The organism is Thioclava sp. DLFJ5-1 (assembly GCF_002020115.1).
Classification (GTDB): domain Bacteria; phylum Pseudomonadota; class Alphaproteobacteria; order Rhodobacterales; family Rhodobacteraceae; genus Thioclava; species Thioclava sediminum.
In genome coordinates, this window is the sequence record NZ_MPZU01000006.1 from 166379 (window position 1) to 221694 (window position 55316).

Consider the following 55316-nt stretch of genomic DNA (forward strand, 5'->3'; position numbering starts at 1 on the left):
AAGCGCGGCGTGGCCGCGATCTGCATCGGTGGGGGCGAGGGCACGGCCATCGCGATCGAACGGGTATGAGTGTGGATTACGACGATCTGGCAAAACGCATCGCTGCGCTGACCGAGGGTGAAACCGACGAGGTCGCGCTGATGGCGACGCTGGCCTGCGAAATCCATCATGCGGATGACCGTTTCGACTGGACCGGGTTCTACCGGGTCACCGAGCCGGAATTGCTGAAGATCGGCCCCTATCAGGGCGGGCATGGCTGCCTCGTGATCCCGTTTTCGCGCGGGGTCTGCGGGGCGGCGGCGCGCGAAGGGCGCACGCAGCTCGTGCCCGACGTCGAGGCCTTCCCCGGTCATATCGCCTGCGCCAGCTCCACCCGCTCGGAACTGGTGATCCCGGTCTATGCGCAGCGGGGCCTCATCGCGGTGCTCGATATCGACAGCGACCAGCCCGACGCCTTTACCGAAGTGGATGCAACGGCGCTGGAAGCGATTCTGAAAGACGTGTTCGGCCATTTGTGAGGAAGCGATGAAACATACCGGCGCGTGCCTGTGCGGGGCGGTCAGCTACGAGATCGAGGGCGACATGCGGCCTGTGGTGGCCTGCCATTGCTCCCAGTGCCGCAAGACCTCCGGCCATATCTGGGCCTCCTCGCAGATCGATGACCATCAGCTTGTGCTGATCAACCGCGACGGGCTGCGCTGGTATCGTTCGTCAGAGACGGCGGAGCGGGGCTTTTGCGCGGTCTGCGGCAGCTCCGTGTTCTGGCGGCTGGACGGGGAGGGGCGCATCTCGATCGCGGCGGGCACGCTCAACCTGCCGACGGGGCTTTCGATGGCGGAGCATATCTTCGTGGCCGATAAGGGCGATTACTACGAAATCGAGCCGGGGCCGCCGCAATCGCCCTGAGGCTTGACCCGACAGGCGGCGCGGTGCATCTCGCAGCGCATGAGTTACGTCTATGACCCGCCGCAGGAGGCCCCGCGCATCCTTCATGCCGATCACGAAATCCTCGTGGTCGACAAACAGGCGGGGTTGCTGTCCGTGCCGGGCAAAGGGCCGGACAAGGCCGACTGCCTGATTGCGCGGCTGCGGGGGATTTACCCCGAGGTGCTGCTTGTTCATCGGCTCGATACCGATACCTCGGGCGTGATGGTCTTCGCGCTGACGCCCCACGCGCAGCGCCACCTTGGCCTGCAATTCGAGAAACGCCAGACGAAGAAAGCCTATCAGGCGCGGCTCTGGGGTGAGCTGGCCGAGAAGGAGGGGCGGGTCGATCTGCCGCTTTGTGTCGACTGGCCGAACCGTCCGCGCCAGCATGTCGATCACGAGAACGGCCGCCCCGCCCAGACCGACTGGCGGGTGATGCGCCATGAGGATGGCACGACGCGGGTGCGGCTGATGCCGATCACCGGGCGTAGCCACCAGCTGCGGGTGCATATGGCCGAGCTTGGCCATCCGATCCTCGGCGATCCGCTTTATGCCGAAGGGCCCGCGCAGGCGTTCGAGCGTCTGATGCTCCATGCCGAGACGCTGCGCTTTCGGCATCCCGATGGCGGGATGCATATGACTTTCACCGCGCCCGTTCCGTTCTGAAACCGATACAATCGCAGGTCTTTTCCCCGCCCGCGCGCGCAGGCATACTCCTGCGAGACTTATTGCGGAGAGCCCGATGCCCAAACCTTTGCGCCTTGGTGTGAATATCGATCACGTGGCCACCGTGCGGAATGCCCGCGGCGCGGCCTATCCCGACCCGCTGCGCGCCGCGCGTCTGGCCGAGCAGGCCGGGGCCGACGGAATCACAGCGCATCTGCGCGAAGACCGCCGCCATATCCGTGACGCCGATATCGATGCGCTGCGCGGCGGGATCGACATCCCGCTGAATTTCGAGATGGCCGCGACTCCCGAGATGCAGGAGATCGCGCTGCGTCATTTGCCCCATGCCTGCTGCATCGTGCCGGAAAAGCGCGAAGAGGTGACGACCGAAGGCGGCCTCGACGTCGCGGGCGATCTGTCGCGGCTGACCGATTACGTGGGGCCGCTCGTCGAGGCGGGCATCCGCGTGTCGATGTTCATCGGCCACGACCCGGCGCAGATCGAAGCCTCCGCCAAGATCGGCGCGCAGGTGATCGAACTGCATACGGGCCATTTCTGCGACATGCATTACACGGGCGATTTCGCCGCGCGCGACGCCGAGCTGGAGGCGCTGAAAGCAGGGGCGGCCTATGCCGACAGCCTCGGTCTGGAGGTTCATGCGGGCCACGGTCTCACCTATGAAACGGTCGAGCCGATCGCCGAGATGAAGCAGATCCGCGAGTTGAACATCGGCCATTTCCTGATATCCGAGGCGATCTTCGTCGGGCTCGGCCCCGCGATCGTGCATATGCGCAAGCTGATGGATGCGGCGCGGGGCTGAGGCGGCATGATCCTCGGCATCGGCACCGATCTCGCGAATATCGAGCGGATCGAGCGCACGCTCGAACGCTTCGGCGACCGCTTCCGCAATCGCGTCTTCACCGAGACCGAGCAGCGCAAGGCCGAGCGTCGGAAGGATGTGGCGGGCACCTATGCCAAGCGCTGGGCGGCGAAAGAGGCCTGTTCCAAAGCGCTTGGAACCGGGTTGCGCATGGGCATCGCTTGGAAGGATATGGCGGTCACGAATCTGCCAACGGGACAGCCCGTGATGCAGGTCACGGGCTGGGCGGCGGACCGGCTTAAGGAAATGACACCAGAGGGTTACGAGGCCGTCATCCATGTGACGCTGACCGATGACCACCCCTGGGCGCAGGCCTTCGTCGTGATCGAGGCCCGCAAGCTTTCTTGACTCGGGCGCGAGGCCGCGTATTGAGGCCAAGGAATTTTGAGGCAGGGTAAGAGATAATGGCGAAGAACAAGGCCGAGGGCGGTATCCTCGACACGATCAAGACGATTGTCTGGGCACTGGTGATCGCGGGGGTGTTCCGCACGCTGTTCTTCCAGCCCTTCTGGATTCCCTCCGGCTCGATGAAGGACACGCTGCTGATCGGCGACTTCCTCTTCGTGAACAAGATGGCCTATGGCTATTCGCGCTATTCCTGCCCGTTCTCGGCCTGCCCCTTCGACGGGCGCCTGCTGGCCAGCGACCCCGAACGCGGCGACGTCGTGGTGTTCCGTCACCCGACCAAGAACGTCGATTTCATCAAGCGTCTGATCGGCCTGCCGGGCGACAAGATCCAGATGATCAACGGCGTGCTGCAGATCAACGGCAAGGCGGTCGAGATGAAGCCCGAGCCCGATTTCGAGGAAGTCATGCAGCCGCAGGGCCCGCAGGGGCTGCTGCCGCGCTGCTCGAACGCGCCGGTGGGCATGGGCGATACCTGCATCAAGAAACGCTATGCCGAGACGCTGCCCAATGGCGTCACGCATGACATTCTGCAGATCAACAATGACGGCCCCGTGGACAACACGCCCGTCTACACGGTGCCCGAGGGCATGTATTTCTTCATGGGCGACAACCGCGACAACTCCGAAGACAGCCGCTTCCCGCAATCGGTGGGCGGTCTCGGCTTCGTCCCGAAAGAGAACCTGATCGGCCGGGCCGACCGGGTGATGTTCTCCTCGGCGGGTCGCTCGCTGTTCTACTTCTGGACCTGGCGTCCGGATCGGTTCTTCAAGGCGATCAATTGAAGCTAAGCGCGGAGATCAAGGCATTCGAGCAGCGCCTCGGGCACAAGTTCAAACGGCCCGAGCTGCTCGCGCGCGCGCTGACGCATAGTTCGATCTCCACGCCGACCCGGCCCGACAACCAGCGGCTGGAATTTCTGGGCGACCGCGTTTTGGGCCTCGTGATGGCCGAGGCTTTGTTCCTGGGCGATCGTGCCGCTTCCGAGGGCCAGATGGCGCCGCGCTTCAACGCGCTCGTGCGCAAGGAAGCCTGCGCCGATATCGCCCGCAAGATCGACCTTGGCGCGGTGCTGAAGTTGGGCCGGTCCGAGATGATGACCGGCGGGCGGCGCAAGTTGGCGTTGCTGGGCGACGCGATGGAGGCGGTGATCGCCGCCGTCTATCTCGATGGCGGGTTCGAGGCGGCGAAGGTGCTGATCCTGCGGCTTTGGGAAGACCGGCTCGACAGTGTCGAGGAAGACGCGCGCGACCCGAAAACCGCGCTGCAGGAATGGGCGCAGGCACGCGGTCTGCCGCCGCCGCGCTACGAGATCATCCATCGCGACGGTCCCGACCACGCCCCCAATTTTACCGTGCAGGTGACGTTGGAGAACGGTGCGCGCGAAACGGCGAAGGCCGGCTCGAAACGTCAGGGCGAGATGACGGCGGCGAAGACGCTGCTGAAACGTCTGGAAGACGGCGCCGAGGGCTAAGCCACGGCCCGGATCAGCCGCGAAGCGGCCCGGGCAGCGCCCGACCGCCCCCTCGGGCGGGCGCTTTCGACACTATCGCGCGCGGACAGCTCTTGCGGATTTTGCCCGATTAAGCGCAGACCACACAGGTATCCCGCCCACCCGGCGGTCAGCCGCTACTCTCCGCCACATGACAAGATGACTGGCAACGCGCGCCGTTATAAGCTACCCCGCGCCCCGTATCGCTTTCGCGTATCGCCAAAAAGGAACACCCATGACCACACGCGCCGGTTTCGTCGCCCTGATCGGAGAGCCCAATGCGGGCAAATCCACGCTGCTCAACGCGATGGTTGGCGCGAAGGTCTCGATCGTCACCCATAAGGTGCAGACCACCCGCGCCCGCATCCGTGGCGTCGCGATGGAAGGCCAGAGCCAGATCGTCTTCGTCGACACGCCCGGCATCTTCCGTCCGCGCCGTCGTCTGGACCGCGCAATGGTCAACGCGGCTTGGGGCGGGGCGGCCGATGCCGACATGATCGTGCTGCTGGTCGAGGCGCATCGTGGCCTCACCCCCGGCGTTGAAAGCATCCTCGAAGCCCTTCGCGAACGTGACGGCTCGCAGCCGGTGGCGCTTGCGATCAACAAGATCGACAAGGTGAAATCCGAGGAGCTTCTGGGCCTGACCGCGAAGCTCAACGAGGCGTATCAGTTCACCAAGACCTTCATGATCTCCGCCGAGCGTGGCTACGGCGTGCAGGACCTCAAGGAATGGCTTGCGGATGAGATGCCCGAGGGGCCGTGGCTTTATCCCGAAGACCAGATCGCCGACCTGCCGATGCGCATGATCGCGTCGGAGATCACCCGCGAGAAGCTGACGCTGCGTCTGCATGAAGAACTGCCCTACCAGCTGACCGTCGAGACCGAGAGCTGGGAAGAGCGCAAGGACGGCTCTGCGCGGATCGATCAGGTGATCTATGTCGCGCGCGACGGTCACAAGGGGATCATCCTCGGCAAGGGCGGCGAGACGATCAAGGCGATCTCGAAAGCCGCGCGCGAGGAGCTGATCGAATTTCTCGATCGGCCCGTGCATCTCTTCCTGCAGGTGAAGGTGCGCCCGAACTGGCTGGAAGAGGCCGAGCGCTATTCCGAGATGGGTCTCGACTTCAAGGACTCGAAGTGATGAGCGAGGGGCGTCTGACCACGGATTTCTGGGTCCGCGCCTATCTCAAGCGGCTGGAGCTGGCGAATATCCCGGCCTATGTCACCGCGCATGGGCAGGCGTCTTCTGGGGCCGTGCTGGTGAAATGCGCGCGGCTCGACGGGACCGCGCAAAGCTACGAGCGGCGCGCGGATCTGATGACGGGCAAAAGCGCGTGGATGCTGTTGCATGACGGGCCCGAGGCCGAAGTCGATGCCAGCATCCGCAAGCAACGCGGCTTCGACCCGGACCTCTGGGTGATCGAAATCGAGAGCCGCGACGGGCGCACGATGCTGGACGAGGACGGCCTCAGCGGCTGATCCCGAGACGGTTGAGACCGCGGCCCAAGGTCACGATCACCAGCCCGCCGATCCAGAAGGCCACGAGGAACTTCACGCACCACAGGCCCAGCCCGCCCCATCCGAGCCTGTCGAGGTTGAGGAAGAAATACGGGTAGAACCCGGTCTCCAGCCCCCGGATCACCGCATAGACGAGATAGACCAGCGGCCAGGCCAGCCAGATCACGGCGTGATGACTCGTCAGCCCGCCTTTTGGCGCGAAAGCCAGCCACCAGACCGGCACGAGGATCGGGGCGACCGTGTGATACAGTAGGTTCGAGACGTAATCGAGCCCGTGCAGCGGCGCGTCGCCAGCCAGCAGCAGGTGGTAGACCACGCCGACGATCAGGATCCACAGCACTAGCGCCGCGAGGAACGGCTTCGCCAGTGCCCGTTTGCGCCATGCCATCCAGCCGAAGGCGAGGCCCACCAGCGTATTCGTCCAGATCGTGAAGTAGCGAAACATCAGCCACAGGATGCCCAGCGGCACGGCAGCGTGGGGGTGTTCGGCCATGTTGTTGACGAAGCTCGCGCCAAACGCCGCCAATTCGACGAGGGCGATCAGGGCGGCGAAAAGGATTGAGGCGCGTTTCATGGGTGTGAAGCTAGTGCGGCGCGCGACGTCTGCGCAATTCACGAAGCCGCTTGCGCCGCAACGTCACGGAAAGGATAGTCCCTCGCATGGACTGGCAAGACCTCGGCACGATCCTCTCGGCACGACCGCATGGCGAAAGCTCGATGATCGTCGAGCTGTTCACCTCGGCGCATGGGCGACATGCGGGCGTCGTGCGCGGTGGAGCGTCGCGCAAGATGACGGGGATCTTGCAGCCGGGAAACCGGGTCACGGCGACGTGGCGCGCCCGGCTGGAAGATCACCTCGGCAGCTACACGATCGAGCCTTTGCAGAGCCGCGCGGTGATCCTGTCGGACCGGCAGGCGCTGGCCGGGCTGAATGCGGTGACGGCGCTTCTGCGGTTCACGCTACCCGAACGTGAGTCGCATGACGCGTTGTTCATGGCCTCCGAGGCGCTGTTCGACGCGATGGCCGAGGGCGGCGACTGGGTGCCGACCTATCTGCGCTGGGAGTTGGGGCTGCTGGAAGAGATGGGCTACGGGCTCGACCTGTCGCGCTGCGCGGTGACCGGATCGCGCGACGATCTGGCCTATGTCAGCCCGCGCTCGGGCCGTGCCGTCAGCCGGCAAGGGGCCGGGGAATGGGCGCCGAGACTGTTGCCGCTGCCGCTGTGCCTGTTGGGGCAGGGGCCCGCGAGCCTTGGCGAGATCGTGCAGGGGCTGCGGCTGACCGGGTTTTTCCTTGGCGAACGGATGGCGCCCGATCTGGGGGATCGCCCCTTGCCCGAGGCGCGGCAGCGTTTCGTGGATTTGCTGGGGCGAAGTGCGCGGTAGCTCATAAAGCCTGGCGCGGGGCGACTAGCCCCGGGCCGCGCCCGACCCTCCCCCCGGGAGGGCGCATTGGCGATGTCATCACGGGCACGTAACGCGTACTGGCTTGCGAGATAAAGCGCCAAGCCACGGGCGGAGTACAGCGCCCACCCAAGGGTCGGGCGCAGCCCTCACCTTAAGCTCAAGGCCGCTCGCGATCGTCCAGCAGCAGCGTCAGCAGCGCCAGATCGAGCCAGCGCCCGAACTTCTTGCCGACCTGTGGCATCAAGCCGACCTGCGTGAAGCCCAGCCGCTCGTGTAGCCGGATCGAGCCCTCATTCGCAGCGTCGATCGCGCCGACCATGACGTGAAATCCGCCCTCTTTGGCACGCGCGATCAGCGCTTCCATCAGCTTCGCGCCTTTGCCGCCCGCGCGGTGGTCGCGGTGGACATAGACGGAATGCTCGACGCTCAGGTGATAGCCGTCATGGGGGCGGAACGGGCCGAAGCTCGCATAGCCCACGGCACGCCCGTCTTCCTCCCAGACCAGCACCGGATAACCCGCCGCCTGCCGATCCGCGATATAGGCGCGGCGGTTCTCGGGGCCGACCTCGATCTCGTTCCAGATCGCGGTCGTGTTGCGCACCGCGTCATTGTAAATCTCGGTGATCGCCTCTGCGTCTTGCGGTCTTGCGTCGCGGATCATCTGCGCCCCTCCAGTTCCTCGCGCCAGATTTGGCCGCGAAACCGGGCGAGCGCAACGCTATTTCTGCACGATGAAATGTCCGGTGCGGCGCACGGCCTCGGCGGCGGACACGAACTCTACCCCAAGATCGCGGGTCGCGGCCTCGTGGCTGAGGTGCATCTTCATCCCCAGCATCGGCTTGATCAGCGCGATCTGCTCGTCGAACAGCGCGAGGATCGAGACGATCCAGTTCGGCGCCTTCCGCGTCGGGATCTTGCGCTCGGGGAACTCGGCCTTCAGCACCTTCGCCATCTCGAGGAAGGACATGAAGCTTTCCGCGCAGACATAGCGGCGGCCGATGCTCTCGGTTCGGTCGAGCGCGGCGACATGGCAGGCGGAGACATCGGCGACATCGACCACCGGAATATCGAATTCCGGCGCCATCGGGTCCTTGCCCGCCATCAGCCGCTCGATCACCGCGACGGACGAGCCGGTATGGCGATCCATCGGCGTGCCGCAGACGAGGCCGGGATTGATCACCGTCAGACGCATCTCGTGATGATCTTCGATGAATTCCCACGCCGCTTCCTCGGCGAAAATCTTCGAGCGCGTATAAGGGCTGCAGGTCGGCGCGCGCGGGTTCGACCAATCGCGCTCGGTGATCGGGTCGGAGGTCACGCCATGCATCACCGCCTCCATCGAAGACGTCTGGATCACGCGGGTCACACCGGCGGCCTGCGCCGCAGCCAGCACCCGCTTGGTGCCCTCGACCGCAGGCTGGATCACCTCGGCCTCGTTCTTAGGTTTGCTGAGCGGGAAGGGGGAGGCGGTGTGGATCACGGCGTCGACCCCCGCCATCGCCGCGTCCCAGCCCTTGTCCGCCATCAGATCGGCCTCGACGAAGCTCAGCCGTTCCAGCGCTTCGGGGCCAAGGTCGCTCAAGGCGGCTTTCACCTCTTCGCCGCGGCTGGCCTTGCGCAGCGTGCCGCGCACGATCTCGCCCTGCGCCAGAAGGTCATAGGCAATGCGTTTGGCGATGAAGCCGGTGATGCCTGTGACCAGAATTGTGCGAGCCATGCGCCCTCCATTGTGCTGAACCTCGTCGTTCAGCTTGCGGGGGCGTTGGGCGGGTGTCAAATCAGAACGGGGCGATACGAGATTTGCCCGTATCGCCCCGTTGGAAAGAGTTGTTCTGGTTCAGCCCAGCAGTCTGCGCGCGATCACCTGCGCCTGAATCTCGGCGGCACCCTCGAAGATGTTCAGGATGCGCGCATCGCAGAGGATACGGCTGATCTGGTATTCCAACGCGAAGCCGTTGCCGCCATGGATCTGCAGCGCGTTGTCCGCTGCCGACCACGCCACCCGCGCGCCCAGCAGTTTCGCCATGCCAGCTTCCAGATCGCAGCGATGGCCGTGATCCTTTTCCCAGGCCGAGAAATAGGTCAACTGGCGGGCGATCATCGTCTCCACCGCCATCATCGCGAGCTTCGACGACACGCGCGGGAATTCGATCAGAGACTTGCCGAATTGCTTGCGGTCGATCGCGTATTGCATCCCGATCTCCAGCGCCGATTGCGCCACACCCACGGCGCGGGCGGCGGTCTGGATGCGGGCGGATTCGAACGTCTCCATGAGCTGCTTGAAGCCCTTGCCCTCTTCGCCGCCCAGAAGGTTCTCGCCCTTCACGCGGAAATTGTCGAAGCCGAGCTCGTATTCCTTCATGCCGCGATAGCCGAGCACTTCGATCTCGCCGCCGGTCATGCCCTCGGTGGGGAAGGGGTTGTCATCGGTGCCCGGCGTCTTCTCGGCCAGGAACATCGACAGACCTTTGTAATTGTCGGTGGCGGGATCGGTGCGCGCGAGCAGCGTCATCACATGGGTGCGCTGCGCATGGGTGATCCACGTCTTGTTGCCGGTCACCAGCCAGTCGTCGCCATCCTTGACCGCGCGGGTGCGCAAGGAGCCCAGATCCGAGCCGGTATTCGGTTCGGTGAACACGGCGGTCGAGAGGATCTCACCGGTGGACAGCCCCGGAAGCCATTTCTGCTTCTGCTCCTCGGTGCCGCCGCAGATGATCAGTTCGGCCGCGATCTCGGACCGGGTGCCGAGCGAGCCCACACCGATATAGCCGCGCGAGAGTTCCTCGGTCACGACGACCATCGAGGCTTTCGACAGGCCGAGCCCGCCATATTCTTCCGGAATGGTCAGGCCGAAGACGCCCAGTTCGGCCAGTTCCTCGATGATCTCCATCGGGATCAGCTCGTCCTTGAGGTGCCATTCATGCGCGTTCGGCTTCACGCGGTCCTCCGCGTAGCGGTAGAACTGCTCGCGGATCATTTCGAGGTCTTCGTCGAGACCCGACTGCCCGAAGATCGAGCGGCCCTGAACGTCGCGCATCAGCTCGACCAGACGCATCCGGGCGGCGTTGGAATTGCCTTGCGCGATCAGTTTCGCGGCGGCCTCGGACGGGGTCCAGCTGACGCCCATATCGGCAAGGCGCACCATCTCGCCCTGGTTCATCTGGATGCCGCCCACGATCTGCGCGAGATATTCGCCGAAGCCGATCTGCACGATCAGCTTCTCCATCTCGCCCAGTTTGCCTTCCTCGTCCAGACGTGCGGCCCAGCCGTGCAGCTGCTTGAGCGACTGCTGGTAGGTGGTCAGCCAAGCAAGGCCATGGGCGCGGTATTGGTTCGCCTCGAGCGCGGCGCCGGAAATGCGGCCGTCTTTCTCGGTTGCGGCGCGCAGGCTCGCGGTCGCGTCGGAGACCAGCGCCTCCAGTTCGGGCAGACTCGCCTCCGCAAGGCCCATCAGGTCGTCCAGAATGATCGTCGTCGGCATATCGGCCCCGTCATGTGCCATGAGTCGGCTCCTTATTCTGCAGTTGCAGCCTGTCTAGTTACTTCGCAACCGCAGCGCAATAAAAATTCGCCAGTGGCGACGATTGCGACGGATAATGTCGCGGAGGTTGTCAGCGCGGTCGGGTATCCGCCTGATTTCACGTCGCTTCACGGCTGTATCCCGCCGCGTAACCCGGTAGAAGCGACGCGGGACACAGAAGGGAACGCGCATGTTCGGGATGGAAGTTTGGCAAATATTCGCGGCGCTTGGCGTCACGCTTTTCGCAGGTTTCGTGAAAGGCGCGGTCGGTTTCGCGATGCCGATGATCATGCTGTCGAGCTTCGCGTCCTTCCTGCCGCCGCATCAGGCGCTGGCGCTTTTGATCCTGCCGACGCTGGTGACCAACGTGATGCAGGCCTTCCGTCAAGGGGTCGGCGCGGCGGTGGGGTCGATCAAGAATTACCGGCTGTTCATCGCGATGATCATCGTCTTCATCCCAATCAGCGCGACCCTCGTCGACGTGATCCCGCAGCCGGTGATGTACGCGCTTTTGGGCGGACCGATCCTCGCCTTCTCGATCTGGCAGATCTCGGGACGTCAGATCCCGATGCCGAGCCGCCACCGTGCGGTGACCGAGACGGGGCTGGGCATCGTCGCGGGGCTCTATGGCGGGATTTCCGGGATCTGGGGGCCGCCGCTGATCATCTACCTGATCTCGATCGACGCGCCGAAACAGGAGGCCGTGCGCATCCTTGGCGTCGTCTTCCTCACCGGGGCGATCATCCTCACCGGCTCGCATCTGGTCTCGGGCGTGCTGAACGCGCAGACGATCCCGCTGTCGCTTCTGATGATCCTGCCCGCGCTGGCGGGGATGAAGCTGGGCTTCAAGGCGCAGGACCGGCTCGATCCGGTGCGCTTCCGGTGGTGGACACTGATCCTGCTGAGCGTGGCCGGGCTGAACCTTCTGCGCCGTGCGCTGATGGGTTAAGCCACGAAGGGGCGCAGCCCCTGACGGCGGGCGGAGGCCAGCGTCTTCGCCTCATAGCCCGAGACGATCTTTCGCACCGGCTTGCGATGAAGCGGTACCCCGCCTTCGCGCACCAGCCCCGCAAAGGCCGTCGTCGCCGCCAGAAGCGGTTGCCGGGCGAGCCGCCCGATATGCAGGCTCTCCAGCTTGCAGCCATCCGCCATCAGCAGGTGATGGCCGCCCAGGAGCAGCCCGTGCCATTCCAGAACGCCCGGGCAATCGGGTTGCAGCGCAGCGCAGCCATCGGCCAGCGAGCGCGCCTCGATGAGCACCTCGTCCTCGCCGAAGATGAAATCCACCGACGGCCCGCTCAGCGCCACGCGGTGCTGCGGCATGACCCACAGATCCTGCCGCGCCGAGAAGACCGGCGCACAGAGTTTCACCGGACGCAGATGCCCGATCGCAGGCAGGCTGACCCGCCCCGACCACAGGACCGGCTGCGGTCCGGCATCGACGGTCTCGACCAGATCGCCCGCGCGCAGCCGCGCGGCAGGCACCACGCCCTCCGGCGTCTGAATCGGGGTCGCGGGGGCGAAACAGCCCGCTGGTCCCAAGGGTTGCAGATGATCGCCAAGCGCCAGCCAGTCGACGCGCGGCCCGATCCGCGCGGGCCCCGCCGGATCGATCAGGGCCGCGGCCTCGTCACGGGTCAGCGGCAGCGGCGCCACGCCCGCCTGCTGCCGGATCGTGCGCTGGTCGAGCGCCTCCAGCGTCAGCAGGCTTTCGCGCCCCGGCCCGTCCCAGCGCCATGTGAGCCGCATCCGCCCACCGGTCAGCCGCTCCTGTGTGGCGTCGATCGAGATCGCATGGACCGCCGAGCCGCGCCGCTGCGCCAGCACGATGCGCCCGTCGACATCGAGATTGAGCGAGAGGAAATTCCGCCAGCCTTCGCGCTGATGCAGATGGATCAATGGCAGGGGCGATTGCTCGCCGCGCATCAGGGTGAATTCCAGCATCAGGCTGCCGCGTGCGAGCAGCTCCGGCAGTCTGCGCTCGTCGAACCTGACCGCGCCGCGATGTGCGATCTGCGCACCGATCCAGCCCTGCTGCGCCCTCATCCGCGACGCTCCGAATGCTGCCTTGATCCCATGCCTGTCTCCGCGCCCGGGGAAGCCGACAAATGCCGATCACGCCGCGCGAAAAATCTGCGCGGCTCTCTGCCATGTCGTGTTCCGGGCTTCGCCCTGCTCGATATGCCCGATTCCGGGCTTTTGCTTTTGACATATCATGGCACCGCGACCTGCCTTTGGGTAGCCCCTGTCTCTGCGTCACATGCGCCCGGTGTCGAGCCTGCAACAGCCATTGCCCCGAGGGCTTCGGCGCTCTAAGCCTGTAGCGCTGAAAAGGAGTGCCCATGACGACCGATCCCATCCGCCTGAGCGCCGATCTGATCCGCTGCCCCTCGGTGACCCCGGAGGAGGGTGGCGCGCTGGTCTTGCTGGAAGGCCTGCTGAGCGGGGCGGGCTTCACCTGCACCCGCGTCGATCGCAACGGCACGCCGAACCTCTACGCGCGCTGGGGCGCGAAGGGGGCGGCGAAAAGTTTCGGCTTCAACGGGCACACGGATGTCGTGCCGGTGGGCGATGCCGCGGCCTGGACGCATGATCCCTTCGGCGCCGAGATCGTCGACGGCGTAATGTGGGGGCGCGGGGCGACCGACATGAAGACCGCCGTGGCGGCCTTTGCCGCGGCGGCGGTGGATTTCGTGACCGAGACGCCGCCCGACGGCGCGGTGATCCTCGCCATCACCGGCGACGAGGAGGGCCCGGGCCGTGACGGCACGCGGGCGCTTCTGGATTGGATGACCGCCGAGGGCGAGGCGATGTCGGTCTGCCTCGTCGGCGAGCCGACCTGCCCCAATGAGATGGGCGAGATGATGAAGATCGGGCGGCGCGGCTCGCTCAGCTTCTATATCGAGGCCGAGGGCGTGCAGGGCCATGCCGCCTATCCGCATCGCGCGAAGAACCCGCTGCATGCGCTGGTCGATCTGCTGGGCCGGATGACCGCAGAGCCGCTCGATCACGGCACCGATCATTTCCAGCCGTCGAGCCTGCAGATCACCACCATCGATTGCGGCAACCCGGCCAATAACGTGATCCCGGCCAAGGCCCGCGCGACCGTGAATATCCGCTTCAACGACGCCCATACCGGCGAGGGGCTGATCGCCTGGGCCGAGGCGATGGCCTCCGAGATCGCCGCCGAGACCGGTATCCGTATCGCGCTCAACCCCGATATCTCGGGGGAGAGCTTCGTCACGCCGCCCGGTCCCTTCGTCGATCTCGTCGCGAAATCGGTCGAGGCGGAAACGGGCCGCGCACCGGAACTGTCCACCTCGGGCGGCACCTCGGATGCGCGCTTCGTGAAGGATCACTGCCCTGTCGTGGAATTCGGCCTCGTCGGCGCGACGATGCATCAGGTGGACGAACGTGTGCCGCTCGATCAGATCGAAGCCCTCACGCGCGTCTATGCCCGCATATTGAGAGACTATTTCGCATGATCAAGATCGAGCCGGTCACCGATTACACCCCCTGCCACGCGCTGCGCCGGGCGGTGTTCATCGAAGAACAGGGCATCCCGGAGCCCGAGGAATGGGACGATCTCGACGATCAGGCGATCCATCTGCTTGCCAGCGAGGAGGGCACGCCGCTCGGCACCGCACGGCTTTTCCGCAAGGAGGAGACCGGCAAGATCGGTCGCATCTGCGTGGCGAAATCCGCGCGTGGCACCGGGCTTGGCGCGGCGCTGGTGCGCGACGCCTGCGAACGGTTCGCGGAGATGGGCTGCACCCGCGCCCATCTCTCGGCCCAGAGCTACGCGATCCCGTTCTACGAAAAGCTCGGCTTCGTGCCCTACGGCGAAGATTACGACGACGCGGGCATCCCGCATCGCGATATGGAAAAGCCGCTTTAGCTTCCTCTTGGCGAAAATATCCCGGGGGGCGCGTCAGCGCGGGGGCAGAGCCCCCTCCGCCTAAGCCATGCACGCCTGCGCACGCGAGGGCAGCGCCCCCTCGACACCCAGAATTAGCGCCACACTCTTTGAGTGACGCCCCTCACGCCCCATGTTAGGCAAACCCATGAGCAAACCCGCCCCCATCCCCTCGCGCCAGCAAATTCTCGACTGGCTGAACGACAACCCCGACCAAGGGGCCAAGAGCGATATCGCGCGGGCCTTCGGTGTGAAGGGGCAGGCGAAGATCGAGCTGAAGCGCATTCTCAAGGACATGGCCGAGGAAGGCCTGATCGAGAAGCGCCGCCGCAATTTCCGCGATCCCAACGTGCTGCCGCCGGTGTCCGTGCTGCGCGTGATGCGCGAGGACAGCCAAGGCGACCAATGGGCCGAGCCTGCGGAATGGACTGGCGACGGGCCTGCGCCGCTTGTGCTCTTCGTTCCGAAGGACGGCGATCCCACGCTGGCCGAGGGCGACCGTATCCTCGGCCGCCTGACCCCGGTCGAGGATGAGGATTACGGCTACGAGGCGCGGCTTATCCGCAAGATCGGGCAGGCCTCGCATCGCATCGTCGGCATCTTCCGCAAGAATGCCGAGGGCGGGCGGATCATGCCGATCGACAAGGGTGTCGGCAATGAATGGCAAGTGCCGGCGGCGGTCACGCAGGGCGCAAAGGATGGCGAGCTGGTCGAGGCGGAACAGACCGGGCCGCGCGGGCGCATGGGCCTGCCCAAGGCGCGCGTGATCGAGGTGCTGGGCGATCCGTCCGCGCCGAAGGCCGTGTCGCTGATCGCGATCCATCAGCATGGCATCCCCGACGATTTCCCCGATGCGGTCGTGGCCGAGGCCGATGCCGCAGAGCCCGCGCCTTTGGGGGATCGCGAAGACCTCCGCAAGCTGTCTTTCGTCACGATCGACCCGGCGGATGCGCGCGACCGCGACGATGCGGTGCTGGTGATCCGCGATGACGATCCGAAGAACGAGGGCGGCTTCCTGATCTGGGTCGCGATCGCCGATGTGGCGCATTACGTGACCCCGGGCTCCGAGCTGGACCGCGAGGCCCGCAAGCGCGGCAACTCCACCTATTTCCCCGACCGCGTCGTGCCGATGCTGCCCGATAGCCTCTCGGGCGATCTGTGCTCTCTGCACGAGAACGTGGACCGTGCGGTGCTGGCGGTGCGGATGAAGATCGACGCGCAGGGGCGCAAGGTCTCGCATCGCTTCACGCGCGGGATGATCCGTTCGGTCGGCTCGCTGGAATACGGGCAGGTGCAGTCGGCGCGCGACGGCAATCCGGACGAGAAGACCGAAGATATGGTCGAGGAGATCATCGACCCGATCTACGAGGCTTACGAGGCGCTCAAACATGCCCGCGCGATCCGTCAGCCGCTGGAGCTGGACCTGCCCGAGCGGCAGATCGTGATCGACGACGATGGCCATGTCGCCTCGATCCGGTTCAAGGAGCGGCTCGACGCGCATAAGCTGATCGAGGAGTTCATGGTGCTGGCCAATGTGGCCGCCGCCGAGGAACTGGAAAAGCTGCGCCGTCCGCTGCTGTATCGTGTTCACGAAGAACCCAGCCTCGACAAGATCGAGAGCCTGCGCGAGGTTGCGCAGGCGTCGGGCTTCACGCTGGCGAAGGGGCAGGTGCTGCAGACCGCGCATCTGAACAATCTGCTCAGCCAGTCCGAGGGGTCCGAGTTCGACGAGCTGATCAATATCTCGACGCTGCGCTCGATGACGCAGGCCTACTACGCGCCGACGAATTACGGCCATTTCGGCCTCGCGCTGCGCTCCTACGCGCATTTCACCTCGCCGATCCGGCGCTATTCGGACCTGATCGTGCACCGCGCGCTGATCCTGGGCCATGGCTGGGGCAAGGACGGGTTGAGCGCGTGGGATATCGAGAATCTCGAGGACACCGCGAAGCAGATTTCCGATACCGAGCGCCGCTCGATGGTGGCCGAGCGCGACACGACCGACCGCTATCTGGCGGCTTACCTGTCGGATCGCGTGGGCAGCGAGTTCACTGGCCGCATCTCGGGCGTGCAGAAATTCGGCGCCTTCGTGAAGCTCGACGAGACCGGCGCGGACGGGCTGATCCCGATCCGTGAGATCGGGCGCGAGTTCTTCCATTTCGACCGCGAGGCGCAGGAGCTGGTGGGCTCGGATACCGGGATGGTCATCACCATCGGGCAGCGCGTCAGGGTGCGGCTGTCCGAGGCCGTGCCGATCACCGGCGGGCTGATGCTGGAGCTGCTGGAAGTCGAAGGACAGGGGATGCCCTCTGGCGACGGCAAGCGCCGCAAGGGCCGCCGTCCCGGCACGCGTCCGCCGCGCAAAGGTCCCGGCAAGGGCCCGCGCAAACCGGCCCGCGACGCTGCCAAGAAGAAGGCGGTCGCGCGCAAGGTGAAGCGCACGCGCAAGAGCTGAGGCTTACAGCATCCACTCGATAGGCAGGCGCTGCGCGATCCAAAGGAAGATGCGGTGCGAGAAGGGTACGCCCGGCTCGCGCTTGCGCACGCCATGTCCGGGGCGCGACCAGCGCAATTGCTGCGCACGGGTGAGGCGCAGACGCCATGCGCGGGCGGGGATGAATTCCTTGAAGGTCTCGGAGATTTCCGTGGCGATCTCGGGCGCGTTGATCACGATGCCGAGCTCGGTATTCAGGCGCATCGAGCGCGGATCGAAGTTGAACGAGCCGATGAAGACCCGCGCGCGATCCACCGCGAAAACCTTGGCGTGCAGCTTGTTGCGCGAGAAGGGCGAGGTGCCGCGAATGTCGGAGCCAAGCAGCCGCTCGCGCCGGTTGCGCTCGCTCGGGCGGCGGTCTTCGGCATCGGCGGCGTATTCGTAAAGCTCGATGCCTGCGCGCAACAGCCCCTTGCGGCGATGTGCATAGCCGGAATGGACCAGCGCCACATCGGTCGCGGCATAGGAATTCGTCAGCACCTTGATGGTCGCCCCCGATTGCGCGATCCGCTTGAGATAGCGCACCCCCGTCCGCGTCGGGACGAGGTAGGGCGTGACGAGAACCAGTTCCTCCAGCGGTTGCCCCAGGGCGCGCACCAGATATTGCCAGAGCAGTTTGCGCCCCTGCAGAAGTCCGTGGATTTTCGACGGGTGGTCGTAGATCAACTGCGCCTCGGCGAAGATCACCCGCGCCTTGCCTGACAGCAGCCGCGACGTCCGGTCTGGATGCTGTAGGTCGTCCGCATAACGCTTCGCCTCGGGCTCCGAGAGGCGGACCTCTTCGGTCTTGATGATGGTCTCGGCCTCTTTCGCCTCGCAGCCGCCCAGCATCTTTTCCGCCGGGATCGCGGGGGGCGCGTTCCAATAGAGGTCGAACTGCTTGCCGATCTGCGCCAGAACCGGACCCGCGACGGCGACGTCGAGATCCATGTAGAGGCCGCTTTCGGAGAGGCTGTTGAAATAGTCGTCGCCGATATTGCGCCCGCCGAGGATCGCCATCCGCCCATCCGCGATCATCGCCTTGTTGTGCATCCGGCGGTTCAGGCGGCGGAAATCGGACAGGTAGCCCAAGAAGCGCGCGGTCCGGATCGGGAAGGGGTTGAAGAGGCGCACGTCGACATTGGGCAACTGGTCGAGGGCTGCCAGCGTGCGGTCCATCCCCGCCGTGCCGTTGTCGTCGATCAGCAGACGGATATGGACCCCGCGCTTGGCGGCCTTGCGCAGCGCGCCGAGCATGATCGCGCCCGCGGTGTCGTTCTGCCAGATGTAGTATTGCAGATCGAGCGAGACCTCCGCCGCGTCGATCAGTTCCAGCCGCGCCGCCAGCGCGTCGAGCGGATCTGCGAGCAGCTGGACCGCGCTCTTTGTCTCAATTCCAGCGAGCCGGTTCTGCAACGCCATCGCGAAGCGCCCGGTTTCGGGGGCGAGTTGCATATGGGACTTGGGGAACGGGCCTTTCGGACGCCGATGCGACAGCCGTGCGACGATCAGCGTCACACCGGCCAGCGCGATGAGGCCAGCGATCAGGGCGAAGCCCAGAATATGAAGCAGTTCCAGTTTCATGGCTGGCATCATGTAGGCGGTTCAAGGGTTTAGGAAAGTGGGCTTCGCGCATGAAAAAGGCCGACGTGATCGCCGGCCTTCTTAAAAATCTCGTGTTCCGGGTTCAGCGGATCAGCCGATCGCGGCGGCTTTCACGTCGTCGTCGATATAGGGCACGTATTGCGCGAAGTTGTCCGAGAACATCTCCACCAGCTTCTGCGCCTGCGCATCATAGGCCGCCGCGTCGTCCCAGGTGCGGCGCGGGTCCAGAAGCACGTCCGAGACGTTCGGGACCGAGACCGGAACTTCGAAGCCGAAGTTGGGGTCCTTGCGGAACTGCACGTCATGCAGCGAGCCGTCGAGCGCGGCTTTCAGCAGCGCACGGGTCGCCCGGATCGGCATCCGCGAGCCGGTGCCGAACGCGCCGCCAGTCCAGCCGGTATTCACCAGCCAGCACGACGCGCCGGTGTTGCGGATCTTCTCTTGCAGCAGCTTGCCGTAGACCTCGGGGCGACGCGGCATGAAGGGCGCGCCGAAGCAGGTCGAGAAGGTCGGGAGCGGCTCGACCACGCCGACCTCGGTGCCCGGGGTCTTCGAGGTGAAGCCCGACAGGAAGTGGTACATCGCCTGCGCCGGGGTCAGCCGCGCGATGGGCGGCAGGACACCGAAGGCATCGCAGGTCAGCATGATCACGTTCTTGGGCTGGCCCGCCATCGCGGTATCCGAGGCGTTCGGAATGTAATGCAGCGGATAGGCGCAGCGCATGTTGTCGGTGATCGAGTTGTCGTTGAAGTCCAGCTCCAGCGTCTCCTCGTCGAACACCATGTTCTCGACCACGGTGCCGAACATGGAGCAGGTGTTGTAGATCTCCGGCTCGGCTTCTTTCGAGAGGTTGATCGTCTTGGCGTAGCAGCCGCCTTCGAAGTTGAAGATGCCGTTATGCGACCAGCCATGCTCATCATCGCCCACGAGGATGCGCGAAGGATCGGCCGAGAGCGTCGTCTTGCCGGTGCCCGAAAGCCCGAAGAAGACCGCCGCGTCATCGGGATCGTCGATCGCGTGGTTGGCCGAGCAGTGCATCGCCATGATGCCTTCGCCAGGCAGGATGTAGTTGAGAAGGGTGAAAACGCCCTTCTTGTTCTCACCCGCATAGGCGGTGTTGCCGATCAGGATCGTCTTCTTCTCGAAGTTCAGCGCGATCACGGTCTCCGAGCGGCAGCCGTGCTTCTCGGGATCGGCCTTGAAGCTCGGGCAGTTGATGATCGTCCATTCCGGGTTGAACGCGTCGAGCTCCTCACGCTCGGGGCGGCGCAGCATGGTGCGCAGGAACAGCCCGTGCCAGGCCATTTCCGCCACGAGGCGCACGTCGAGCCGATGCTCGGGATCGGCGCCGCCGAAGAGGTCCTCGACGAAGTAATCCTTGCCTTTCATATGCTCCAGCATGTCGGCATGGAGGCGGTCGAAGGCTTCGGGCTCCATCGGGGAATTGTTCTCCCACCAGATGCTGTCTTCGACCGAGGCGGTGCGCACGACGAACTTGTCTTTGGGCGACCGGCCCGTGTGTTTCCCGGTGGTGCAGTAGAAGGCGCCACCCTTGCCGAGCGTACCTTCGTCGCGCTTGATCGCTTCTTGGATCAGCGCCGGTTCCAGCAGGTTATAATAGACATTCCCGAGACCTTCGATGCCTTGATCTTCCAGCCGTTTCGCGGGGTTAACGCGTCCAATGTCCATCTGATGCTCCCGATGCCGTCGCGCGGCGTTCACAGGGTTATTCCCGGCGCGTCGGGGCCTCGAAGCGCCGATCCGAGCAACAATGTTACCCGGATGGATCGCCTATAGCATGACAATTTTGCGAAGGAACAGAATGGATAGGGGGAGTTAGCGCAACCATTTCTAGGTTTAGCGCAATCACGGCGAAATGTCGCGGAAAGGTGAGGCAAATTAGTCAAAGGTTCGGAAATTCTGGCTCTGATGATTCGCGAAACCTTGGTGATTCGCAGCTTTTTGTTGATTTGAAGGCAACGAACGCGGAATATGCGTGTAATAACTATAAAGTAGCAGTGAAGGGATATTCCGACATGTCGAGAATCGCGCTGGTCGACGACGACCGCAATATTCTGACCTCTGTCTCGATGACGCTCGAGGCCGAAGGTTACGATGTCGAAACGTATAACGATGGACAGGCTGCATTCGACGCGTTCACCAAGCGTCTCCCGGACATGGCGGTTCTGGATATAAAGATGCCGCGAATGGACGGCATGGAGCTGCTGCAGCGGCTTCGCCAGAAGACCGCGATGCCGGTGATCTTCCTGACCTCCAAAGACGACGAAATCGACGAGGTTCTGGGTCTGCGCATGGGCGCGGACGACTACGTCAAGAAGCCGTTCTCGCAGCGTCTTCTGGTCGAACGCATCCGCGCGCTGCTGCGCCGGCAGGAAGCGATCTCGACCGGCGAGGTCGCCTCGACCGAAGACACCAAGGTCATGGTGCGCGGCTCGCTCGAGATGGATCCGCTGCGCCACGCGGTGACGTGGAAGAGCAAGGACGTCACGCTGACCGTGACCGAATTCCTGCTGCTTCAGGCGCTCGCTCAGCGGCCCGGTTTCGTGAAATCCCGCGATCAGCTGATGGACGTGGCTTACGACGATCAGGTCTATGTGGACGACCGCACGATCGACAGCCACATCAAGCGCCTACGCAAGAAGATGCGCAGCGTCGATGATGAATTCACGGCGATCGAGACTCTCTACGGCATCGGATACCGGTATAACGAAGAGTGATGCTACGTAGATGAGTATTGCCGGGAAGATCGGATTGGCTCGAAAGCGCTCCTCAAACTTCGCCCGTCACGCGCCGGAAACGGAAGTCGTGCTCGGTGAGGATTGGGTCGGCCCGGCCGATATCGTCGACGACGACCTGCGCAAGGGTCGGGCGCGGCGGTCGATGTTCTCGCTCAACCGTTCGCCACTGGCGCGCAAGATCATCACCTTCAACCTGTTGGCGATGATCGTGCTGGTGACCGGCGTGCTCTACCTCAACCCGTTTCGCGACAGCCTCGTGCTGCAGCGCGAGAGCGGGCTGGTGAACGAGGCGCAACTGGCCGCCGACGTGTTCGAGGCGCAGCTTCCGGCGGGGGCTCCGGTCAATCTGGCGGCGGGAGACGGGCTCGACCCGCTCGCGACGATCCGCGGGATGGAGCTGCCCGAGGGCGCCGATCTCTACCTGTTCGATCCAAGTGCGGCGCTGCTTGGCACGACGACCACGGGCGACCGCGCGCCGGTCGAAGAGGTCGATGGGCTCAATTTCGACAAGCGCTCCACCGTGCTCAGCGATTTTCTCGGTCAGATCTGGGACTCGATCGCGGGTCTGTTCGAGCGCGGTGGCGGCACCGCCGCCGATAGCGCGCTCGACATGGTGCGCGATCTGGTGCCCTCGGCGCTGGATGGCCGCACCAAGATCGCCTCGCAGAAGAATGCCGCCGGAGAGACCATCTTCGCCGTCGCCACGCCGATCCGGCAGGGCGATCGCGTCGTGGGCGTGGTCGGGCTGATCTCCGTTGCGGGGCAGATCGACGCGCTGGTCCGCGTCGAGCGCGAGCAGGTGCTGCAGATGTTCGTGATCGCGATCATCGTCTCGATCGGGCTTTCGCTGGTGCTGGCCTCGACCATCGCCAATCCGCTCTCCGACCTCGCCGCGGCCGCCGAAATCGGGCGCGACAAGAATGCGCGCAAGATGGCGCCCGCCCGGGTGCGCATCCCCGACCTGACCGCGCGACCTGACGAGATCGGGCGGCTATCGGGCGCAATGCGCGGCATGGTCGGCGCGCTTTACGAACGCATCGATGCGAACGAACAGTTCGCCGCCGACGTCGCCCACGAGATCAAGAACCCGCTGGCCAGTCTGCGCTCTGCCGTGGCCTCGCTGCATATGGTCAAGAAGGAGGAGCAGCGCACCCGCCTTCTGGAAGTCATCGATCACGACGTGCGCAGACTGGATCGTCTTGTGAGTGACATTTCCAATGCATCGCGGCTCGATTCCGAGCTGGTGAAAGAAGAGGAAGAGCGGTTCGACCTGATCAAGATGGTGTCGAATCTCAGCGAATTCCTCGGGCAGCAGGCGCGCGAGAAGGGCGTCGATTTCATTACCGACCTGCCGTCGCAATCTGTGGTCATCTCGGGGCTGGAAGCGCGTCTGGCGCAGGTCTTCGTGAACCTCATCACCAATGCGACCTCGTTCTGCGAAGAGGGCGACGCGGTGCGGGTCTGGGCACGCCAGCGCGACAATCGTGTGCTGGTCGTGGTCGAGGATACCGGGCCGGGCATTCCCGAAGAGGCGCTGACCAAGGTCTTCAAGCGGTTCTATTCGGAGCGTCCCGAGGGGCAGTTTGGCGATCACTCGGGTCTTGGCCTCGCGATTTCCAAGCAGATCGTCGAAGCCCATGGCGGCGTGATCTGGGCCGAGAATATCCGCCCCACCGATGCCGACCGGACCTCCGATCCTCTGGGCGCGCGTTTCGTCGTGGGCCTGCCGGTAAGCTGAATGACCGGGTCGGACGACCTCTCGACCAATCTCCATGCCAGTGCCGTCGCGCTCGACCCCGAGCGCGGCGTTCTCATTCGTGGCGCCTCAGGCAGCGGTAAATCCCTTCTCGCGTTGCGGTTGATGGCGCTGGGGGCGTCGCTAGTGGCCGATGACCGGGTCGACTTGCGGGTCGAAGATGGAGCGCTGATCGCAAGCGCACCGGAGACGATCGCGGGCCGGATCGAGGCGCGCGGCGTGGGTATCCTGCGCGCCGATCACCTGTCGCAAGCCCGCATCACTTTGCTGGTCGATCTCGACCGGGAAGAGGTAGAACGCTTGCCAACCTGTCGAAAAGACAGGGTGTTGGGGGTCAATCTGCCCCTTGTGCTGCGCGTGCAGCATGGTCATCTTGATGTGGCAATCTTGCAATGGCTGAAAGGGGGCCGATGGGCGTGACCCGATCCGATCCGGTATGGGCACAGGCTGGCCAGCGCGTCGTGCTGGTGACCGGCCCGTCAGGTGCGGGCCGCACGACTGCCATTGGCGCTTTGGAGGATCTGGGCTACGAGCCGATCGTCAACCTGCCGCTGAGTCTCGTGCCGCGCCTTCTCAAGGGCCATCTGACCGGCCCGGTCGCGCTTGGCGTCGATGTCCGCGGGCGCGATTTCTCGGCCGCGGCGCTGATCGAACTGGTCGATATGTTGACCAAGCGCCCGGATCTGCATCTCGACCTGCTCTATCTGGATGCACGTCCCGAAGTGCTCGAACGGCGCTATTCCGAGACCCGTCGCCGCCATCCGCTGTCGCCCGAGGAAGACCCCGGCGCAGGCATCGCGCAGGAGATGGACCTGCTCTCGCCGATCCGCATGCGCGCCGATGTCCTGATCGACAGCTCCGAGATGAGCCCGCATGATCTGCGCGCCGAGGTTGGGCGCTTCTTCGACACGGGCCGCACCGAGGCGCTCTCGGTCACGGTGAATTCTTTCAGCTACAAGCGCGGGGTACAGCGCGGGCTCGATCTGATGTTCGATTGCCGCTTCCTCGCCAACCCCCATTGGGAGCCCGAGCTGCGCGCGCTTGACGGGCGTGACGCGGCGGTCGCGGATTACGTCGCCGCCGATCCGCGCTTTGCGGAGTTCCACCAGCGCGTGCTCGATCTGCTGTTGTTCCTGCTTCCCGCCTATGTGGCGGAGGGCAAGGCTTACCTCTCGGTCGGCTTCGGGTGTACCGGGGGGCAACACCGCTCGGTTGCAATGACCGAGAGCATCGCCAAAGCGCTTGCGGAAGCAGGGTGGCGCGTGTCTAAACGTCATAGGGAATTGGAGCGTCTCGGCCATGCCGAGAACGAAGAAACGAAGGTGAGGTCGGGCGCGTGATCGGTATCGTGATCGTGGCACATGGTGGTCTGGCGCGCGAATATCTCGCCGCTATAGAGCATGTCGTGGGCCCGCAGCGCGGCATTCGTGCCATCACGATCGAGGACGATTACGACCGCGCGGGCAAGCAGGCGGAGATTCGCGCCGCCGCCGATGCGGTCGATGACGGCACCGGTGTCGTGGTTGTGACCGACATGTTCGGTGGCTCTCCGTCCAACCTGTCGCTGATGGCCTGCGAGGCGCGGGACCGCGAAATCATCTACGGTGCGAACCTGCCGCTGCTGATCAAGCTGGCGAAATCGCGCAGCCTCGCGGTCCATGCCGCGGTCGAGGCCGCGCTCGATGCGGGGCGAAAATATATCAATAGTTACAATGCCCAAGCGGGAGTGGTGAAATGTCCGTGACCCGCGAGTTGGAGATCGTGAACGAGAAGGGCCTGCATGCGCGCGCCTCTGCCCGTTTCGTCGAGGTCGTGGAGGATCATGACGCCCGTGCGACGGTGGCGAAGGATGGCCAGTCGGTCTCTGGCGACTCGATCATGGGGCTTTTGATGTTGGCAGCTTCGCGTGGAACCACTATTGAAGTGACGACAAGCGGGGCCGAGGCAGAGAAGCTCGCCGATGCGCTTCAGGCATTGGTGGCCGATAAATTCGGCGAAGGTATGTGACGCGCTCCGCACCCAGCGAGGGGGTTCGCCCAATGAACCAAGAGAGCGAGATCGCAATCGAAGCCGCGCAAGCCGTATCGCGACCCTATGACAAGCGTCGCCTGTCCTATGCGGGGACGTTTTCCAACCCGTTCAAGGTCGGTACGATCCGCACTTTGGAATGGCTGACCGCAAAGGCGCAGCTTCTGCATCTGATCCGCAAGTTCGAGAAGCGCGGCGCGCCGGTCGGGGCCGAGTTCTGGCCGCAGGCGCTCGATGTGATGGGGATCGATGTCACGACGCCCCCCGAGCAGATCGCCCATATCCCGAAAGAGGGCCCGCTGGTGGTCGTCGCGAACCACCCGCACGGGCTGGTGGACGGCATGGTGCTGGCCTACCTGATCGGCCAGGTGCGCGACGATTTCCTGATCCTCACCCGCTCGCTGCTGACCGGCATTCCCGAGGTCGAGCAATACATGCTGCCCGTGCCCTTCCCGCATGAGCCGAACGCCCGCGAAGACAGCCTCAAGATGCGCGCCGCCTGCATGGCGCAGCTCAAGCGTGGCGGCGTGGTGGTGCTGTTCCCGGCGGGGCAGGTGGCGCATTCCGAGACGCTGATGGGCCCGGTGATCGAGCAGGAATGGAACCCGTTCACCGCGAAAATGCTCGCCCGGTCGAACGCCTCCGTGCTGCCGATCCATTTCCCGGGGCAGAATTCGCGCGCCTATCAGATCGCCAACAAACTTAGCGCGACGGTGCGGCAGGGGCTGCTGCTCTATGAGATCAAACGCGCGCTGAACAAGCCGCAGAGCCCCGCGATTGGTCCGGCGAAGAGCGCAGACGAGATCGCCGAGGCGCTGCAGAACCCGCGCAAGTTCCTCGCGGACCTGCGGGCGGAAACGCTGGCGCTGTAAGGCGACTGGTGGAGGGGGCTCTACCCCCGCGGCTCCGCCGCCCCCCGGGATATTTTGAAAGAGCGAAGTCGCTTACGCGATCTTAACGGAACGCGGGGCAGTCTGCATTCGCGGTACAGGCGGGGACGCCGATGGCCGTAAGAGCGAAGGCACCCGGTTCTCCGCAATCGCGGCTCGGGCCGGGTGTCGACCCCAGTCTTCGCTCTTGGAAAATATCCCGGGGTGAGCGCAAAGCGCGAGGGGCAGAGCCCCTCTACCCCGTCGCCTCAGCGCGTCGGCACCGGCTCTTCGCCACGATAGTCGTAGAAGCCGCGGCCCGTTTTGCGGCCGAGCCAGCCGGCTTCGACATATTTCGTCAGAAGCGGGCAGGGGCGGTACTTGGTGTCGGCCAGACCGTCGTGCAGCACGTTCATGATCGCGAGGCAGGTGTCGAGCCCGATGAAATCGGCCAGCTCCAGTGGTCCCATCGGATGGTTCGCGCCGAGCTTCATCGACTCGTCGATCGAGCGCACATTGCCCACGCCTTCATAGAGCGTGTAGACCGCCTCGTTGATCATCGGCATCAGGATGCGGTTCACGATGAAGGCCGGGAAATCTTCGGCCGAAGCCGCGGTCTTGCCGAGCTTTTCCACCACTTCGTGCAGCGCCTTGTAGGTCTCCTGATCGGTCGCGATGCCACGGATCAGTTCGACCAGCTGCATCACCGGCACCGGGTTCATGAAGTGGAAGCCCATGAACTTCTCGGGCCGGTCGGTGCGCGAGGCGAGCCGCGTGATCGAGATCGACGAGGTATTCGAGGTCAGGATCGTCGTCGGCTTGAGATGCGGAAGCAGGTCTTCGAAGATCGCCTGCTTGACCGTCTCGCGCTCGGTCGCGGCCTCGATCACCAGATCGGTCGGGCCCAGATCGCTCAGTTTCGTGGTCGTAGTGATCTTCTTCAGCGCGGTGTTCTTCTCGTCCTCCGAGATCTTGCCGCGCGACACCTGCCGATCGAGGTTCTTGGTGACCGTGGAGAGCGCTTTCGTCAGCGCGTCCTCGCTGATGTCGTTCAGCAGAACGTCATATCCGGCCAGCGCGAAGACATGGGCGATACCGTTGCCCATCTGCCCTGCACCCACGATGCCCACTTTCTCGATCGCCATAATTTTCCCTCTCACGCTTTGCGCCCTGACCATAGTTCTCCGCTCGGTCCATGCAAGCGAAACGCAGGGCTGAGATCATTTTAACATTAGCCGTTTGGCAAGATTTTGGGCGCAATCTGGCCTCGGGTGAGTCGAACTCAGACTGAGGTGGGAAAATGGCTTTCGAATATACGGGCGATGGCGCCCTCGATTACTTTCCGTGCAGATACGGGAAATCCAAACTGCTGTTCCGCGGGCCGCGTCGTGCGCTGCAGGGGGATTTCATCGCCGCGATGGGCGGGACGGAGACCTATGGTAAATTCGTGGAGCATCCCTGGCCCGCGCTGCTCGAGGCGCGGCTGGAGATGCCGGTGGTGAATTTCGGCTATCTGAATGCCGGGATCGACGTGTTCCTGCACGAGCCGCAACTGGCTGCGGCGTCAGAGGCCGCGAAGGTCACGGTGATCCAGTTGCTCGGCGCGCAGAACATGTCGAACCGCTTCTATGCGGTGCATCCGCGCCGCAATGACCGCTTCCTGCGCGCGTCGAGCCTGATGCGCTCGATCTTCCGCGGCGTGGATTTCACCGAGTTCAACTTCACGCGTCACATGCTGAGCGCATTGAAAGAACGCGAGCCCGAGAAATTCGCACTGCTCGAAGTCGAGTTGCAGGAGGCATGGCAGCAGCGGATGACCGCGCTTCTGGCCAAGATCAAGGGGCGCAAGCTGCTGCTTTGGCTGGGCGAATTCCACGATCCGGCCCATAGCGACACGCTCGGGCACGAGCCTCTGATGGTGACGGAGGCGATGGTGGAGACGCTGCGACCGCTCGTGGCCGATACCGTGCGGGTCGAGCCGTCGGTGACGGCGCGCAGCGCGGGCACGACGGGGATGCATTTCTCCGCGCTGGAAGAGCCTGCGGCGGAAATGGTGCCGGGGCCTCTGGTGCATGAGGAGATCGCAGCGGCGCTCGCGCCTGCGCTGCAGTCATTTCTCTAACAGGAAAGGGCGGGGAAATTCCCCGCCCTTTCGACTTGGTTCAACTCTCCCGGGGGGCAGTGCCCCTTCCGAGGATCAGAGCTTTTCGGTCAGCGCCGGAACAGCGTCGAAGAGGTCCGCGACCAGGCCGTAATCGGCGACCTGGAAGATCGGCGCTTCTTCGTCCTTGTTGATCGCGACGATGATCTTCGAGTCCTTCATGCCGGCGAGGTGCTGGATAGCCCCGGAGATGCCGCAGGCGATGTAGAGCTCGGGGGCCACGACCTTGCCGGTCTGACCGACCTGCCAGTCGTTCGGCGCGAAGCCCGAGTCGACGGCGGCGCGCGAGGCACCCACAGCCGCGCCAAGCTTGTCGGCCAGCGCTTCGATCACCTTGAAGTCCTCTTCCGAGCCGACGCCACGGCCGCCCGACACAACGATCTTCGCCGAGGTCAGCTCCGGACGATCGCTCTCGGCGACCTTGTCTTCGATCCAGCTCGACAGAGCGGGCGCGTCCGACATGGCGACGGTCTCGACCGAAGCCGAACCGCCTTCGCCGGCGGCGTCGAAGGTCGAGGTGCGGAAGGTGATGACCTTCTTCTCGTCCTTCGATTTCACGGTCTGGATCGCGTTGCCCGCGTAGATCGGGCGCTCGAACGTGTCGGCATCGACGACGCCGGAGACATCCGAGATCACCATCACGTCGAGAAGGGCTGCCACGCGCGGCATCACGTTCTTCGCATCGGTCGTGGCAGGCGCCACGATATGCGAATAGTCGCCTGCGAGCGACACGATCAGCGCGGCGGTCGGCTCCGCCAGACGGTGGCTCAGCGAGGGATCCTCGGCCACGAGAACCTTCGCGACACCGTCGATCTTGGCGGCGGCTTCACCCGCGGCGGCGGCAGACGCGCCCGCGCAGAGCACGGTCACATCGCCCAGCGATTTTGCAGCGGAAACGGCCTTGGCGGTCGCGTCGACCGACAGTTCGCCATCATTCACTTCACCCAGCAGCAGAACGGCCATCACACGACCCCCTTCTCTTTGAGTTTCGCAACCAGCGTGTCGACATCCGGCACCATTTCGCCAGCCTGACGCGCTTCGGGCTCGGTGGTTTTCACCACTTCGAGGCGCGGCGAGACGTCGACGCCGTAGTCGTCGGCGGTTTTCTCGTCGAGCGGCTTCTTCTTCGCCTTCATGATGTTCGGCAGCGAGGCGTAGCGCGGCTCGTTCAGACGAAGGTCGGTGGTGACGATAGCGGGCAGCTTGACCTCGATGGTCTGCAACCCGCCGTCGACTTCGCGGGTGACCTTCGCGGCCTCGCCCTCGACCACGACTTCCGAGGCAAAGGTCGCCTGACCCCAGCCCAGAAGCGCCGCCAGCATCTGGCCGGTCGCGTTCATGTCGTTGTCGATCGCCTGCTTGCCGAGGATCACCATGCCGGGCTGCTCTTCCTCGACGACCTTGGCGAGGATCTTGGCAACGGCCAGCGGCTCGATATCGGTCTGCACGTCATCGGCGGCGACCACGAGAATCGCACGGTCCGCACCCATCGCGAGCGCGGTGCGCAGGGTTTCCTGCGCCTGCTTCACGCCGATGGAGACCGCGATGATCTCTTCGACGGCGCCCTTCTCCTTCAGACGGATCGCCTCTTCGACAGCGATTTCGTCGAACGGGTTCATCGACATTTTGACATTGGCGAGATCGACACCGCTTCCGTCCGCTTTCACGCGAGCTTTCACGTTATAGTCGATCACGCGCTTCACAGGCACGAGAACCTTCATGGCGTGTCTCCCTTGTGTAGTCCGCCAAATTGCGGCGAACGGATTCATTCGGCAATTTTGTTACAAGAGCAAAGGGCGAAGGGACAGGGGGAAAACGCCTCGTTTTGGCCCTGAAACGTCACGTCTTTTCGACTGTTTGCGCTAGCGGCGGGTGTGGATTGCCCTAGCGTCGCGCTGTGTCCGCGATCCGCCCATGAAAAAGGCCGCCCGAAGGCGGCCTTTTGCGTTTGTCTGCCGGGCAAGGTCAGTCGTCCTTGCACTCACCGGCGATCTTGCAGTCGTTCTGCATCTCGAGCCACATCGCGTTGGCGACGGCGACCAGTGCGGCCAGCGGAAGCCCGAGGATCCATGCGAAATACCACATCTGTCTGTCTCCTTAGTAAACGGTATGGCTGTCGCGCTCGACATCTTCGACCGTCACCTTGCCCCACAGGACCTTATAGACCCATGCGGTATAGGCGAGGATGAGCGGCATGAAGATGAGCGCGCAGACGAGCATGATGAACAGCGTCTGGTGCGAGGACGACGCGTCCCAGACCGTCAGCGAAGCGTCGGGCATTTTCGAGCTCGGCAGGATGAAGGGGAACATCGTCAGGCCGACCGAGGAGATCACGCCGAAGATGCCCAGTTTCGACCAGAGCAGCGTCGAGACTTCGCGCCCGGCGCGCAGCCCCCGTACCGCCATTGCGATACCCGCGAGGCCGAGGATCGGCGCAATCGCGATCCAGGGGCGGTCCGCATAGGCCTGCATCCAGCTCCCGCTATGCTCGACCGTCGAGAAGAGCGGGTTGGAGGGGCCGTTGTCCGGCACGACCGAGGTGATGTGGTAGCCCGTGATCCCGAAGGCGAGCCAGATCCCCGCGAGGATATAGGCCACGAAGGCCACCATGCCTGCAACGGAGCCGATCTCGGTCGCGCGAACCTTCACCGCGCCTTCGGTCTTCACCGAGAGCCACGCCGCGCCATGCATCATCAGCATCGACAGCGACACCACGCCAGCCAGCAGCGCATAGGGGTTCAGAAGGCCCAGCAGCTTCATGATGAAGTTGCCCGGATAGAGCGGCATCAGCATGTCGTTGAGCTCGAAGGGCACGCCTTGCAGGACGTTGCCCATGGCGACGCCGAAGATCAGTGCCGGCACCGCGCCGCCCACGAAGAGCGCCCAGTCCCAGCCGTTGCGCCAAGCCGCCGAGTCGCGCTTCGAGCGATACTTGAAGCCGACGGGGCGCAGGATCAACGCCGCGAGCACGAGGAACATCGCGAGGTAGAACCCCGAGAAGCTCACCGCATAGAGGGGTGGCCAGGCCGCGAAGATCGCGCCCCCGCCAAGGATGAACCAGACCTGGTTGCCTTCCCAGACCGGGCCGACAGTGTTGATCGCCACGCGGCGCTCGCTATCGGTCTTGCCGACGAAGGGCAGAAGGGCACCCACGCCCATATCGAAGCCGTCGGTGAGAGCGAAACCGATCAGCAGGACGCCCAGCAGCAGCCACCAGATGACGCGAAGAACGTCGAGGGGGATAAGTTCAAAGAGGATCATGTTCCTTACTCCGCAAGCATGGTGACAGGGGCGTTGCCATCGCGACCGGACAGGCGGTCGTCATGGCGCTGCAGCCACTCTTGAGTGACCTCGACATCCTGATACGGGCCTTTTTTGATGTATTTGATCATCAGGCCCATCTCGATGACGAAGAGCACGGTGTAGAAGGCCACGAAGCCCAGCAGCGTGAACAGCAGGTCGCCCACCGACAGGTGACTGACCGAAAGTGCCGTCGGCAACACGCCGTCCACCGTCCAGGGTTGGCGTCCGAACTCGGCGGTGAACCAGCCCAGTTCCGCGGCGATCCACGGGGCGGGGATGACGATCACGGCCAGACGCAGCGCCCAACGCGGATATTGCATGCCCTTCCAGTTCGAGACGACGAAGAAGTAGACCATCAGCGCGATGAAGGAGAAGCCAAGCGCCACCATCAGGCGGAAAGACCAGAAGATCGGCCAGACCGTCGGCACGGTGTCATCCGCGGCCATCTTGATCTGCGCATCGGTCGCCTGACGCGGATCGTCCACGTAGCGTTTGAGCAGATAGGCATAGCCCAGATCGCCGACATTCTCGTTGAACTGCTTCTCGACATCGGCGGAAACGTCGCCCTTGGCTTCGCGGATTTTCAGCAGGTCGTCATAGGCGACGATACCGTTGCGAATCCGCTCTTCCGAGCCTTTCACGAGCTCGTCGATCCCGGTGATCTGCTCGGTCAGCGAGCGGGTGCCGATCAGGCCCATCACCCACGGGATATGGATCGCGTATTTGGTCTCGCGATCTTGCTGATCGGGAATGCCGAAGAGGGTGAAGGAGGCGGGCGCCGGTTCGGTCTCCCACATCGCTTCCATCGCGGCGAGCTTCATTTTCTGGTTGTGAGTCGTCTCGTAGCCCGACTCGTCGCCGAGGATGACGACCGACAGGGCCGAGGCGAGACCGAAGGCGGCCGCAACCGCGATCGAGCGGCGGGCGAGTTCGAAGTGACGGCCCTTGAGCATGTACCAGCTCGACACGCCCATCACGAAGACAGCCGCCGTGACATAGCCTGCCGACACCGTGTGCACGAACTTGGCCTGGGCAACGGGGTTGAACACGACGTCGAAGAAGGAGGTCATCTCCATCCGCATCGTCAGCGGGTTGAAATGCGCCCCGACGGGGTTCTGCATCCAGCCATTGGCGATGAGGATCCAGAGCGCCGAGAAGTTCGACCCGATGGCGACGAGCCAAGTGACGACCATGTGCTTGACCGGCGAGAGCTTCTCCCAGCCGAAGAACATCAACCCGACGAAGGTCGCTTCCATGAAGAAGGCCATCAGGCCCTCAATCGCGAGCGGTGCGCCGAAGATGTCGCCGACGTAATGCGAATAGTAGCTCCAGTTCATGCCGAACTGGAATTCCATCGTGAGGCCCGTGGCCACGCCCAGCACGAAATTGATGCCGAACAGCGTGGCCCAGAACTTGGTCATTTGCCGCCAGATGGGGCGGTTGGTCATCACATAGACCGTCTCCATGATCGCCACGATGATCGACAGACCAAGCGTCAGCGGCACGAAGAGGAAGTGATACATGGCGGTCATGGCAAATTGCAGCCGTGACAGCTCGACGATCCCGAAATCCATTCTCGTTCTCCGTTTCCCTACTTGCACCCGACCTCGCCAAAAGCCGAGTTTCTCGGAAATATTATTCCTGGATGCAGCTTATGGGCGGGCGGTCTGCGCCTGACATTGAGCCAAATCAAATTGACGATGTGTCGCACGGAGGTGTGAAGAGCTGTGAACGACAATATGTCACATGAAATTAAGGACTTATTGTCGCAGGTTATGCGTCATTTCAGCGCGATGGTGCCCGTGGCGGCGCTCTGATCGGGCTGTCTGTGAGACACCAGAAGGAAGCCTGCGTCGGGCAAAAGGGCACGCAATCCGGAGAGAGTCGCGGCGGCTGTCGTCGCGTCGAGCCCTTCGGTGGGCTCGTCCAGCAGCAGGATGTCGGGCTGGCGCAAAGCCGCACGGGCCAGCGCCAGACGTTTCGTCTGACCGCCCGAAAGACCGGTGCCGCCTTCGCCAAGCCGTGCCTCGAGGCCACCGCGCGCGGCGATCACCTCATCGAGCGCGACGGCGCGCAGCGCGGCCCAGGCCGCGTCTTCATCGAGCTGCGCCTCGGGCGGCAGAGCGAGCGCGAGGTTCTCGGCGATGGTGCCGCCGATCAGCTGGCTGCGCTGCGGAACCATGGTGAGCACATCGCGCAGGTCGCCTTCCGGCCAGTCGGGCAGCGCGCGGCCCTTCACCGTGATCTCGCCGCCGGACGGCTTGAGAAGGCCGGACAGCACGGCGAGCGCGGTGGATTTCCCCGCGCCCGAAGGCCCGGCAAGCATCACCGTCTCGCCACGCGCGAGGCTGAAGGTCAGATCCGAAAAGAGCGGCGCGGCGCTATTGCTGCGGGTGAAGGCCACGTTGCGCGACTCGATCAGCGGGTCGTCCGTATCGGTGGGGGCGTGGCCGTCGGGCTGGGGGCGCTCGGGCGTATCGGTCAGGTCCATGACCCGCGCGCCCGCCTCCTGCATCCGCCCGATTTCTGCCATGCCGCGACGGAGCAGCATCAGCGACTCGGCCAGCGCCAGCGCGACGAAAAGGCCCATCGCGGCGCGGGCGGGCGTGATCTGCCCGGCCAGCGCCATCTGCCCGGCGATAGCCAGGGCGGCGGCTCCGGCTAGCGCGGTGGTGGCCGAGATCACGGCCCCCACGCGCCGGTCGAGCGCTTCGAGATTGCGCCGCGCCAGCGCCTCGGCTTCGACCTCGGTCAAGGTCTGCGCGGTGGCGGCCTCCAACTGTCCGGCCACGGCCAGATCTGCGCGGGCGCGCATCGTTTCCAACGCGCGGCGGCGGATATTTTGCAGCGCGGTCTCGGCGGCGCGGGCATCGTGGCGGGCGGCACGGGCCACCCAGATCAGCCCGAGCCCGCCGCCCAGCAGGTAGATCAGGAAGACCGCCAGCCCGATCGGCAGCCCTTCGAGCCACCACAGCATAAGAAGCGCCGCGATCTGCACCATGCCGCCTGCAAGGAAGGGGAGCACCAGCCGCAGCAGCACGCCGTCCAGCGCGTCCACGTCCGAGGTGATCCGGTTCAGCGCCTGCGCACCGCGCAGCCGCGCCTGTTCCTCATGCGGGCGGCGCGAGACGCCATCCATCAGGTCGATGCGCAGCTTGGCCAGCGCGCGCAGCGTGGCGTCATGGGTCAGCAGCCGCTCGCCATAGCGCGAGACCGCGCGACCGAGCGCGAGGCCGCGCACGCCTGCCGAAGGGGTGAAGAAATTGAAGTTGAGGCCCAGCCCCGTGATCCCGGCCAAGGCCGAGGCGGTGATGAACCAGCCCGACAGGCCCAGCAGCGCCGCCCCCATCGCGAGCACGAGGAAGGACAGCGCGAGGCCCCGGCTGAAGGCCCATTTCTGATCGGCGATCAGGCGGGCGGTGAGGGTCAGAAGCGTTTTCATGCTGCGCCCTCCAAGTCGATCTGGCGGTCCATCGCGGCAACGAGGGCGGGGTCGTGGCTCGCGACGATCAAGGTCGTGCCGTTTGCGCGCAGCGCCAGCAGCGCCGCGATCACCTTGGCGCCCGTCTCGGCATCGAGATCGGCGGTCGGTTCGTCGGCCAGCACGATCGGGCGGCCCGCGTAATGGGCCCGCGCGATCAGCAGGCGCCGCGCCTCGCCGCCCGAGACGCCGCCGCCCATATCGCCCAGCCGGGCGTCGAGCCCGCCGGGGAGGCCCGCGACGACCTCGGTCGCCTGCGCGGCGTCCAGCGCCGCATCGAGATCGCCGGGACGGTTCAGCGTGATCAGCTCGCGCAGGCTCGCATCGGCGAAGCGCGGGCTTTGCGGAATCCAGCCGAAAGCCGCGCGCCAGTCATCGGCGTTTTGCTCTGTCAGCGTGGTCTCGCCCAGCGTGATCTCCCCGGCCTCGGGATGGATCAACCCGACCAGCGCGGTCAGAAGCGTCGTCTTGCCTGCGCCCGACGGCCCGGTGATCGCCACGGCCTCGCCCGGCGCGATGTCGCCATCGGGCAGGGGGATCGGATCGGCGGCCTCGCCGGGGCGGATTTGCAGACCGTGCCAGTGCAGGGGGCCAAGCGTAGGCGCCGTTCCTTCGCCGCCGGTGCCCATCAGCGTGTTGGCCTTGGCGATTTCGGTCTCGGTCGTCTCCAGCTCGGAGGCGACGGCGAGAGCGGCGGCCCGGTCATGCCATGCGGCAGCCAGATCGCGCAGCGGCTGGAAGAATTCGGGCGCGATCATCAGCAGGAAAATCCCCTCGGCCGGGGTCATCTTGCTGCCCCATGTGCCGAAATTCATCCAGCCGATCAGCGAGAAGCCGACATAGACCGCGACCAGCGCCACGCCGATTGCGGCGAACAGTTCCAGAAGCGTCGAGGAGAGGAAGGCCACCCGCAGAACCGCCATCGTGCGGACGCGCAGGTCTTCGGATTTGGTCTCCAGATCGGCGCGCGAGCGGGCCTCCGCGCCCAAGAGCCGCAGATCGGTGATCGCGGCGATCCGGTCGATCAGCAGGCGGTTCAGAGAGCCGATCTCGACCATTTGCTTTTCCGAGGCGTCCTGCGCGGCCATGCCAACAAGCGCCATGAACAGCGGGATCAGCGGCCCCGCAATCAGCAAGATGCCCGCGACCGCCCAGCTTTGCGTGGCGGCGAGCAGGATGAAGGCGAGGGGTATGATCCGGGCGCGTAGGAAGGCGGGCTGGTAGCGCGTGGCCCAAGGCCCGAGTGCGCCGAGCTTCTCCGCCGAGAGCGAGGCCAGTTCCGCAGGCGACAACGCGGCGGCCCCGCTGGCCTGACGCAGCGCCTTTCGGATCAGTGTCTCGCGGCTCTCGCGCAGCACGACCTCGGCGGCATCGGCGGAAAGCTTCTGCGAAACCCAGTCGAGCACGATCCGCACGAGCGCCAGCGCCACGAAACCCGCGGCCCCGGCAAGCGGCGAAAGCGCGGGGCTTACTCCGGGCGCGACCAGATTGCCAAGGACCAAGCCGATCAGAGCGGCCTGCGCGGGCCAGATCAGCGCCGAGGCCACGCCGAGCCACCCGGCGAGCTTCAACTTCCCCGCCACCGGCTGAGCGATACGGGCCAGAACGGCTTTCGGCTTCGGCGCTTCGGTCGTGGCGTCTGTCATAGGGATTGTGGGGTCTTTTTCTCTGTCGCGCTTGGCTGTGGAGATAGCCGGGCAGAGGGTCTGCGGCAATGGCGTGCGACAATCCGCGCTTGTCACGTCTGCGGGACATCCCGCCATGCGCGCATGAAAAAACCGTTCGGATGAGGGTCCGAACGGTTTTCGAGGTTACCTGTGGCGGGGCCTTAGCAGGGCGCGATGTACTCGCGGCCATAGGAGTCGCGATAGCGGCACTGACCCGGCTGGTTGGCTTTGCCGATCAGAGCGCCGGCAACGGTGCCGACTGCGCCGCCGATCGCGGCGTTCTGGACGCGGTCGCCGTCATCCGAAACAGCAGCGCCAATCGCGGCACCGGCAACACCGCCGGTCGCGGCAGCGCGGTCTTGTTGCGACATCTGGCAGCCTGCAACAGCAACGGTGGCGCTGAGCGGCAGGATGAGGAACATCTTCTTCATGGTACGTGTCTCCCTTCTGTATCTTCGGACATCCAACGTTGCCCCGCTCCGGGCAGTTCCAAGTTTTTCTTAATTCATTTTGAGCGCCCATCCTGCAGCCGTGATGGTCGTGTGGCTTGACATGCGGGGGCATTCGGGGGTCAAGCAATATGGAACCCTTCGACACAGACGACAGAAAGACACGCCTATGAGTTCGACCGCTTGGCGCGTTCCCCTGATCGGGGCGCTTTTCCTTTTCGCGCTGAGCGCGGTGGTGTTGATGGTCATGCGCCCGCTGATGGCGATCGACGAGACGCGCTATGTCACCGTCGCCTGGGAGATGTGGCAGGGCGGCTCCAAGCTGGTGCCGCATCTCAACGGGGCGATCTATTCCGACAAGCCGCCGCTTCTGTTCTGGCTCATCAATATCGTCTGGAGCGTCACGGGGCCCAGCGAATGGGCGGCGCGGCTGGTCGCGCCCGCCTTCGGGCTGCTGTCGGTCGGGCTGGTCGCGATGCTCGCGCGCAGGCTCTGGCCGGAAGAGCCCGAGCGCGCCGGGCTCGCCGCGCTGATCCTCGGGACGAGCGGGGTGTTCCTGCTGTTCGGCTCCACGACGATGTTCGACACTATGCTGACGGCGGCGACGCTGCTGGGGATGCTCGCGGTCTGGGCGATGCGCGACACGGATCGCTTCGCCCCGGTGATCGGGCTTGGCATCGCGCTGGCTTTCGGCGTCTTCGCCAAGGGGCCGGTGATCCTGGTGCATGTGCTGCCGACTGCGCTTCTGATGCCGCTTTGGGCGACAGGGGCAGAGCGGCCCGCGCTCAAGCAGTGGTATGCGCGGATCGGGATCGGTTTTCTGATCGGTTTCGGCATCGTGCTGCTGTGGCTCGGCCCCGCGATCATCTTCGGCGGGGCGGAGTATCGCGAGCAGATCCTGTGGAAGCAAAGCGCCGGACGGATGGTCGAAAGCTTCGCCCATGGTCGTCCCGTCTGGTTCTTCGTGGCGCTGCTGCCCTTCTTCCTCTGGCCGTGGGGCTGGAGCCGCGCGGGGCTGGCCACCTTCAACCCCTCGCGGCTGTGGGAGGATGCGGGTACGCGCATGGTGGCGGTCTGGTTCGCCACCGCATTTGTCGCCTTCTCGCTGATCTCGGGCAAGCAGGCGCATTACCTCGTGCCGGAACTGCCTGCGCTGGCGCTGATCCTGTCGGGACTGCTGCCCACGGCGGAGCGCCGGATGCGCTGGCTGCGCCTGCTGTGGCTTCTGCCCGGGGTGGCGACGGCGATTGCTGCGGCATCGGTGCATTTCGGGGCGTTCCCGGAACTGCCCGAGGGCACCGGCTCGTGGCTCTTCGTGATCGCGGGTGTGGCGCTGCTCGTGGGCGGCGCGCTGATCGTGCTGAAGGCGCGGCAGGGTTGGTTTGCCGAAGCCTTCGTCGCACCGCTCGTGCTGATCGCCATTCAGATCATGGTCTGGCCGATCCTTTGGAAAGTCTACGATCCGGCCCCGATCGCGAGCCTGATCGCCGCGCATTCCGAGAATGGCGTGGCGACCACTGATCGCGGCTATGCGGGGCAGTTCTCGTTCGTTGCGCGGCTTGAGACACCTGTGACGGTGCTTGGCAACAGCGCCGATCTGGGGCGCTGGATGGCGGATCATCCCGGCGGTCTGGTCCTTGCGGCGAAGCCGATCGAGGGCGCCGACGGTCTCAGCCAGATCGCGGAGCGGCATTTCCGGCAGGATGACTGGCGGCTGTATCAGGTGGCGGGTGAAATCGCGCCGCCTGCCTCCGACGCGGCCTCCGCGCCCGACAGCGCAAACTGACCCTTCAAAATAAAAGTCACGCCCGAAGCAGATGCTCCGGGCGTGACTTCTAACCGATAGACGTCAAGTATTACGACTTGGTCTTCTCGGTGGGCCGCTCATCAAGAGTGACGGAGAGCGTGAGCGGCTTGTTCGCGCGCAGCAGCGAGAGCTGCACTTCGGTGCCCGGCGCGTCCGAGCCGATGGCACGGGTCAGATCGCGGGGGGCTTTCATCGGTTTGCCATCGACACCGACGATGATGTCGCCGCGCTTCAGGCCGGCTTTCTTCGCGGGCGTATCGGGCGACACATCGGCCACGAGCACGCCTTCGGGCTGGTCGAGACCCAGCGCCGCCGCGATGTCCTCGCTGACCGGCTGAATCTGCACGCCGAGGAAGCCGCGCTTGACGGTGCCGTCATTCTGCAGATCGGCGACGACGCCCTTGATCGTGTCGGAGGGCACCGAGAAACCGATCCCGACGGAACCGCCGGTGGGCGACAGGATCGCGGTGTTCATGCCGATCACTTCGCCTTGGGCGTCAAAGAGCGGGCCACCCGAGTTGCCTTTGTTGATGGCGGCATCGGTCTGGATGTAGTTATCGAACGGGCCCGATTTCAAGTCGCGACCCTTGGCCGAGACGATGCCGGTCGACACGGAGGTGCCAAGGCCGAACGGGTTGCCGATTGCCACGACGGGCTCGCCGACCTGTGCGGTCTGGCTGTCGCCGAAGCCCACGGTCGGCAGGTCCTTGTCGGTATTGACCTTGACCACGGCGATATCGGTGGCCTTGTCTTCGCCGATCACTTTCGCATCCGCGGTCGAGCCGTCGGAGAAGGTGACCTTCACGCTCTCGGCGCCGTCGACGACATGCGCGTTGGTGACGATATGGCCGTCTTTCTGGATGATGAAGCCAGTGCCGAGGCCGGTGATCTCAGGACGTTGCATCGGCTGGCCCTGACCGTTGGGCCCCATGTCGGGCATGCCGAAACGACGCTGGAAGAACTCGAAGGGGAAATCCTGCGGCATCCCCATCTGGGCCATTTCCTGATCGTTGGCCTGCTTCTTGATCTCGATGGTGACCACGGCGGGCATCACCTTCTTCACCAGATCGACGGTGTTGGTGAAGGTTTCGGCGGCGGCCACGTTCGGGACCAGGGCCAGACCGCTCGTTGCCACGGCGCCTGCGCCGAGCATGGCGGTGGTCGCGAGGGTGCGCAGCAGGGGAGCTTTGCGAATGTCCTGCATGTTTCTCTCCTTGTTGACAGGTATGCACCCTATGTGAGGGCCTAGCCTGTCAGGGACTCTGCGGGAAGATTGCAGAGCTGTTATCCTTTTCACCTTTCGGGGAGGGGTGCGTGACTTGTGCGGTGGCATCGGCCACATATGTCGCGAACCGAGAAAGCGAGTGCGATGAAACTGCTGTTGATCGAAGACGACGCGACCACCGCCGATTACGTGCTGCGGGGCCTGCGCGAAGAGGGCCACACGGTCGACCATCTCGCGAATGGCCGCGACGGGCTGACCCAGGCGCTGGGCGGCACCTATGACGTGATGATCATCGACCGGATGCTGCCCGAACTGGACGGTCTCTCGATTACCCGCGCGATCCGGGCGGCGAAGGTCACGACGCCGATCATCTTCCTGACCGCGATCGGTGGGGTGGATGACCGGATCGAGGGGCTCAACGCAGGCGCGGACGATTACCTCGTGAAACCCTTCGCCTTCGGCGAACTGTCGGCGCGGCTCGCTGCATTGGCGCGCCGTCCGCAGGCGCAGTCGGAGCAGGTGATGCTGGAGGCGGGCGATCTGAAGATGGATCTGATTGCGCGCAAGGTGACGCGCAGCGGGCAGGAGATCGACCTTCTGCCGCGGGAGTTCTCGCTTCTGGAATTTCTGCTGCGCCGCAAGGGCCGGGTGCAGACCCGGACGATGTTGCTGGAGGGCGTGTGGGATCTGAATTTCGATCCGCAGACCAATGTCGTGGAAACCCATATCTCGCGGCTCCGGAACAAGGTCGACAAGCCGTTCGACCGTGACCTCATCCACACCGTGCGCGGCGCGGGCTACCGGATCGAGGGCTGATGAAGGCACGTCTGAACCGCGCGGAAATCCTTGCCTCGACGCCGCTGCGGCAGGCGCTGGGGCTGATGGGGATCGTCTTCGCGATCCTTCTGGTGACGCTGGGCTTTGCCTATGTCGCGCTGCGCTCCTCGACCGAGGATTCGATCCGCGCCGATTTGAAACAGCAGACGGCGGTGTTTCAGGTGGCCGCCAATCCCGAGACGCTTTCGGTGATCGTCTCCGCGGAGGCGCGGGCCTCGGACCCGTCCGAGCGGGCGATCGCCTTCGTCATGTCGGACGGGCGGCAGGTCGGCAATGTGCGGGTCACGCATCAGGGCGACCGCTGGGTCATCTCGCGGCATCCCGAATATGCGCCGCTCTCGAAACATGGCTATTTCACGCTGACCATGCCGCTTGCGGGTGGCTTGCTGGTGATCGGGGAGAGCCGCGCGCCGATTGCGGAACTGACCTCGACCTTCCTTGCGATCCTCGTTTTCTCCTTCGTCCCGTCGCTGCTGGTCTCTGCGGCCTATGGCGCTTGGGTCGGGATGCGGGCGCGCAAGCGGGTGAGCGCGATCGAAGAGACGCTCGACGATCTGACCGAGGGGCGGCTGGAGGCGCGCGTGCCGCGCGACGAGGTGAAGGCCCGGAAGGGCGACGACCTCGCGCGGATCGGGGCGCGGCTGAACGTGATGGCCGAAACGCAGGAGGCGACGGTGGCGGCACTCCGTCAGGTCTCCGCCGATATCGCCCATGATCTGAAGACGCCGATGCAGCGAATTTCCGTGCTGCTGTCGGAGCTCCAAGAGGCTTTGCCCGAGGACACGCCGCCCCGGGCGCTGGCCGAGCAGGCAGGCACCGAGGCCGAACGCGCGGTGGCCGTGTTCCACTCGCTCCTGCGGATCGCGCAGATCGAGGGCGGCAGCCCCAAGGCACGCTTCGCGCGGGTCGATCTGGGCGCGCTCGCAGCCGATATCACCGAGCTTTACGAGGCGAGCGCCGAAGAGGCGGGCGGGGCGCTGACCCTGCAACGGCCCGATGCGCCGCTGATGGTGCATGGCGACCGGGGGCTGCTGGGGCAGATGCTGTCGAACCTGATCGAGAATGCGATCCGTCACGGTGGCCCCGCGCCGAAGATCGCGGTGAGTCTGTCGCGCGAACGCGGCGCGATCATTCTCAGCGTGGCGGATCATGGCCCCGGCATTCCCGAGGCCGAGCGCGAGAAGGTTCTGCGCAGGCTTTATCGGCTGGAACGCTCGCGCACGACGCCGGGCAACGGGCTGGGGCTTGCGCTGGTTCATGCGGTGGCGGGGCTGCACGAGGCGGAGCTGGAGCTGTCCGACAATCGCCCCGGCCTGATCGTGTCGCTGCGCTTCGCCGCGCCGGGTCAGTCGGTCTGATCGGGCAGGTCGATCTCGGTCAGGAAACGCAGGCTCAGCGGCAGGGTCGCGGCCCCCAGCGCGCGCGCATCGGGGCCCACCTGCCCCTCGCGCACGATCGGAACGCCCGCGCCCGAGAGGTTGATTTTCGCGAGTTCCGCTTCGGTTGCGGCGACGAGCCGCGCGCGCAAATCGTCAGGCATCCAGCCATCGATTACGATCGCATCGAGGTCGCACAGCGCTGCCGACGAGGCGGCGACAGTCGCGAGGCCGCGCGCCGCTTTCGCGAGCCAGTCCTCGACGATGTCTTCGGGAAGGTCCCACACATCGCGCCGCTCCCAGAGGAAGCTCGCATCGAGGCCACGCTCCGCCATCGCCGCTTCGATGGCTGAGAGCGAGGCCACGTCGAGCAATTGGCACTGGCCGCCGTGACCGTCGGGCACCGGCATCGACGCAAGCGCGCCCGCATTGTTGTTGGGACCGGTCACAAGCGAGCCGTTCATCACCAGCCCGCCGCCCACGAAGAAGCCCACGAACGCATAGAGGAAATCGTCCGGCAGGGTCTGGTCGCCCAGCAACAGCTCTGCCGAACAGGCGGCGGAGGCGTCGTTTTCCAGCACCACGGGGAACGGGTAGATCGCCTCCAGCTCGGCGCGGATGTCGCGTTCGCGCCAATCGGCCATCGCGCTTTCTTCCAGCCCGAGCGCGACGCCCCAGTCCCACATCCGGAACGGCGCGCCGATGCCGAGGCCCGAGATGCGTTCGCGTTTCGAGGCGGGCAATTCCGTCACCATCCGCGCGATCGCGTCGATGGCGAAGGCGATGGTATCGGCGGCGGTGGGGTAGTCGTGGCGCGAGACGCTGCGCGAGATCGGCGTGCCCATCATGTCGATCAGGATCACCTCGCTGCGGCGGCGTCCGACCTTCAGGCCCAGAAAATAGGCGCCTTCCGGGTTCAGGCGCATCGGCACCGTGGGCTGGCCGACCTTGCCGCGCACCGGGTCGCAGCGCAGCAGGAAGCCTTCATCTTCGAGCGCGCGCATGATGACGGAAACGGTCTGCGCCGAGAGGCCCGTCATCCGCGCAATTTCGGATTTCGCGAGGGCGCCGCGGCGGCGAATCAGTGACATCACCAGCCGTTCGTTGCGGTTGCGCATTGAGGAATGATCCGTGCCAATTTTCACCGGGGCGGTCTTGATCATTTCCATCACGCGCTGGGGCACAGTTCATTCTCCGAGGCTGCTCGCGCTTAAGTTACGCTGAGTATTTATCGGCTTCCAGAGGGTGTTCTGTCAATTAATAAATCCACGTGATTTATCTATTGACGAGTCGGCCTGGTTTCGCACATGATCTGCTTCGAAGCCGATCGGAGGGACGGCTCAATTCGTTTCTGGGAGGAGACCTGACATGATGAAGAAAACCGCAATTCTCGGTGCAACCGCGCTTGGCCTGATGGCGACGGGCGCTTGGGCGGAAACCACCGCCTGCCTGATCACCAAGACCGACACCAACCCCTTCTTCGTGAAGATGAAAGAGGGTGCGACGGCCAAGGCCAAAGAGATGGGCATCACGCTCAACACCTATGCGGGCAAGATCGACGGCGACGTGGAAAGCCAGGTCGCGGCGGTCGAGAGCTGCATCGCGGCAGGCGCCAAGGGTATCCTGATCACCCCGTCCGACAGCCGCGCCCTTGCGCCTGCGGTCACGAAGGCGCGTGACGCCGGTGCGCTGGTGATCGCGCTCGACACCCCGTTCGAGCCCGCCGACACCGCCGATGCGACCTTCGCCACCGACAACTTCAAGGCAGGCGAGCTGATCGGTCAGTGGGCCAACGCGAAAATGGGCGACAAGGCCGCGGATGCGAAGATCGCCTTCCTCGACCTCAACCCGAGCCAGGTCTCGGTCGATTACCTGCGCGATCAGGGCTTCATGAAAGGCTTCGGCATCGACGTCAAAGACCCCAAGAAGATCGGCGACGAAGACGATCCGCGCATCGTCGGCCATGACGTGACCAATGGCAACGAGCAGGGCGGCCGCACCGCCATGGAGAACCTTCTCCAGAAAGATCCGGGCATCAATGTCGTCTACACGATCAACGAGCCCGCCGCTGCCGGTGCCTACGAGGCGCTGAAGTCGGTCGGCCTGCAGGATCAGGCGCTGATCGTCTCGGTCGATGGCGGTTGCCCGGGCGTGCAGAACGTCAAGGAAGGCATCATCGGCGCGACCTCGATGCAGTTCCCGCTGAAGATGGCTTCGATGGGTATCGAAGCGATCGCGGCCTTCGCCAAGGACGGCACCAAGCCGCAGAACTCCGAAGGTCTCGACTTCTACAACACCGGCGTGACGCTGATCACCGACCAGCCGGTCGATGGCATCGACTCGATCTCGTCGGAAGAAGGCCTGAAGCAGTGCTGGGGCTGATCCCCACCTGAAAGTTCGGAGGGGCCGCCCGCGCGGTGGCCCTTTCCTTTGGGCCGGGTGACGGCCCTTCACCCCACATTGCACAAAGAGGATGACGGACATGACCCAGACCGTTCCGCCTCGCGGCCAGTCCTTCGAGCACGGCCTCGACCAAAGCGACAAGACCGTCGCGGCCTTCAAGACTAAGAAACGCGGGCTTTTCGGCACGATCCAGCACGGGCTGCACGGCAACCCGACGATGGTGCCGGTGATCGTGCTGCTGTTGTCCATTGCCGTCTTCGGCCTGGTCGCAGGGGGCAAGTTCTTTTCCGCCTTCAACCTGACCCTGATCATGCAGCAGGTCTCGATCATCGGGATGCTGGCTGCGGCGCAATCGCTGATCATCCTGACCGCAGGTATCGACCTGTCGGTGGCGGCGATCATGGTGCTGATGTCGGTGATTGCCGGCAACCTTGCCGTCTACATGGGCGTGCCCGCACCGATCGCGCTGCTGATTTCCTTCGCAGGCGGCACCGGCGCCGGTTTGCTGAACGGCTTCCTCGTCACCAAGGTGAAACTGCCGCCCTTCATTACTACGCTCGGCACCTGGTCGATCTTCTACGCGCTGAACCTGTGGCTTTCGGGCGCGCAGTCGATCCGCTCGCAGGATATCGACAAGTTCGCGCCCCTTCTGAAATTCTTCGGCAACACGATCACCGTCGGCAATGCGCGGCTGACCTACGGTTCGGTCCTGATGGTCGTGGTGTTCCTCGTGCTCTGGTATCTGCTGAACAAGACCGCCTGGGGTCGCCACGTCTATGCCGTGGGCGACGATAAGGAGGCGGCGGAACTCGCGGGCATCCGTACCGACCGCACGCTGCTGTCGGTCTACGGTCTGGCCGGGCTCGTCTGCGCGATTGCAGCCTGGGCATCGATCGGCCGCGTGGGCTCGATCTCGCCGCAGGCCTTCTACGAGGCGAACCTGCATTCCATCACCGCCGTCGTGATCGGGGGCATTTCGCTCTTCGGCGGACGCGGCTCGATCCTCGGCGCATTGTTCGGGGCGCTGATCGTGGGCGTGTTCCAGTCGGGGCTGCGGCTCGCGAATGTGGACGTGCTCTGGCAGGTCTTCGCCATCGGGTGGCTCATCATCATCGCGGTCGCTATCGACCAATGGATCAGAAAGGTTTCGGCATGACGCAAGAACCCATTCTCACCGCACGCGGTCTGGTCAAACGCTATGGCCGCGTCACCGCCCTCGACGAATGCGACTTCGATCTCTACCCGGGCGAAATCCTGGCCGTGATCGGCGATAATGGGGCCGGGAAATCCTCGCTCATCAAGGCGATTTCCGGGGCCGTTACGGCCGACGAGGGCGAGATCAAACTCGAAGGCAAACCGATCTCCTTCAAGAGCCCGCTCGAGGCGCAGGATGCCGGGATCGCGACGGTCTATCAGACGCTGGCGCTCTCTCCCGCGCTGTCGATCGTGGACAACATGTTCGTCGGGCGCGAGTTGCGCCGCGCCGGTCCGATGGGCAAATGGCTGCGGATGCTCGACAAGCCCGCGATGCGCGCCTTCGCCCGAGAGAAGCTCAACGATCTGGGGCTGGCGACCATTCAGGATATCGATCAGGCGGTCGAGACGCTGTCGGGTGGTCAGCGTCAGGGCGTGGCCGTGGCTCGCGCGGCGGCTTTCGGGTCGAAAGTGATCATCATGGACGAGCCGACGGCGGCGCTCGGCGTGAAGGAGAGCCGTCAGGTGCTCAACCTGATCCTTGATCTCAAGGCAAAAGGTCTGCCGATCATTCTGATCTCGCACAACATGCCGCATGTGTTCGAGGTGGCAGATCGGGTCCACGTCCACCGGCTGGGCAAGCGGCTTTGCGTGATCGATCCGAAGAACCATTCGATGTCGGATGCGGTGGCCTACATGACCGGCGCGAAGCAGCCCGACGACGTTAACGAAGCCGCTTGAGAGCAGGCGAAAGAACAGGAAGCGCCCGGTCGGATCGGCCGGGCGTTTTTCGTTTGGGGAGTGAGGGGCGCGCCCGAGCCTTGGGTGGGCGCTTTGATCGGCGCGTGGCTGCGCGCTTTATCTCGCAAGCCCGTAAGTCATTTGTGCCCGCGATGACGTCGCCAATGCGCCCTCCCGGGGGGAGGGTCGGGCGCGGCCCGGGGCTGGTCGCCCCGCGCCATAAACGCCCCCCTCAACCCCAAACAAGAAAACCCGCGCCCTCCCGAGCGCGGGTTTCCCGTGAAACAACAACGGGTCGTCAGTTGCGGCGGCCCGCTTCCAGCGCGTCTTCGAAGGTGCGCAGCCCGGTCTTCGGGGCCTGAACCAGCACGGCCATGTTGCCCGGCTTGTGCTCGTTGCGCAGCATCTTGGTGTGGGCCTGCGGGATCTGATCCCACGGGAAGACCTCGGACATGCAGGGGTCCAGACGCCGCTCCACCATCAGCTTGTTGGCCGAGGCCGCCTGCTTGAGGTTGGCGAAGTGCGAACCCTGCAGGCGCTTCTGGTGCATCCACATGTAGCGCACGTCGAAGGTGCAGTTGAAGCCCGAGGTGCCGGCGCAGATCACGACCATGCCGCCCTTCTTCACGATCAGGGTCGAGACCGGGAAAGTCGCCTCGCCGGGGTGTTCGAAGACCATGTCCACGTTCACGCCCTTGCCGGTGATGTCCCAGATCGCCTTGCCGAACTTGCGGGCCTCTTTCAGCCACTCGTTATATTCCGGCGTGTTGACCGTGGGCAGCTGGCCCCAGCACTTGAAGTCCTTGCGGTTGATCACGCCCTTGGCGCCCTGATCCATCACGAACTGACGCTTGCTCTCGTCCGAGATCACGCCGATCGCGTTCGCGCCTGCGGTATTCGCAAGCTGGATCGCGTAGGAACCCAGACCGCCCGAGGCGCCCCAGACCAGCACGTTCTGGCCCGGCTTGAGCTCATGCGGGTGGTGACCGAACAGCATCCGGTAGGCAGTGGCCAGCGTCAGCGTGTAGCAGGCGGCCTCTTCCCAGGTCAGGTGCTTCGGGCGCGGCATCAGCTGCTGCGCCTGCACGCGGGTGAATTGCGAGAACGAGCCGTCATGCGTCTCGTAGCCCCAGATCCGCTGGGAGGGAGAGAACATCGGGTCGCCGCCGTTGCATTCCTCGTCGTCGCCGTCGTCCTGGTTGCAGTGGATCACCACCTCGTCGCCGACTTTCCAGCGTTTGACCTTGTCGCCCACCTTCCAGACAATGCCGGACGCGTCCGAGCCCGCGATGTGATAGGGCTGCTTGTGGCCGTCGAAGGGCGAGATCGGCACGCCGAGACCGGCCCAGACGCCGTTATAGTTCACGCCCGCGGCCATCACGAGAACGAGCACTTCGTGGCTGTCGATCTCCCAAGTGTCGACGACTTCCTGCTGGAACGACTGCTCGGGCTCGCCATGACGTTCGCGACGGATCGCCCAAGCGTACATTTTCGGGGGGACGTAGCCGAGGGGCGGCATCTCGCCGATCTCGTAAAGGTCCTTCTCCGGCGCATCGTAGGGCGCGATACCGGTTTCCTGATCAAGGGCCATGGCTTTCTCCTGTCTGTCCTTGCCGCGCCGCAGAATCGGGCGGTGTTCGTTCAGAGGGATACGCATGGCTGCGCAACTTTTCAATCCCTGACGTTCCGTTTTTGTAATTTTATGTCCCTCGCGATTTTCGAGCTGCGAGCAAACCCCTATTTATAAAGCTTCGCGTCGCGGACGCTGCGTGAAACCAGTCACGCCGCGTTGCAGCGAATTGACAGGATCACAAAATTCAATTTAAACCATCTCAACGCGCAACAATATTGCGCAGCGAAGATTCGTATTCCGATGGAGGCCGCCATGACCCACACGATGCCCGCCAAAGACCGCCCCTGGCTGTTTCGCACCTATGCGGGCCATTCCACGGCTGCCGCCTCGAATGCGCTCTATCGCAACAACCTCGCCAAGGGGCAGACGGGCCTCTCCGTGGCTTTCGACCTGCCGACCCAGACCGGCTATGACAGCGACCATGTCCTGTCGCGCGGCGAGGTGGGCAAAGTCGGTGTGCCGGTCTGCCATCTGGGCGACATGCGCGCGCTGTTCGATGACATCCCGCTCGAGCAGATGAACACCTCGATGACGATCAACGCGACGGCGCCGTGGCTTTTGTCGCTCTATATCGCTGTGGCCGAGGAGCAGGGCGCGGATGTGTCGAAGCTGCAGGGCACGGTGCAGAACGATCTGGTGAAAGAATACCTCTCGCGCGGCACCTATATCTGCCCGCCGAAGCCCTCGCTCGCGATGATCACCGATGTCGCGGCCTATACCCGCGAGCACCTGCCGAAATGGAACCCGATGAACGTGTGTTCCTATCACCTGCAGGAAGCCGGGGCGACGCCGCAGCAGGAACTGGCCTTCGCGCTCGCGACCGCCATCGCCGTGCTGGACGATCTGAAAACCAAGGTGCCGGAAGAGGCTTTCCCCGCGATGGTCGGGCGGATCTCCTTCTTCGTGAATGCGGGCATCCGCTTTGTGACCGAGATGTGCAAGATGCGCGCCTTCACCGAGCTGTGGGACGAGATCTGCCGTGATCGCTACGGCGTCGAGGACGAGAAATTCCGCCGTTTCCGCTATGGCGTGCAGGTGAACTCGCTCGGCCTGACCGAGCAGCAGCCCGAGAACAACGTCTATCGCATCCTGATCGAGATGCTGGCCGTGACGCTGTCGAAGAACGCGCGCGCCCGCGCGGTGCAGCTGCCCGCGTGGAACGAAGCGCTCGGCCTGCCGCGCCCTTGGGATCAGCAATGGTCGCTCAGGATGCAGCAGATCATGGCCTATGAGACCGACCTTCTGGAATATGGCGATCTCTTCGACGGCAATCCGGCGGTGAGTGCCAAGGTCGAGGTGCTGAAGGACGGCGCGCGCGCCGAGTTGGAGACGCTCGACGGGATGGGCGGGGCGATTGCCGCGATCGACTACATGAAATCGCGTCTGGTGGAATCGAACGCTGCCCGGATCAACCGGATCGAAGCCGAGGAAACCATCGTCGTCGGCGTGAACCGCTGGCAGCAAGGCGAGCCCTCGCCGCTGACCGCAGGCGATGGCGGCATCATGGTCGTCGACCCGGCGGTGGAGCAGGAGCAGATCGACCGTCTGAATGCCTGGCGCGCCGAGCGTGACGAGGCCGCGGTGCAGGCGGCGCTGGCGCAGCTCAAGGCGGACGCGAAGGCCGGCAAGAACATCATGGAAGCTTCGATCGCTGCCGCGAAAGCGGGCGCGACCACCGGCGAATGGGCAGGCGTGATGCGCGCCGTTCATGGCGAGTATCGCGGCCCCACGGGGGTCTCGCGCTCGCCCTCGAACCAGACCGAAGGGCTCGACGATATCCGCGAGGCCGTGGATGCGGTGAGCTCGCAGCTGGGCCGTCGTCTGAAATTCCTCGTCGGCAAGCCGGGCCTCGACGGCCACTCGAACGGCGCCGAGCAGATCGCCTTCCGCGCCCGCGATTGCGGCATGGACATCACCTATGACGGCATTCGCCTGACGCCGGAACAGATCGTCGCCAAAGCCATCGAGGACGAGGCGCATGTGGTGGGGCTGTCGATCCTGTCGGGCTCGCATATGCCCCTGATCGAGGAGTTGATGGAGCGGATGCGCGCCGCTGGCCTCGATCACGTGCCGGTCGTCGTCGGTGGGATCATCCCCGAGGAAGACGCGAAGAAGCTTCTGAGCTTCGGCGTCGCGCGCGTCTACACGCCCAAGGATTTCGAGCTGAACCGGATCATGATGGATATCGTGACGCTCGCGACCCCGGCGGAAAAAGCCGCCTAAACGGGCAGCCGGTTTGGGATCGGGGAGGAGCAGGCGTCTTCTTCTCGACCCAAAATCCCCGCCGGAGGCTCCCGCCGTCGGACCCCGCGAAAACCGCGCCCTTTCGCCCTTCCGCCCGCCAAGGCGCGCAGGTAAGGTCGCGCCATGACGACCCCCATGATCCAATTTTCCGAGGACCAGGCCGAGGCTTGGGATGCCGTTGCTTCCGCGCTCGAGGCGGCGGGGGTGGATATTCTCGAAGGCGCGATGACACCGGAAAGCGGCAGCAAGCGCGTGCTTTCGGTGATCGGCAAGGCGGGCTCGGGCAAGACGCTGCTTCTGGCGGAGCTTTATAAGGCTTTGGAGGCGGCAGGCGTCGATCTGGTCTCGGGCGATTTCGAGGGCAAACGGCGCCGCGAAAAGCGCACGCTGGCAATCCTCGCGCCCACGAACAAGGCGGCGAGCGTGCTGCGGTCGCGCGGCGTGCCCGCGACGACGATCCACCGCATTCTCTACACCCCCGTCTACGACCCGGAATACGAGCGGATCGCGGAATGGCTGACCGGGCAGGGCGAGCGGCCCAAGCCCGAATTGCTGATCGAGATGGGCCTGACCGAAGCGACGCTCGACCGGGCGAAAGCCTTCTACGAGCTGCACAAATCGATCCCGGCGGCACTGGCCTCGGCGGGGCTGCGCGGTTCGGATTTCATCAATGGCTGGAAGCGTCGCGAAGACCCGCTCGATATCGGGTTTGTCGATGAGGCCTCGATGCTGGATGAGCGTCAGTTCGCCGATCTGCGCGAAATTTTCCCGACGCTTGTGCTGTTCGGCGATCCGGCGCAGCTGGCGCCGGTGAACCAGTCGGGCGAGATGGTCTTCGAGCGTCTGCCCGACGAGCGAAAACACATCCTGCACCGCATCCACCGGCAGGCCGAGGATAACCCGATCCTCGATCTGGCGCATATGCTGGGGGATGAGAACCTCACCTTCGAGCAGTTCGAGCGCGAGATCGAAAAGGCCGCTGCCAAGGATGACCGCGTCGTCTGGGCCGAGCGGGTGGAGAGCGATCTGATGGCGCGCTCGCCGGTGCTGGTCTGGCGTAACGCCACGCGCATCCGGCTGATCCATGCGTTCCGCGCCGCCCATTCCGCGCCGGCCGACATGATGCTGCCGGGCGAGCCCTTGATCTGCGACGGGATCGAACTGCCGGTGAAGCACCGCAAGAAGCGGATCGATCTGGAGGCGCGCGGCCTGATCAAGGGCGCGCAGGTGATCTATCTCGGCCCCGGCAAGAAGCCCGGCTTCTCGCGGCTGCATGTGATGGGGGCGGAGGACCCGCGGCTCTCGGCGGCCTCGATCGTGAAGATCGAGATGCCCGACGAGGAGGAGCCGTTCATTCCTTTCGCGGCCCGGATGGGCGCGACCTTCCTGCATGGCGCGGCGGTGACGATCCACAAGGCGCAAGGGTCCCAATGGGAAGACGTGCAGGTCTTCGCGCCGGATATCTATGCGGCCTACAGGGCAGGGCGCGTCGAGGCGGGCATCCCGCTGTGGAAGCGCCTCGCCTATGTAGCGATCACCCGGGCGCAGCATCGGCTCTTGTGGGTGGTGCGGGCCCGGCTGGCGCGGCCCTCGGCGCCGCTGACCATTGACGACCTGCCGAAAGGCGGCGGTAAGCTGGAACTGAAAGCCGAACCGCAGGACGGATAGGGCAGGAGCCTCCGGCGGGGATATTTGAGCCAAGGCGAAGGAGGGGCGAGATGGGCGTGATGGTGGTGACCGGGGCGAGCGCCGGGATCGGGCGCGCAGTGGCAGAGGCCGCGCTGGCCGAAGGCTGGCAGGTCGCCTGTCTGGCGCGCTCGGAGGACAAGCTGGCGGAGGTCACCGCGCAAGGCGACGGGCTGGCCGTGGCCTGCGACGTGAGCGATGCGCAAGCGGTGGAGCGCGCCTTCGCCGAGGTGGTCGCCAGGTTCGGCCGGATCGACGTGCTGTTCAACAATGCCGGGATGTTCCCGCCTGCGGCCTTGCCCGACGAGGTTACGCTGGAGGATTGGGATGCCTGTATTGCGGTGAATCTGACGGGGATGTTCCTGTGTGCCCGCGCCGCTTTCGCGCAAATGCGAGGGCAGGCGTCGCGCGGCGGGCGGATCATCAATAACGGCTCGATCTCGGGGCAGGTGCCGCGCGCGAAATCGCTCGCCTATACGACCACCAAACACGCGATCAACGGCATGACGAAGCAGATCGCGCTGGACGGGCGCGATTTCGACATCGCCTGCGGGCAGATCGACGTCGGCAACGCGCGCACGGGGCTTCTGGCGAACATGGATTCGGCGGCGACCAAGACGGCGGAACCCACGATGGACGTGGCCAATGTCGCGCGCTCGGTGCTGCACATGGCCGGGCTGCCGCTTGAGGCGAATGTGCTCAACATGACGGTGATGGCGAGCGCGATGCCCTTCGTCGGGCGCGGTTAACGCACGAAGCGGAAGATCGCGGCGGCGGCCCAGCCTGCGAAGACCGCAAGCGCCAGCGACAAGAGCCCGTAAAGCGCCGCGTTCTCATGCGCGAGCGTGTAGAGCCAGCGCTCCAGCCCGACTTTGCGCACCTCGATCGCGGATTGGTATTTGTCCACCAGCTTGCCGTCGCGCAGCAGGAAGATACGGGTCTTGTAATCGCCCTCGGTAAGGTTCGCCGGCAGCGCGAAATCGGCGCGGAACAGCGTGTTGTCCACGATATGCACGCCGCCCGTCTCGAGTTTGTAGAGCCCCTGCTCCTTTCGGATATCGACCAGCGCTTCGGTGAAGGGGATCGAGTCGTCGACGGTGATCGGACCGGAAAAGGCGCGCATCGCGAGCGGAATCGAGATCCGCTGCTGGGTGTCGGTGCGCCGCGTGAGGATATCGTCGAGCGGGCCGGACGTGGCGACGGCGTAATAGCTGGGCGCGGCGGCCACGCCGACTGAAGCCGTGTTCACCCAGATCCCGAACTCGCGCGATTTCTTGCGGATGGTGACCGGGCCGAGCGGCCCTTCGAGCGTCACGATCACCGCGAGTTTCTGCCCTTCGGGCTCCGGCTTCTCGCGTTTGATCGCGCCATAGATCAGGATTTGCGACCCGTCGAAGGAGGTCGTGATCCCGATATTGTCGCGGCTGAGACCGGCCACGATCTGCTCGTCTGGTTCGGGGCGATTGGTGATCGGCATGCCCGGACGCGCGGGCAGAACCTGTTGGTCCTGTGCCAGAGCGGGCAGGGCGACAGCACAGAGGCCGATGGCGAGGAGGGCTGCACGGATCATCATTCGCCTCCCGTCGCGATGGAGTAGAGGTTGCTCGGATGCAGCACGAGGTCGAGGCCGAGCTTGCCCGCGACGAGGATCACCAGCAGCGCCAGCAGAATGCGCAGCTGTTCTGCCTTGAGGCGCGCGCCGAGACGCGAGCCGATCTGCGCGCCGATCACGCCGCCGACGATCAGCAGGAGCGCCAGCATCACGTCGACCGTCTGGTTGGTAATTGCGTGCATCAGGGTGGTGAAGGCCGAGACGAACAGGATCTGGAACAGTGAGGTGCCGATCACGACCTTGGTCGGCATGTTCAGCAGATAGATCATCGCCGGGACCATGATGAAGCCGCCGCCGACGCCCATGATCGCCGCGAGGATACCGACCGCGACCCCGACCAGCAGCGGCGGGATCACCGAGATATAGAGGCCCGAGGCCCGGAACTTGAACTTGAAGGGCAGCTTGTGGACCCAAGTGTGCTGCACGCGTTTCTTGCGCACGCCACCGCCCTTGCGCTGCTTTTGGATGGTGCGGATGCCCTCTTGCAGCATCAGAAGGCCGATCAGGCCGAGGAAGACGACGTAGCAAAGCTGCACCGCGAGGTCGATCTGGCCCAGCTCGGTCAGCAGGTTGAAGACGTAGATGCCGCTGGCCGAGCCGAGCAGGCCGCCCACCAGCAGCACGAGCCCCATCGGGATGTCGACCGCCTTGCGCTTGAGCTGTGCCAGGACGCCCGACACGGACGAGGCGACAACCTGGTTCGCGCCGGTCGCCACGGCGACGGAAGGCGGGATGCCGATGAAGAACAGAAGCGGGGTGATCAGGAAGCCGCCGCCCACGCCGAACAGGCCCGAGAGCAGCCCCACGATGCCGCCGAGCCCCAGCAGGGTGAAGATATTGACCGAGACTTCGGCGATGGGCAGGTAGATCTGCATGAGCTGCACCCGCTGAGGAGGTTGCATCGTTAGTGTCCCCGAAGGGCAGGCGAAGTCAAACCCCGCCGTGCCGCGGGGTTACAACTGTTGCAGATATCGTCGCAAAACCTGTTCGAGCTTGGCCGCGCCCATGGGCGCGATCGCCTTGGTCTGCTCGTGGCTGATATTTTCCTGCGCCATGCCCGCCCCCATATTGGTGATGACGGAAACGGCGGCGACGCGAAGGCCGAGGAAGCGCGCAAGGATCACTTCCGGCACGGTCGACATGCCGACCGCATCGGCGCCGAAGACTTTCGCGGCGCGGATTTCGGCGGGGGTCTCGAAGGTCGGGCCGGAGAACCAGCAATAGACGCCTTCGGGCAGTTCGATCCCTTCGGCCTGGGCTGCGGCTTTGAGCCCGG

Annotated in this window: 54 protein-coding genes (2 of these 54 running past the window's edge); 32 read left to right on the forward strand and 22 right to left on the reverse strand. The window is 64.7% G+C overall.

Going from position 1 to position 55316, the window contains the following annotated elements; translation table 11 throughout:
• The 10 genes from BMI86_RS17870 to BMI86_RS17915 form a co-directional block, all read left to right on the forward strand.
• Positions 1–69 carry the end of an acetyl-CoA C-acyltransferase gene (locus BMI86_RS17870; protein WP_078542539.1) on the forward strand. Its footprint begins 1110 nt before the window's first position, so the window shows 69 of its 1179 coding nt (coding positions 1111–1179); the start codon falls outside the window, past its left edge; it ends in the stop codon at positions 67–69.
• Complete coding sequence (locus BMI86_RS17875) at positions 66–518, forward strand: GAF domain-containing protein (RefSeq protein WP_078542540.1); 453 nt, start codon at positions 66–68, stop codon at positions 516–518. The genes BMI86_RS17870 and BMI86_RS17875 overlap by 4 nt, the downstream gene beginning before the upstream one ends.
• 7 nt (positions 519–525) lie before the next feature.
• Entirely contained in the window at positions 526–906 is a 381-nt protein-coding gene (locus BMI86_RS17880) for a GFA family protein (protein WP_078542541.1), read from the forward strand.
• A 39-nt stretch (positions 907–945) separates the two neighbouring features.
• Complete coding sequence (locus BMI86_RS17885) at positions 946–1593, forward strand: pseudouridine synthase (RefSeq protein ID WP_078542542.1); 648 nt, start codon at positions 946–948, stop codon at positions 1591–1593.
• 76 nt (positions 1594–1669) lie between these two features.
• Complete coding sequence (locus BMI86_RS17890; protein WP_078542543.1) at positions 1670–2413, forward strand: pyridoxine 5'-phosphate synthase; 744 nt, start codon at positions 1670–1672, stop codon at positions 2411–2413.
• 6 nt (positions 2414–2419) lie between these two features.
• On the forward strand, positions 2420–2821 hold the full coding sequence (gene acpS, locus BMI86_RS17895; protein WP_078542544.1) for a holo-ACP synthase: 402 nt from the start codon (positions 2420–2422) through the stop codon (positions 2819–2821).
• A 53-nt stretch (positions 2822–2874) separates the two neighbouring features.
• Positions 2875–3663 (forward strand): signal peptidase I, encoded by a 789-nt coding sequence (gene lepB / locus BMI86_RS17900; RefSeq protein WP_078521473.1) that lies wholly within the window; start codon positions 2875–2877, stop codon positions 3661–3663.
• Positions 3660–4352: a ribonuclease III gene (rnc, locus tag BMI86_RS17905; RefSeq protein ID WP_078542545.1), complete on the forward strand. Its 693-nt coding sequence runs from the start codon at positions 3660–3662 to the stop codon at positions 4350–4352. The genes lepB and rnc overlap by 4 nt, the downstream gene beginning before the upstream one ends.
• Positions 4353–4605: 253 nt before the next feature.
• Entirely contained in the window at positions 4606–5511 is a 906-nt protein-coding gene (gene era / locus BMI86_RS17910; protein WP_078542546.1) for a GTPase Era, read from the forward strand.
• Positions 5511–5849, forward strand: coding sequence for a DUF1491 family protein (locus BMI86_RS17915; RefSeq protein WP_078542547.1), 339 nt, complete (start codon positions 5511–5513; stop codon positions 5847–5849). Before era ends, BMI86_RS17915 begins: the two co-directional genes overlap by 1 nt.
• On the opposite strand, the gene BMI86_RS17920 is transcribed toward BMI86_RS17915, so the two are convergent.
• Positions 5839–6462, reverse strand: a complete 624-nt coding sequence (locus tag BMI86_RS17920; protein WP_078542548.1) for a Pr6Pr family membrane protein — start codon at positions 6460–6462, stop codon at positions 5839–5841. The genes BMI86_RS17915 and BMI86_RS17920 overlap by 11 nt on opposite strands.
• Positions 6463–6548: 86 nt before the next feature.
• Between BMI86_RS17920 and recO the strand changes: the two genes are divergently transcribed.
• Positions 6549–7274 carry a DNA repair protein RecO gene (recO, locus tag BMI86_RS17925; protein WP_078542549.1) on the forward strand — a complete coding sequence of 242 codons (726 nt, stop codon included), beginning with the start codon at positions 6549–6551 and terminating at the stop codon, positions 7272–7274.
• A 178-nt stretch (positions 7275–7452) separates the two neighbouring features.
• On the opposite strand, the gene BMI86_RS17930 is transcribed toward recO, so the two are convergent.
• From BMI86_RS17930 to BMI86_RS17940, 3 genes are all read right to left on the reverse strand, one after another.
• The gene (locus tag BMI86_RS17930; RefSeq protein WP_078521463.1) at positions 7453–7956 is read right to left on the reverse strand and encodes a GNAT family N-acetyltransferase; all 504 of its coding nucleotides are present in this window, start codon (positions 7954–7956) and stop codon (positions 7453–7455) included.
• Positions 7957–8013: 57 nt separating this feature from the next.
• Positions 8014–9012, reverse strand: coding sequence for an NAD-dependent epimerase/dehydratase family protein (locus BMI86_RS17935; protein ID WP_078542550.1), 999 nt, complete (start codon positions 9010–9012; stop codon positions 8014–8016).
• Between the two features lie 120 nt (positions 9013–9132).
• Positions 9133–10797 carry an acyl-CoA dehydrogenase family protein gene (locus BMI86_RS17940; protein ID WP_078542551.1) on the reverse strand — a complete coding sequence of 555 codons (1665 nt, stop codon included), beginning with the start codon at positions 10795–10797 and terminating at the stop codon, positions 9133–9135.
• 208 nt (positions 10798–11005) lie between these two features.
• On the opposite strand from BMI86_RS17940, the gene BMI86_RS17945 reads away from it, so the two are divergent.
• Positions 11006–11764, forward strand: a complete 759-nt coding sequence (locus tag BMI86_RS17945; RefSeq protein ID WP_078542552.1) for a sulfite exporter TauE/SafE family protein — start codon at positions 11006–11008, stop codon at positions 11762–11764.
• On the opposite strand, the gene BMI86_RS17950 is transcribed toward BMI86_RS17945, so the two are convergent.
• The gene (locus BMI86_RS17950; RefSeq protein WP_078542553.1) at positions 11761–12861 is read right to left on the reverse strand and encodes a Hint domain-containing protein; all 1101 of its coding nucleotides are present in this window, start codon (positions 12859–12861) and stop codon (positions 11761–11763) included. The two genes, BMI86_RS17945 and BMI86_RS17950, sit on opposite strands and share 4 nt — an antisense overlap.
• Before the next feature lie 296 nt (positions 12862–13157).
• Here BMI86_RS17950 and dapE point away from each other — a divergent pair, with 296 nt between their 5' ends.
• From dapE to rnr, 3 genes are all read left to right on the forward strand, one after another.
• Positions 13158–14300, forward strand: coding sequence for a succinyl-diaminopimelate desuccinylase (gene dapE / locus BMI86_RS17955; RefSeq protein ID WP_078542554.1), 1143 nt, complete (start codon positions 13158–13160; stop codon positions 14298–14300).
• Complete coding sequence (locus tag BMI86_RS17960; protein WP_143594858.1) at positions 14297–14713, forward strand: GNAT family N-acetyltransferase; 417 nt, start codon at positions 14297–14299, stop codon at positions 14711–14713. Before dapE ends, BMI86_RS17960 begins: the two co-directional genes overlap by 4 nt.
• A 166-nt stretch (positions 14714–14879) precedes the next feature.
• A complete protein-coding gene (gene rnr / locus BMI86_RS17965; protein WP_078542555.1) occupies positions 14880–17186 on the forward strand; it encodes a ribonuclease R in 2307 nt (768 codons plus the stop codon).
• 3 nt (positions 17187–17189) lie between these two features.
• Here rnr and BMI86_RS17970 read toward each other — a convergent pair whose 3' ends face one another.
• Both BMI86_RS17970 and BMI86_RS17975 read right to left on the reverse strand, forming a co-directional pair.
• A complete protein-coding gene (locus BMI86_RS17970; protein ID WP_168173887.1) occupies positions 17190–18788 on the reverse strand; it encodes a phospholipase D family protein in 1599 nt (532 codons plus the stop codon).
• 111 nt (positions 18789–18899) lie between these two features.
• Positions 18900–20498, reverse strand: a complete 1599-nt coding sequence (locus BMI86_RS17975; RefSeq protein ID WP_078542557.1) for a phosphoenolpyruvate carboxykinase — start codon at positions 20496–20498, stop codon at positions 18900–18902.
• A gap of 347 nt (positions 20499–20845) precedes the next feature.
• On the opposite strand from BMI86_RS17975, the gene BMI86_RS17980 reads away from it, so the two are divergent.
• The 7 genes from BMI86_RS17980 to BMI86_RS18010 are packed head-to-tail and all read left to right on the forward strand — an operon-like array spanning position 20846 to position 26224.
• On the forward strand, positions 20846–21547 hold the full coding sequence (locus BMI86_RS17980) for a response regulator transcription factor (RefSeq protein WP_078542558.1): 702 nt from the start codon (positions 20846–20848) through the stop codon (positions 21545–21547).
• Positions 21548–21557: 10 nt separating this feature from the next.
• Complete coding sequence (locus tag BMI86_RS17985) at positions 21558–23306, forward strand: sensor histidine kinase (protein WP_078542559.1); 1749 nt, start codon at positions 21558–21560, stop codon at positions 23304–23306.
• Positions 23307–23744: a serine kinase gene (locus BMI86_RS17990; RefSeq protein ID WP_078542560.1), complete on the forward strand. Its 438-nt coding sequence runs from the start codon at positions 23307–23309 to the stop codon at positions 23742–23744.
• The gene (rapZ, locus tag BMI86_RS17995; protein WP_078521438.1) at positions 23735–24664 is read left to right on the forward strand and encodes an RNase adapter RapZ; all 930 of its coding nucleotides are present in this window, start codon (positions 23735–23737) and stop codon (positions 24662–24664) included. The genes BMI86_RS17990 and rapZ overlap by 10 nt, the downstream gene beginning before the upstream one ends.
• Positions 24661–25068: a PTS fructose transporter subunit IIA gene (locus BMI86_RS18000; RefSeq protein ID WP_078542561.1), complete on the forward strand. Its 408-nt coding sequence runs from the start codon at positions 24661–24663 to the stop codon at positions 25066–25068. The genes rapZ and BMI86_RS18000 overlap by 4 nt, the downstream gene beginning before the upstream one ends.
• The gene (locus tag BMI86_RS18005) at positions 25059–25331 is read left to right on the forward strand and encodes an HPr family phosphocarrier protein (RefSeq protein ID WP_075776868.1); all 273 of its coding nucleotides are present in this window, start codon (positions 25059–25061) and stop codon (positions 25329–25331) included. The genes BMI86_RS18000 and BMI86_RS18005 overlap by 10 nt, the downstream gene beginning before the upstream one ends.
• Before the next feature lie 32 nt (positions 25332–25363).
• Positions 25364–26224, forward strand: coding sequence for a lysophospholipid acyltransferase family protein (locus BMI86_RS18010; RefSeq protein WP_078542562.1), 861 nt, complete (start codon positions 25364–25366; stop codon positions 26222–26224).
• Between the two features lie 266 nt (positions 26225–26490).
• On the opposite strand, the gene BMI86_RS18015 is transcribed toward BMI86_RS18010, so the two are convergent.
• Positions 26491–27366 (reverse strand): 3-hydroxybutyryl-CoA dehydrogenase, encoded by an 876-nt coding sequence (locus BMI86_RS18015; RefSeq protein ID WP_078542563.1) that lies wholly within the window; start codon positions 27364–27366, stop codon positions 26491–26493.
• Positions 27367–27521: 155 nt separating this feature from the next.
• On the opposite strand from BMI86_RS18015, the gene BMI86_RS18020 reads away from it, so the two are divergent.
• The gene (locus BMI86_RS18020; protein ID WP_078542564.1) at positions 27522–28343 is read left to right on the forward strand and encodes a DUF6473 family protein; all 822 of its coding nucleotides are present in this window, start codon (positions 27522–27524) and stop codon (positions 28341–28343) included.
• Between the two features lie 75 nt (positions 28344–28418).
• Here the strand turns inward: BMI86_RS18020 and BMI86_RS18025 are convergent, their stop codons facing one another.
• The 8 genes from BMI86_RS18025 to BMI86_RS18060 all read right to left on the reverse strand — a co-directional run bounded on the left by BMI86_RS18025 (position 28419) and on the right by BMI86_RS18060 (position 37264).
• Positions 28419–29345 (reverse strand): electron transfer flavoprotein subunit alpha/FixB family protein, encoded by a 927-nt coding sequence (locus BMI86_RS18025; protein WP_078542565.1) that lies wholly within the window; start codon positions 29343–29345, stop codon positions 28419–28421.
• Positions 29345–30103 carry an electron transfer flavoprotein subunit beta/FixA family protein gene (locus BMI86_RS18030; protein ID WP_078521428.1) on the reverse strand — a complete coding sequence of 253 codons (759 nt, stop codon included), beginning with the start codon at positions 30101–30103 and terminating at the stop codon, positions 29345–29347. Before BMI86_RS18030 ends, BMI86_RS18025 begins: the two co-directional genes overlap by 1 nt.
• Before the next feature lie 244 nt (positions 30104–30347).
• Positions 30348–30467 carry a cytochrome bd-I oxidase subunit CydX gene (gene cydX / locus BMI86_RS18035; RefSeq protein WP_078521427.1) on the reverse strand — a complete coding sequence of 40 codons (120 nt, stop codon included), beginning with the start codon at positions 30465–30467 and terminating at the stop codon, positions 30348–30350.
• A gap of 12 nt (positions 30468–30479) precedes the next feature.
• Positions 30480–31643, reverse strand: a complete 1164-nt coding sequence (gene cydB, locus BMI86_RS18040; RefSeq protein WP_078542566.1) for a cytochrome d ubiquinol oxidase subunit II — start codon at positions 31641–31643, stop codon at positions 30480–30482.
• Between the two features lie 5 nt (positions 31644–31648).
• On the reverse strand, positions 31649–33259 hold the full coding sequence (locus BMI86_RS18045) for a cytochrome ubiquinol oxidase subunit I (protein WP_078542567.1): 1611 nt from the start codon (positions 33257–33259) through the stop codon (positions 31649–31651).
• A gap of 206 nt (positions 33260–33465) precedes the next feature.
• Positions 33466–35127, reverse strand: coding sequence for an ATP-binding cassette domain-containing protein (locus BMI86_RS18050; RefSeq protein WP_078542568.1), 1662 nt, complete (start codon positions 35125–35127; stop codon positions 33466–33468).
• Positions 35124–36812 carry a thiol reductant ABC exporter subunit CydD gene (gene cydD, locus BMI86_RS18055; RefSeq protein WP_078542569.1) on the reverse strand — a complete coding sequence of 563 codons (1689 nt, stop codon included), beginning with the start codon at positions 36810–36812 and terminating at the stop codon, positions 35124–35126. Before cydD ends, BMI86_RS18050 begins: the two co-directional genes overlap by 4 nt.
• A 182-nt stretch (positions 36813–36994) precedes the next feature.
• Entirely contained in the window at positions 36995–37264 is a 270-nt protein-coding gene (locus BMI86_RS18060; protein WP_075776878.1) for a YMGG-like glycine zipper-containing protein, read from the reverse strand.
• Positions 37265–37451: 187 nt separating this feature from the next.
• Between BMI86_RS18060 and BMI86_RS18065 the strand changes: the two genes are divergently transcribed.
• Positions 37452–39068, forward strand: a complete 1617-nt coding sequence (locus BMI86_RS18065; RefSeq protein ID WP_168173888.1) for a glycosyltransferase family 39 protein — start codon at positions 37452–37454, stop codon at positions 39066–39068.
• 70 nt (positions 39069–39138) lie between these two features.
• Here the strand turns inward: BMI86_RS18065 and BMI86_RS18070 are convergent, their stop codons facing one another.
• Positions 39139–40293, reverse strand: coding sequence for a Do family serine endopeptidase (locus BMI86_RS18070; protein WP_078542571.1), 1155 nt, complete (start codon positions 40291–40293; stop codon positions 39139–39141).
• Between the two features lie 165 nt (positions 40294–40458).
• On the opposite strand from BMI86_RS18070, the gene BMI86_RS18075 reads away from it, so the two are divergent.
• Both BMI86_RS18075 and BMI86_RS18080 read left to right on the forward strand, forming a co-directional pair.
• Positions 40459–41130: a response regulator transcription factor gene (locus tag BMI86_RS18075; RefSeq protein ID WP_078542612.1), complete on the forward strand. Its 672-nt coding sequence runs from the start codon at positions 40459–40461 to the stop codon at positions 41128–41130.
• Positions 41130–42509: a HAMP domain-containing sensor histidine kinase gene (locus tag BMI86_RS18080; protein ID WP_078542572.1), complete on the forward strand. Its 1380-nt coding sequence runs from the start codon at positions 41130–41132 to the stop codon at positions 42507–42509. Before BMI86_RS18075 ends, BMI86_RS18080 begins: the two co-directional genes overlap by 1 nt.
• Here the strand turns inward: BMI86_RS18080 and BMI86_RS18085 are convergent.
• Complete coding sequence (locus tag BMI86_RS18085) at positions 42497–43711, reverse strand: ROK family protein (RefSeq protein WP_348638957.1); 1215 nt, start codon at positions 43709–43711, stop codon at positions 42497–42499. The two genes, BMI86_RS18080 and BMI86_RS18085, sit on opposite strands and share 13 nt — an antisense overlap.
• A 187-nt stretch (positions 43712–43898) precedes the next feature.
• Between BMI86_RS18085 and BMI86_RS18090 the strand changes: the two genes are divergently transcribed.
• The 3 genes from BMI86_RS18090 to BMI86_RS18100 all read left to right on the forward strand — a co-directional run bounded on the left by BMI86_RS18090 (position 43899) and on the right by BMI86_RS18100 (position 46865).
• Positions 43899–44909: a sugar ABC transporter substrate-binding protein gene (locus BMI86_RS18090; protein WP_078542613.1), complete on the forward strand. Its 1011-nt coding sequence runs from the start codon at positions 43899–43901 to the stop codon at positions 44907–44909.
• Between the two features lie 100 nt (positions 44910–45009).
• Positions 45010–46086 (forward strand): ABC transporter permease, encoded by a 1077-nt coding sequence (locus BMI86_RS18095; RefSeq protein ID WP_078542574.1) that lies wholly within the window; start codon positions 45010–45012, stop codon positions 46084–46086.
• Complete coding sequence (locus BMI86_RS18100) at positions 46083–46865, forward strand: ATP-binding cassette domain-containing protein (RefSeq protein WP_078542575.1); 783 nt, start codon at positions 46083–46085, stop codon at positions 46863–46865. Before BMI86_RS18095 ends, BMI86_RS18100 begins: the two co-directional genes overlap by 4 nt.
• A gap of 298 nt (positions 46866–47163) precedes the next feature.
• Here BMI86_RS18100 and ccrA read toward each other — a convergent pair whose 3' ends face one another.
• Complete coding sequence (gene ccrA, locus BMI86_RS18105; protein ID WP_078542614.1) at positions 47164–48456, reverse strand: crotonyl-CoA carboxylase/reductase; 1293 nt, start codon at positions 48454–48456, stop codon at positions 47164–47166.
• Between the two features lie 294 nt (positions 48457–48750).
• Between ccrA and BMI86_RS18110 the strand changes: the two genes are divergently transcribed.
• From BMI86_RS18110 to BMI86_RS18120, 3 genes are all read left to right on the forward strand, one after another.
• On the forward strand, positions 48751–50721 hold the full coding sequence (locus BMI86_RS18110) for a protein meaA (protein ID WP_078542615.1): 1971 nt from the start codon (positions 48751–48753) through the stop codon (positions 50719–50721).
• 144 nt (positions 50722–50865) lie between these two features.
• A complete protein-coding gene (locus BMI86_RS18115) occupies positions 50866–52410 on the forward strand; it encodes an AAA family ATPase (protein ID WP_078542576.1) in 1545 nt (514 codons plus the stop codon).
• 50 nt (positions 52411–52460) lie between these two features.
• Positions 52461–53177, forward strand: coding sequence for an SDR family oxidoreductase (locus tag BMI86_RS18120; protein ID WP_078542577.1), 717 nt, complete (start codon positions 52461–52463; stop codon positions 53175–53177).
• On the opposite strand, the gene BMI86_RS18125 is transcribed toward BMI86_RS18120, so the two are convergent.
• The 3 genes from BMI86_RS18125 to BMI86_RS18135 form a co-directional block, all read right to left on the reverse strand.
• Positions 53174–54001 (reverse strand): TIGR02186 family protein, encoded by an 828-nt coding sequence (locus BMI86_RS18125; RefSeq protein WP_143594861.1) that lies wholly within the window; start codon positions 53999–54001, stop codon positions 53174–53176. The two genes, BMI86_RS18120 and BMI86_RS18125, sit on opposite strands and share 4 nt — an antisense overlap.
• Positions 53998–54915, reverse strand: coding sequence for a sulfite exporter TauE/SafE family protein (locus BMI86_RS18130; RefSeq protein WP_078542579.1), 918 nt, complete (start codon positions 54913–54915; stop codon positions 53998–54000). Before BMI86_RS18130 ends, BMI86_RS18125 begins: the two co-directional genes overlap by 4 nt.
• A 78-nt stretch (positions 54916–54993) precedes the next feature.
• Positions 54994–55316: the end of a purine-nucleoside phosphorylase gene (locus tag BMI86_RS18135; RefSeq protein ID WP_078542580.1), read on the reverse strand. The gene runs 478 nt beyond the window's last position; 323 of the gene's 801 nt are visible here — the last part of the coding sequence; its start codon lies beyond the right edge, outside the window; the stop codon is at positions 54994–54996.

What these genes read in the sequence shown, in the direction of transcription:
- BMI86_RS17875 (WP_078542540.1), top strand. Translation starts at nt 66, where the DNA reads ATGAGTGTGGATTACGACGATCTGGCAAAACGCATCGCTGCGCTGACC.
- BMI86_RS17880 (WP_078542541.1), top strand. Translation starts at nt 526, where the DNA reads ATGAAACATACCGGCGCGTGCCTGTGCGGGGCGGTCAGCTACGAGATC.
- BMI86_RS17885 (WP_078542542.1), top strand. Translation starts at nt 946, where the DNA reads ATGAGTTACGTCTATGACCCGCCGCAGGAGGCCCCGCGCATCCTTCAT.
- BMI86_RS17890 (WP_078542543.1), top strand. Translation starts at nt 1,670, where the DNA reads ATGCCCAAACCTTTGCGCCTTGGTGTGAATATCGATCACGTGGCCACC.
- acpS (WP_078542544.1), top strand. Translation starts at nt 2,420, where the DNA reads ATGATCCTCGGCATCGGCACCGATCTCGCGAATATCGAGCGGATCGAG.
- era (WP_078542546.1), top strand. Translation starts at nt 4,606, where the DNA reads ATGACCACACGCGCCGGTTTCGTCGCCCTGATCGGAGAGCCCAATGCG.
- BMI86_RS17915 (WP_078542547.1), top strand. Translation starts at nt 5,511, where the DNA reads ATGAGCGAGGGGCGTCTGACCACGGATTTCTGGGTCCGCGCCTATCTC.
- BMI86_RS17920 (WP_078542548.1), bottom strand. Translation starts at nt 6,462, where the DNA reads ATGAAACGCGCCTCAATCCTTTTCGCCGCCCTGATCGCCCTCGTCGAA.
- recO (WP_078542549.1), top strand. Translation starts at nt 6,549, where the DNA reads ATGGACTGGCAAGACCTCGGCACGATCCTCTCGGCACGACCGCATGGC.
- BMI86_RS17930 (WP_078521463.1), bottom strand. Translation starts at nt 7,956, where the DNA reads ATGATCCGCGACGCAAGACCGCAAGACGCAGAGGCGATCACCGAGATT.
- BMI86_RS17935 (WP_078542550.1), bottom strand. Translation starts at nt 9,012, where the DNA reads ATGGCTCGCACAATTCTGGTCACAGGCATCACCGGCTTCATCGCCAAA.
- BMI86_RS17940 (WP_078542551.1), bottom strand. Translation starts at nt 10,797, where the DNA reads ATGGCACATGACGGGGCCGATATGCCGACGACGATCATTCTGGACGAC.
- BMI86_RS17945 (WP_078542552.1), top strand. Translation starts at nt 11,006, where the DNA reads ATGTTCGGGATGGAAGTTTGGCAAATATTCGCGGCGCTTGGCGTCACG.
- BMI86_RS17950 (WP_078542553.1), bottom strand. Translation starts at nt 12,861, where the DNA reads ATGAGGGCGCAGCAGGGCTGGATCGGTGCGCAGATCGCACATCGCGGC.
- dapE (WP_078542554.1), top strand. Translation starts at nt 13,158, where the DNA reads ATGACGACCGATCCCATCCGCCTGAGCGCCGATCTGATCCGCTGCCCC.
- BMI86_RS17960 (WP_143594858.1), top strand. Translation starts at nt 14,297, where the DNA reads ATGATCAAGATCGAGCCGGTCACCGATTACACCCCCTGCCACGCGCTG.
- rnr (WP_078542555.1), top strand. Translation starts at nt 14,880, where the DNA reads ATGAGCAAACCCGCCCCCATCCCCTCGCGCCAGCAAATTCTCGACTGG.
- BMI86_RS17970 (WP_168173887.1), bottom strand. Translation starts at nt 18,788, where the DNA reads ATGAAACTGGAACTGCTTCATATTCTGGGCTTCGCCCTGATCGCTGGC.
- BMI86_RS17975 (WP_078542557.1), bottom strand. Translation starts at nt 20,498, where the DNA reads ATGGACATTGGACGCGTTAACCCCGCGAAACGGCTGGAAGATCAAGGC.
- BMI86_RS17980 (WP_078542558.1), top strand. Translation starts at nt 20,846, where the DNA reads ATGTCGAGAATCGCGCTGGTCGACGACGACCGCAATATTCTGACCTCT.
- BMI86_RS17985 (WP_078542559.1), top strand. Translation starts at nt 21,558, where the DNA reads ATGAGTATTGCCGGGAAGATCGGATTGGCTCGAAAGCGCTCCTCAAAC.
- BMI86_RS17990 (WP_078542560.1), top strand. Translation starts at nt 23,307, where the DNA reads ATGACCGGGTCGGACGACCTCTCGACCAATCTCCATGCCAGTGCCGTC.
- rapZ (WP_078521438.1), top strand. Translation starts at nt 23,735, where the DNA reads ATGGGCGTGACCCGATCCGATCCGGTATGGGCACAGGCTGGCCAGCGC.
- BMI86_RS18005 (WP_075776868.1), top strand. Translation starts at nt 25,059, where the DNA reads ATGTCCGTGACCCGCGAGTTGGAGATCGTGAACGAGAAGGGCCTGCAT.
- BMI86_RS18010 (WP_078542562.1), top strand. Translation starts at nt 25,364, where the DNA reads ATGAACCAAGAGAGCGAGATCGCAATCGAAGCCGCGCAAGCCGTATCG.
- BMI86_RS18015 (WP_078542563.1), bottom strand. Translation starts at nt 27,366, where the DNA reads ATGGCGATCGAGAAAGTGGGCATCGTGGGTGCAGGGCAGATGGGCAAC.
- BMI86_RS18020 (WP_078542564.1), top strand. Translation starts at nt 27,522, where the DNA reads ATGGCTTTCGAATATACGGGCGATGGCGCCCTCGATTACTTTCCGTGC.
- BMI86_RS18025 (WP_078542565.1), bottom strand. Translation starts at nt 29,345, where the DNA reads ATGGCCGTTCTGCTGCTGGGTGAAGTGAATGATGGCGAACTGTCGGTC.
- BMI86_RS18030 (WP_078521428.1), bottom strand. Translation starts at nt 30,103, where the DNA reads ATGAAGGTTCTCGTGCCTGTGAAGCGCGTGATCGACTATAACGTGAAA.
- cydX (WP_078521427.1), bottom strand. Translation starts at nt 30,467, where the DNA reads ATGTGGTATTTCGCATGGATCCTCGGGCTTCCGCTGGCCGCACTGGTC.
- cydB (WP_078542566.1), bottom strand. Translation starts at nt 31,643, where the DNA reads ATGATCCTCTTTGAACTTATCCCCCTCGACGTTCTTCGCGTCATCTGG.
- BMI86_RS18045 (WP_078542567.1), bottom strand. Translation starts at nt 33,259, where the DNA reads ATGGATTTCGGGATCGTCGAGCTGTCACGGCTGCAATTTGCCATGACC.
- BMI86_RS18050 (WP_078542568.1), bottom strand. Translation starts at nt 35,127, where the DNA reads ATGAAAACGCTTCTGACCCTCACCGCCCGCCTGATCGCCGATCAGAAA.
- cydD (WP_078542569.1), bottom strand. Translation starts at nt 36,812, where the DNA reads ATGACAGACGCCACGACCGAAGCGCCGAAGCCGAAAGCCGTTCTGGCC.
- BMI86_RS18060 (WP_075776878.1), bottom strand. Translation starts at nt 37,264, where the DNA reads ATGAAGAAGATGTTCCTCATCCTGCCGCTCAGCGCCACCGTTGCTGTT.
- BMI86_RS18065 (WP_168173888.1), top strand. Translation starts at nt 37,452, where the DNA reads ATGAGTTCGACCGCTTGGCGCGTTCCCCTGATCGGGGCGCTTTTCCTT.
- BMI86_RS18070 (WP_078542571.1), bottom strand. Translation starts at nt 40,293, where the DNA reads ATGCAGGACATTCGCAAAGCTCCCCTGCTGCGCACCCTCGCGACCACC.
- BMI86_RS18075 (WP_078542612.1), top strand. Translation starts at nt 40,459, where the DNA reads ATGAAACTGCTGTTGATCGAAGACGACGCGACCACCGCCGATTACGTG.
- BMI86_RS18080 (WP_078542572.1), top strand. Translation starts at nt 41,130, where the DNA reads ATGAAGGCACGTCTGAACCGCGCGGAAATCCTTGCCTCGACGCCGCTG.
- BMI86_RS18090 (WP_078542613.1), top strand. Translation starts at nt 43,899, where the DNA reads ATGAAGAAAACCGCAATTCTCGGTGCAACCGCGCTTGGCCTGATGGCG.
- BMI86_RS18095 (WP_078542574.1), top strand. Translation starts at nt 45,010, where the DNA reads ATGACCCAGACCGTTCCGCCTCGCGGCCAGTCCTTCGAGCACGGCCTC.
- BMI86_RS18100 (WP_078542575.1), top strand. Translation starts at nt 46,083, where the DNA reads ATGACGCAAGAACCCATTCTCACCGCACGCGGTCTGGTCAAACGCTAT.
- ccrA (WP_078542614.1), bottom strand. Translation starts at nt 48,456, where the DNA reads ATGGCCCTTGATCAGGAAACCGGTATCGCGCCCTACGATGCGCCGGAG.
- BMI86_RS18110 (WP_078542615.1), top strand. Translation starts at nt 48,751, where the DNA reads ATGACCCACACGATGCCCGCCAAAGACCGCCCCTGGCTGTTTCGCACC.
- BMI86_RS18115 (WP_078542576.1), top strand. Translation starts at nt 50,866, where the DNA reads ATGACGACCCCCATGATCCAATTTTCCGAGGACCAGGCCGAGGCTTGG.
- BMI86_RS18120 (WP_078542577.1), top strand. Translation starts at nt 52,461, where the DNA reads ATGGGCGTGATGGTGGTGACCGGGGCGAGCGCCGGGATCGGGCGCGCA.
- BMI86_RS18125 (WP_143594861.1), bottom strand. Translation starts at nt 54,001, where the DNA reads ATGATGATCCGTGCAGCCCTCCTCGCCATCGGCCTCTGTGCTGTCGCC.
- BMI86_RS18130 (WP_078542579.1), bottom strand. Translation starts at nt 54,915, where the DNA reads ATGCAGATCTACCTGCCCATCGCCGAAGTCTCGGTCAATATCTTCACC.